The 49,836-nt window shown below is 70.9% G+C and carries 52 protein-coding genes; 16 read left to right on the top strand and 36 right to left on the bottom strand.

Going from position 1 to position 49,836, the window contains the following annotated elements; all coding sequences use genetic code 11:
- The first annotated feature begins 168 nt into the window (after positions 1 to 168).
- On the top strand, positions 169 to 381 hold the full coding sequence (locus ABD151_RS18005) for a hypothetical protein (RefSeq protein WP_343996198.1): 213 nt from the start codon (positions 169 to 171) through the stop codon (positions 379 to 381).
- A gap of 299 nt (positions 382 to 680) precedes the next feature.
- Here ABD151_RS18005 and ABD151_RS18000 read toward each other — a convergent pair whose 3' ends face one another.
- The 9 genes from ABD151_RS18000 to ABD151_RS17960 all read right to left on the bottom strand — a co-directional run bounded on the left by ABD151_RS18000 (position 681) and on the right by ABD151_RS17960 (position 11,491).
- Positions 681 to 2,369 carry a bifunctional uroporphyrinogen-III C-methyltransferase/uroporphyrinogen-III synthase gene (locus ABD151_RS18000; RefSeq protein ID WP_343996195.1) on the bottom strand — a complete coding sequence of 563 codons (1,689 nt, stop codon included), beginning with the start codon at positions 2,367 to 2,369 and terminating at the stop codon, positions 681 to 683.
- Positions 2,369 to 3,307, bottom strand: coding sequence for a hydroxymethylbilane synthase (gene hemC, locus ABD151_RS17995; RefSeq protein WP_343996194.1), 939 nt, complete (start codon positions 3,305 to 3,307; stop codon positions 2,369 to 2,371). Before hemC ends, ABD151_RS18000 begins: the two co-directional genes overlap by 1 nt.
- Positions 3,307 to 4,596, bottom strand: coding sequence for a glutamyl-tRNA reductase (locus tag ABD151_RS17990; RefSeq protein WP_343996193.1), 1,290 nt, complete (start codon positions 4,594 to 4,596; stop codon positions 3,307 to 3,309). The genes hemC and ABD151_RS17990 overlap by 1 nt, the downstream gene beginning before the upstream one ends.
- On the bottom strand, positions 4,593 to 5,267 hold the full coding sequence (locus tag ABD151_RS17985; RefSeq protein WP_343996439.1) for a redox-sensing transcriptional repressor Rex: 675 nt from the start codon (positions 5,265 to 5,267) through the stop codon (positions 4,593 to 4,595). Before ABD151_RS17985 ends, ABD151_RS17990 begins: the two co-directional genes overlap by 4 nt.
- A 308-nt stretch (positions 5,268 to 5,575) precedes the next feature.
- The gene (locus ABD151_RS17980; protein WP_343996192.1) at positions 5,576 to 5,815 is read right to left on the bottom strand and encodes a glutaredoxin family protein; all 240 of its coding nucleotides are present in this window, start codon (positions 5,813 to 5,815) and stop codon (positions 5,576 to 5,578) included.
- Complete coding sequence (locus tag ABD151_RS17975; RefSeq protein WP_343996191.1) at positions 5,812 to 7,368, bottom strand: class I adenylate-forming enzyme family protein; 1,557 nt, start codon at positions 7,366 to 7,368, stop codon at positions 5,812 to 5,814. Before ABD151_RS17975 ends, ABD151_RS17980 begins: the two co-directional genes overlap by 4 nt.
- A gap of 87 nt (positions 7,369 to 7,455) precedes the next feature.
- The gene (locus ABD151_RS17970) at positions 7,456 to 8,262 is read right to left on the bottom strand and encodes an enoyl-CoA hydratase (RefSeq protein WP_343996190.1); all 807 of its coding nucleotides are present in this window, start codon (positions 8,260 to 8,262) and stop codon (positions 7,456 to 7,458) included.
- Entirely contained in the window at positions 8,259 to 9,869 is a 1,611-nt protein-coding gene (locus ABD151_RS17965; RefSeq protein ID WP_343996189.1) for an ABC transporter substrate-binding protein, read from the bottom strand. Before ABD151_RS17965 ends, ABD151_RS17970 begins: the two co-directional genes overlap by 4 nt.
- Complete coding sequence (locus ABD151_RS17960; protein WP_343996188.1) at positions 9,866 to 11,491, bottom strand: acyl-CoA synthetase; 1,626 nt, start codon at positions 11,489 to 11,491, stop codon at positions 9,866 to 9,868. Before ABD151_RS17960 ends, ABD151_RS17965 begins: the two co-directional genes overlap by 4 nt.
- A 119-nt stretch (positions 11,492 to 11,610) precedes the next feature.
- On the opposite strand from ABD151_RS17960, the gene ABD151_RS17955 reads away from it, so the two are divergent.
- The 4 genes from ABD151_RS17955 to ABD151_RS17940 all read left to right on the top strand — a co-directional run bounded on the left by ABD151_RS17955 (position 11,611) and on the right by ABD151_RS17940 (position 15,506).
- Positions 11,611 to 12,378, top strand: a complete 768-nt coding sequence (locus ABD151_RS17955) for an IclR family transcriptional regulator (protein WP_343996186.1) — start codon at positions 11,611 to 11,613, stop codon at positions 12,376 to 12,378.
- A 53-nt stretch (positions 12,379 to 12,431) separates the two neighbouring features.
- Positions 12,432 to 13,313: an HAD family hydrolase gene (locus ABD151_RS17950; protein WP_343996184.1), complete on the top strand. Its 882-nt coding sequence runs from the start codon at positions 12,432 to 12,434 to the stop codon at positions 13,311 to 13,313.
- Positions 13,314 to 13,507: 194 nt separating this feature from the next.
- A complete protein-coding gene (locus tag ABD151_RS17945) occupies positions 13,508 to 14,299 on the top strand; it encodes a sigma-70 family RNA polymerase sigma factor (RefSeq protein ID WP_343996182.1) in 792 nt (263 codons plus the stop codon).
- A 91-nt stretch (positions 14,300 to 14,390) separates the two neighbouring features.
- Positions 14,391 to 15,506, top strand: a complete 1,116-nt coding sequence (locus ABD151_RS17940; RefSeq protein ID WP_343996181.1) for a DUF5667 domain-containing protein — start codon at positions 14,391 to 14,393, stop codon at positions 15,504 to 15,506.
- Between the two features lie 78 nt (positions 15,507 to 15,584).
- Here ABD151_RS17940 and ABD151_RS17935 read toward each other — a convergent pair whose 3' ends face one another.
- From ABD151_RS17935 to ABD151_RS17915, 5 genes are all read right to left on the bottom strand, one after another.
- Entirely contained in the window at positions 15,585 to 16,784 is a 1,200-nt protein-coding gene (locus ABD151_RS17935) for a lysophospholipid acyltransferase family protein (RefSeq protein ID WP_343996180.1), read from the bottom strand.
- Positions 16,777 to 17,814, bottom strand: a complete 1,038-nt coding sequence (locus ABD151_RS17930) for an NAD-dependent epimerase/dehydratase family protein (RefSeq protein ID WP_343996179.1) — start codon at positions 17,812 to 17,814, stop codon at positions 16,777 to 16,779. Before ABD151_RS17930 ends, ABD151_RS17935 begins: the two co-directional genes overlap by 8 nt.
- 13 nt (positions 17,815 to 17,827) lie before the next feature.
- The gene (locus ABD151_RS17925; protein ID WP_008356322.1) at positions 17,828 to 17,929 is read right to left on the bottom strand and encodes a 30S ribosomal protein bS22; all 102 of its coding nucleotides are present in this window, start codon (positions 17,927 to 17,929) and stop codon (positions 17,828 to 17,830) included.
- 163 nt (positions 17,930 to 18,092) lie between these two features.
- Positions 18,093 to 18,293 (bottom strand): helix-turn-helix domain-containing protein, encoded by a 201-nt coding sequence (locus ABD151_RS17920; RefSeq protein WP_343996178.1) that lies wholly within the window; start codon positions 18,291 to 18,293, stop codon positions 18,093 to 18,095.
- A gap of 144 nt (positions 18,294 to 18,437) precedes the next feature.
- Entirely contained in the window at positions 18,438 to 19,682 is a 1,245-nt protein-coding gene (locus tag ABD151_RS17915; protein WP_343996177.1) for an acetoin utilization protein AcuC, read from the bottom strand.
- A 210-nt stretch (positions 19,683 to 19,892) separates the two neighbouring features.
- Between ABD151_RS17915 and trpS the strand changes: the two genes are divergently transcribed.
- Positions 19,893 to 20,849, top strand: a complete 957-nt coding sequence (gene trpS, locus ABD151_RS17910) for a tryptophan--tRNA ligase (RefSeq protein ID WP_343996175.1) — start codon at positions 19,893 to 19,895, stop codon at positions 20,847 to 20,849.
- A gap of 67 nt (positions 20,850 to 20,916) precedes the next feature.
- On the opposite strand, the gene ABD151_RS17905 is transcribed toward trpS, so the two are convergent.
- On the bottom strand, positions 20,917 to 21,108 hold the full coding sequence (locus ABD151_RS17905) for a BldC family transcriptional regulator (RefSeq protein ID WP_343996174.1): 192 nt from the start codon (positions 21,106 to 21,108) through the stop codon (positions 20,917 to 20,919).
- A gap of 187 nt (positions 21,109 to 21,295) precedes the next feature.
- Here ABD151_RS17905 and ABD151_RS17900 point away from each other — a divergent pair, with 187 nt between their 5' ends.
- The gene (locus ABD151_RS17900) at positions 21,296 to 22,378 is read left to right on the top strand and encodes a Glu/Leu/Phe/Val dehydrogenase dimerization domain-containing protein (RefSeq protein WP_343996173.1); all 1,083 of its coding nucleotides are present in this window, start codon (positions 21,296 to 21,298) and stop codon (positions 22,376 to 22,378) included.
- Positions 22,379 to 22,511: 133 nt separating this feature from the next.
- Here ABD151_RS17900 and ABD151_RS17895 read toward each other — a convergent pair whose 3' ends face one another.
- From ABD151_RS17895 to ABD151_RS17860, 8 genes are all read right to left on the bottom strand, one after another.
- Complete coding sequence (locus ABD151_RS17895; RefSeq protein WP_343996171.1) at positions 22,512 to 22,697, bottom strand: DUF3073 domain-containing protein; 186 nt, start codon at positions 22,695 to 22,697, stop codon at positions 22,512 to 22,514.
- Between the two features lie 184 nt (positions 22,698 to 22,881).
- Entirely contained in the window at positions 22,882 to 23,937 is a 1,056-nt protein-coding gene (gene purM / locus ABD151_RS17890; protein ID WP_343996170.1) for a phosphoribosylformylglycinamidine cyclo-ligase, read from the bottom strand.
- Between the two features lie 36 nt (positions 23,938 to 23,973).
- Positions 23,974 to 25,530: an amidophosphoribosyltransferase gene (gene purF / locus ABD151_RS17885; RefSeq protein WP_343996438.1), complete on the bottom strand. Its 1,557-nt coding sequence runs from the start codon at positions 25,528 to 25,530 to the stop codon at positions 23,974 to 23,976.
- Positions 25,531 to 25,720: 190 nt separating this feature from the next.
- Entirely contained in the window at positions 25,721 to 27,058 is a 1,338-nt protein-coding gene (locus ABD151_RS17880) for a dipeptidase (protein WP_343996437.1), read from the bottom strand.
- A gap of 93 nt (positions 27,059 to 27,151) precedes the next feature.
- Positions 27,152 to 27,871 carry a hypothetical protein gene (locus ABD151_RS17875; RefSeq protein WP_343996169.1) on the bottom strand — a complete coding sequence of 240 codons (720 nt, stop codon included), beginning with the start codon at positions 27,869 to 27,871 and terminating at the stop codon, positions 27,152 to 27,154.
- 73 nt (positions 27,872 to 27,944) lie between these two features.
- Positions 27,945 to 29,177 carry a pyridoxal phosphate-dependent aminotransferase gene (locus ABD151_RS17870; protein WP_343996168.1) on the bottom strand — a complete coding sequence of 411 codons (1,233 nt, stop codon included), beginning with the start codon at positions 29,175 to 29,177 and terminating at the stop codon, positions 27,945 to 27,947.
- Between the two features lie 41 nt (positions 29,178 to 29,218).
- Positions 29,219 to 30,124, bottom strand: coding sequence for a 2-hydroxyacid dehydrogenase (locus ABD151_RS17865; protein ID WP_343996167.1), 906 nt, complete (start codon positions 30,122 to 30,124; stop codon positions 29,219 to 29,221).
- Entirely contained in the window at positions 30,121 to 30,486 is a 366-nt protein-coding gene (locus ABD151_RS17860) for a sterol carrier family protein (RefSeq protein ID WP_343996166.1), read from the bottom strand. The genes ABD151_RS17865 and ABD151_RS17860 overlap by 4 nt, the downstream gene beginning before the upstream one ends.
- On the opposite strand from ABD151_RS17860, the gene ABD151_RS17855 reads away from it, so the two are divergent.
- Complete coding sequence (locus ABD151_RS17855) at positions 30,379 to 31,041, top strand: RNA polymerase sigma factor (RefSeq protein ID WP_343996165.1); 663 nt, start codon at positions 30,379 to 30,381, stop codon at positions 31,039 to 31,041. The genes ABD151_RS17860 and ABD151_RS17855 overlap by 108 nt on opposite strands.
- The gene (locus tag ABD151_RS17850; RefSeq protein ID WP_343996164.1) at positions 31,038 to 31,805 is read left to right on the top strand and encodes a hypothetical protein; all 768 of its coding nucleotides are present in this window, start codon (positions 31,038 to 31,040) and stop codon (positions 31,803 to 31,805) included. Before ABD151_RS17855 ends, ABD151_RS17850 begins: the two co-directional genes overlap by 4 nt.
- 62 nt (positions 31,806 to 31,867) lie before the next feature.
- Here ABD151_RS17850 and ABD151_RS17845 read toward each other — a convergent pair whose 3' ends face one another.
- Both ABD151_RS17845 and ABD151_RS17840 read right to left on the bottom strand, forming a co-directional pair.
- Positions 31,868 to 33,319: a SulP family inorganic anion transporter gene (locus ABD151_RS17845; protein ID WP_343996163.1), complete on the bottom strand. Its 1,452-nt coding sequence runs from the start codon at positions 33,317 to 33,319 to the stop codon at positions 31,868 to 31,870.
- A 66-nt stretch (positions 33,320 to 33,385) separates the two neighbouring features.
- A complete protein-coding gene (locus ABD151_RS17840) occupies positions 33,386 to 34,330 on the bottom strand; it encodes a helix-turn-helix transcriptional regulator (protein ID WP_343996162.1) in 945 nt (314 codons plus the stop codon).
- A 61-nt stretch (positions 34,331 to 34,391) separates the two neighbouring features.
- On the opposite strand from ABD151_RS17840, the gene ABD151_RS17835 reads away from it, so the two are divergent.
- Together ABD151_RS17835 and ABD151_RS17830 are read left to right on the top strand one after the other, a co-directional pair.
- Positions 34,392 to 35,402: an ATP-binding cassette domain-containing protein gene (locus ABD151_RS17835; protein WP_343996161.1), complete on the top strand. Its 1,011-nt coding sequence runs from the start codon at positions 34,392 to 34,394 to the stop codon at positions 35,400 to 35,402.
- Entirely contained in the window at positions 35,399 to 36,196 is a 798-nt protein-coding gene (locus ABD151_RS17830; protein ID WP_343996160.1) for an ABC transporter permease, read from the top strand. Before ABD151_RS17835 ends, ABD151_RS17830 begins: the two co-directional genes overlap by 4 nt.
- Positions 36,197 to 36,262: 66 nt before the next feature.
- On the opposite strand, the gene ABD151_RS17825 is transcribed toward ABD151_RS17830, so the two are convergent.
- The gene (locus ABD151_RS17825; protein WP_343996159.1) at positions 36,263 to 36,532 is read right to left on the bottom strand and encodes a Rho termination factor N-terminal domain-containing protein; all 270 of its coding nucleotides are present in this window, start codon (positions 36,530 to 36,532) and stop codon (positions 36,263 to 36,265) included.
- An 88-nt stretch (positions 36,533 to 36,620) separates the two neighbouring features.
- On the opposite strand from ABD151_RS17825, the gene ABD151_RS17820 reads away from it, so the two are divergent.
- Positions 36,621 to 36,782: a hypothetical protein gene (locus ABD151_RS17820; protein WP_343996158.1), complete on the top strand. Its 162-nt coding sequence runs from the start codon at positions 36,621 to 36,623 to the stop codon at positions 36,780 to 36,782.
- Positions 36,783 to 36,831: 49 nt separating this feature from the next.
- Here the strand turns inward: ABD151_RS17820 and ABD151_RS17815 are convergent, their stop codons facing one another.
- Positions 36,832 to 37,782: a TIGR03557 family F420-dependent LLM class oxidoreductase gene (locus ABD151_RS17815; protein ID WP_343996157.1), complete on the bottom strand. Its 951-nt coding sequence runs from the start codon at positions 37,780 to 37,782 to the stop codon at positions 36,832 to 36,834.
- Between the two features lie 422 nt (positions 37,783 to 38,204).
- Between ABD151_RS17815 and ABD151_RS17810 the strand changes: the two genes are divergently transcribed.
- Entirely contained in the window at positions 38,205 to 38,972 is a 768-nt protein-coding gene (locus ABD151_RS17810; RefSeq protein WP_343996156.1) for a GAF and ANTAR domain-containing protein, read from the top strand.
- A 6-nt stretch (positions 38,973 to 38,978) separates the two neighbouring features.
- Here the strand turns inward: ABD151_RS17810 and ABD151_RS17805 are convergent, their stop codons facing one another.
- The 3 genes from ABD151_RS17805 to ABD151_RS17795 are packed head-to-tail and all read right to left on the bottom strand — an operon-like array spanning position 38,979 to position 40,873.
- Positions 38,979 to 39,182, bottom strand: a complete 204-nt coding sequence (locus tag ABD151_RS17805; RefSeq protein ID WP_343996155.1) for a CDGSH iron-sulfur domain-containing protein — start codon at positions 39,180 to 39,182, stop codon at positions 38,979 to 38,981.
- The gene (locus ABD151_RS17800) at positions 39,179 to 40,165 is read right to left on the bottom strand and encodes an iron-containing redox enzyme family protein (RefSeq protein WP_343996154.1); all 987 of its coding nucleotides are present in this window, start codon (positions 40,163 to 40,165) and stop codon (positions 39,179 to 39,181) included. Before ABD151_RS17800 ends, ABD151_RS17805 begins: the two co-directional genes overlap by 4 nt.
- Positions 40,166 to 40,189: 24 nt before the next feature.
- The gene (locus ABD151_RS17795; protein ID WP_343996153.1) at positions 40,190 to 40,873 is read right to left on the bottom strand and encodes a methyltransferase; all 684 of its coding nucleotides are present in this window, start codon (positions 40,871 to 40,873) and stop codon (positions 40,190 to 40,192) included.
- A 286-nt stretch (positions 40,874 to 41,159) separates the two neighbouring features.
- Between ABD151_RS17795 and ABD151_RS17790 the strand changes: the two genes are divergently transcribed.
- The gene (locus ABD151_RS17790) at positions 41,160 to 41,930 is read left to right on the top strand and encodes a sigma-70 family RNA polymerase sigma factor (protein WP_343996152.1); all 771 of its coding nucleotides are present in this window, start codon (positions 41,160 to 41,162) and stop codon (positions 41,928 to 41,930) included.
- 1 nt (position 41,931) lies between these two features.
- On the opposite strand, the gene ABD151_RS17785 is transcribed toward ABD151_RS17790, so the two are convergent.
- From ABD151_RS17785 to purL, 3 genes are all read right to left on the bottom strand, one after another.
- Complete coding sequence (locus tag ABD151_RS17785) at positions 41,932 to 42,654, bottom strand: alpha/beta hydrolase (RefSeq protein ID WP_343996151.1); 723 nt, start codon at positions 42,652 to 42,654, stop codon at positions 41,932 to 41,934.
- Positions 42,651 to 43,742 carry a hypothetical protein gene (locus ABD151_RS17780; RefSeq protein ID WP_343996150.1) on the bottom strand — a complete coding sequence of 364 codons (1,092 nt, stop codon included), beginning with the start codon at positions 43,740 to 43,742 and terminating at the stop codon, positions 42,651 to 42,653. The genes ABD151_RS17785 and ABD151_RS17780 overlap by 4 nt, the downstream gene beginning before the upstream one ends.
- Positions 43,743 to 43,810: 68 nt before the next feature.
- Positions 43,811 to 46,063, bottom strand: a complete 2,253-nt coding sequence (purL, locus tag ABD151_RS17775; protein ID WP_343996149.1) for a phosphoribosylformylglycinamidine synthase subunit PurL — start codon at positions 46,061 to 46,063, stop codon at positions 43,811 to 43,813.
- Between the two features lie 215 nt (positions 46,064 to 46,278).
- Between purL and ABD151_RS17770 the strand changes: the two genes are divergently transcribed.
- Positions 46,279 to 47,619, top strand: coding sequence for a glycoside hydrolase domain-containing protein (locus ABD151_RS17770; RefSeq protein ID WP_343996148.1), 1,341 nt, complete (start codon positions 46,279 to 46,281; stop codon positions 47,617 to 47,619).
- Positions 47,620 to 47,731: 112 nt separating this feature from the next.
- On the opposite strand, the gene ABD151_RS17765 is transcribed toward ABD151_RS17770, so the two are convergent.
- The 3 genes from ABD151_RS17765 to purS are packed head-to-tail and all read right to left on the bottom strand — an operon-like array spanning position 47,732 to position 49,114.
- Positions 47,732 to 48,178: a DUF3817 domain-containing protein gene (locus ABD151_RS17765; protein ID WP_343996147.1), complete on the bottom strand. Its 447-nt coding sequence runs from the start codon at positions 48,176 to 48,178 to the stop codon at positions 47,732 to 47,734.
- A 19-nt stretch (positions 48,179 to 48,197) separates the two neighbouring features.
- Positions 48,198 to 48,866, bottom strand: coding sequence for a phosphoribosylformylglycinamidine synthase subunit PurQ (gene purQ / locus ABD151_RS17760; protein ID WP_343996145.1), 669 nt, complete (start codon positions 48,864 to 48,866; stop codon positions 48,198 to 48,200).
- Positions 48,863 to 49,114, bottom strand: a complete 252-nt coding sequence (purS, locus tag ABD151_RS17755) for a phosphoribosylformylglycinamidine synthase subunit PurS (RefSeq protein WP_343996144.1) — start codon at positions 49,112 to 49,114, stop codon at positions 48,863 to 48,865. Before purS ends, purQ begins: the two co-directional genes overlap by 4 nt.
- A 180-nt stretch (positions 49,115 to 49,294) precedes the next feature.
- Between purS and ABD151_RS17750 the strand changes: the two genes are divergently transcribed.
- A complete protein-coding gene (locus ABD151_RS17750; RefSeq protein WP_343996143.1) occupies positions 49,295 to 49,792 on the top strand; it encodes a YflT domain-containing protein in 498 nt (165 codons plus the stop codon).
- Positions 49,793 to 49,836 lie beyond the last annotated feature (44 nt).

Below are 49,836 nucleotides of genomic sequence, written 5' to 3'. Positions count from 1 at the left end.
GGGTTCGGAACAAGGAAACGAAAGACGAAGCCCCGCGGTGCCTAACTCGACTCGATGAGCCAGCCAGAGGTCCGTTTCCGCGGGGTCTATGGCAGGAACGCTACGGCGTACACCACCGCCGCGCAACCAACCTCCTCAGACAAGCCATGTAGCCAACCCGGAGCCTCGATGTCCGACCAAGCCAGCCAGGCGCTCACGCTGAGCGATGCTCAGGCCTGGCTGAGCACACCTCGCCTCCAGGGCTATCTCGGCGCATCGCACCACGATCTGGCGCTCGCGCTGGCTCTCTACAGGTGGAACAGTGTGACTACGGGTGCAGCCTTGGCCGAGGTCGGGCATCTGGAGGTCGCGCTTCGCAACGCCTATGATCGCGAGCTCTGACATCCACGGCACGATGGTCCGGATCACCAGGTTTCGCAATCGGCTCGCGCACAACGAACCAATCTTCTCCTCACGTACGGGCCTGGTCACCCGCCTTGCCGAGGTCACGCACCTCTTCTGTTTGCTCGCACCGCAGGCGGCCGCCTGGACGGCCCGCGGCTCGCCGCTCCCCCGACTCATCGCCGCATGTCCCGTTGACGGCTTGATCGCGCACCGTCTCCAGAACAATTGCTGAGTGGCACCTGGCTCCCGCTATCGGGGTGCCAGGTGCCACTTAGTCAGTCAACGCGTGACGATGCTCAGCTCGACGTGGCCTTGCGACGTGCCGACGGCTTGCGGTCCGACGGCTTGGTGACCGGCTGGCCGGCCTCGACCAGCGCGGCGCGACGGGCCGCGCCGAAGTCGGCCAGCGACTCGACCAGGTCCTCGACCGACGGGTTCGGGGCCATCACGTCGACGCGCAGGCCGTGCTCCTCGGCGGTCTTCGCGGTGGCCGGGCCGATCACGGCGATCACCGTGGAGGCGTGCGGCTTGCCCGCGATGCCGACCAGGTTGCGCACCGTGGACGACGAGGTGAAGACGACGGCGTCGAACTTGCCGGTCTTGATCGCGTCGCGGGTCGGCGCCGGCGGCGGGGTGGCCCGCACGGTCCGGTAGGCGGTGACGTCGTCGCACTCCCAGCCGAGGTCGATCAGACCGGCGACCAGGTTCTCGGTGGCGATGTCGGCGCGCGGCAGGAAGACCCGGTTGATCGGGTCGAGCACGTCGTCGTAGGGCGGCCAGTCGGCGAGCAGGCCGGCCGCGGACTGCTCACCCGAGGGCACCAGGTCGGCCCGCAGACCCCACGCCGCGATCGCGGCCGCGGTCTTGTCGCCGACGGCGGCGATCTTCAGGCCGGAGAACGCACGCGCGTCCAGGCCGTACTCCTCGAACTTCTCGCGCACCGCCTTGACCGCGTTCACCGAGGTGAAGGCGATCCACTCGTAGCGGCCCTCGACCAGACCGCGCACGGCCTTGTCCATCTGCTGCGGGTTGCGCGGCGGCTCCACGGAGATGGTGGGCACCTCCTCCGGCACGGCCCCGTAGGAGCGCAGACCCGAGGTCAGCGAGCCCGCCTGCTCCTTGGTGCGCGGCACCAGCACACGCCAGCCGAAGAGCGGCTTGGTCTCGAACCAGGAGAGCGTGTCGCGCAGGTTGACGACGTCGCCCACCACCGTGATCGCCGGCGGGGCGATCCGCGCCGCACGGGCGTCGGCGGCGATGTTCTCCAGGGTGGAGGTCACCGTGCGCTGGTTGGTGGTGGTGCCGGTCTGGGTCATCGCCACCGGGGTGTTCGCGTTGCGACCGGCCGCGATCAGGGCCTTGGCGATGTCGCCGATGCCACCCACCGCGGAGAGCAGGACCAGGGTCCGGTTGTCGGCGTACTGGCTCCAGTCGACCTTCTCGCCACAGGTCACCACGGCCACCTCGCGGTTGGTCTTGGTGGTCAGCGGCACGCCGGCGTAGGCCGGGACAGCGGTGGCCGAGGAGACGCCCGGCACGATCTCGAAGGCGATCTGCGCCTTGGCGCAGGCCTGCGCCTCCTCCGGGCCCGAGGCGTAGAGGAACGGGTCGCCGTTCATCAGGCGCACCACGCGCAGGCCGCGCTTGGCCTGCTTGACGACCACCTTGGCGCGGTTGGCGTGGGTCAGCGGCTGGCCGTCGTCGCCGAAGCCGCCGTCGATGAACTCGGGACCGGGCACCTCGGTGACCGTCTCGTTGCCGTCCTCGTCGACCGTCACAACGGGCTCCGGCAGGGCCAGCACGGTGCGCACCATCGGCTCGTGCTCGGGGAGCTCGGTGACCACCACGTCGGCCTCACGCAGCAGGCTCGCCGCGCGCACCGTCAACAGGTCGGGGTCGCCGGGGCCACTGCCTACGAACGCCACCCAGCCCCGGGGCCGAGCCGCGTCCGTGGCCGGAGTGGTCTTGGTCTTGCGTCCAGTCATCAGTGCTGCCTCTTCGCTGGTGTGTGGATCAGTTCTGCCGCGCCCTCTTCGAGCATCCCGGTCCCCAACCGGTTGCCCACCTCCGCAGCGTCGGCGACGGGGCCAGTCGCCGACCTGCGCATGTTCACCTGGCCATCGTGCGAGAGCACCACCGCACGCAGCCAGAGCTCCGCCTCGTCCGGGCCGGAGACCACCTCGGCCAGCGCGCCCACCGGTGCCGAGCAGCCGGCCTCCAGGGTGCGCAGCACCGCGCGCTCCGCGGTGACCGCGGCGCGGGTGTCGGCGTCGTCGAGATGCGCGGCCAGCTGCGCCACCAACTCGACGTCGGCGCTGCGGCACTCGATGGCGAGCGCACCCTGGCCGGGCGCGGGAAGCATCTGCAACGGGTCCAGGCTCTCGGTGATCACGTCGAGCCGCTCGATCCGGCTGAGACCGGCCCGCGCCAGGATCACGCCGTCCGCCTCGCCCGAGGTGACCTTGCCGAGCCGGGTGTCGATGTTGCCTCGCAGTCCGACGACCTCCAGGCCGAGGCCCAGGGCGTGCAGCTGGGCGGCGCGCCGCGGCGAGCCGGTCGCCACCACGCTGCCCGGCGGCAGCTCGCCGAGGGTGAGTCCGTCGCGGGCGACCAGGACGTCACGCGGGTCCTCCCGGACCGGGATGGCGGCCAGCGCGATCCCCTCACACGGCTCGGTCGGGAGATCCTTGAGCGAGTGCACCGCGAAGTCGCAGAGACCGTCGAGCAGCGCATCGCGCAGCGCGGAGACGAAGACCCCGGTGCCACCCATCTGTGCCAGCGGCGTGCGGTTGACGTCGCCCTCGGTGGTGACCGGCACCAGCTCGACCTCGACGCCGAGCCGCTCGCGCACGAGGTCGGCCATGTGGCCGGACTGGGTACGAGCCAGCAGCGAGGCACGGGTGCCCAGACGCAGCGTGGTCATCAGCGAGCACCTCCCGGGCGGGTGACGGCGTCGACGGCGTCGGGGTCGAGCGCGAAGAGCTCGGCGAGGGCGGTGGCGTAGGAGACCGCACCGGTCTCGTCGGCCAGCTCCCGGACCCGCGTCGTGGGCCGGTGCAGCAGCTTGTCGGCGACCCGGCGGATGGCGTACTCCACCTCGTCGCGGTGGGCGGGGTCGAGGTCCGGGACGCGGGTCATCAGCCGCTCGATCTCGGCGTCCACGACACCGGTCGCCATGGTCCGCAGGGCGACCACGGTCGGCGTCACGCTGGCCTGCCGACGAGCGCTGAGGAACGCCTCGATCTCCTCGGCGACGATCGCGCGGACGCCGGCCACGCTGAGGAGGCCGTCCACGTCGTGCAGCTCGTCGGCCAGGGTGCGCAGGTTCTTGAGGGTGACGCCCGGCAGCTCGCCGACGGCGGCCTCGACGTCGTGCGGCAGGGCCAGGTCGATCAGGGTGAGCGGCGCCTGGGAGGTGCCGCGCGCGGCGGCGACCTGCTCGGCGGTGATCACCACGCCGGTGGCACCGGTGCAGGAGATCACCAGGTCGGCGTCGACCAGCGCCTCACCGAGCTCGTCCATCGGCCGCGACTGGCCGGCGTACTCGGCCGCGAGGCGCTGGGCGGCACTCTCGGTGCGGTTGAGCACGGTGACCAGGCCGGCGCCCTGGCGCGACAGCGTGGAGACCGCCAGCGAGGCCATCGCCCCGGCGCCCACGACCACCGCACGGCGTCCCTGCACGCTGCCGGTCAGGTCGAGCGCGGCGCTGACCAGAGACGGCGCCGCACGGTCGATGTCGGTCTCGGCGTGGCTGCGCTTGCCAACCCGCAGCGCCTGCTGGAAGAGCAGGTTCAGCGAGGGGCCGACGGTGCCGTGCTCCTGGCCGATCCGCAGTGCCTCGCGCGCCTGGCCGAGGATCTGGCCCTCGCCGACGACCATCGAGTCCAGCCCGGAGGCCACGTGGAAGAGGTGCGAGACGGCGGCGTCGCCGTAGTGCACGTAGAGGTTGCCGATCAGCTCGGTGTCGACCGGCTCCTCGAGCTCGTGCCCGAGCAGCAGCCGGGAGATCTCCTCGACGCTGCCGTGGAAGCGGTCGACGTCGGTGTAGACCTCGAGCCGGTTGCAGGTGGAGAGCACGGTGGTCTCGCTGACGTGCTCCACCTCGGCGGTGCGGGTGATCAGCTTGTCGACTCCGGAGGCGTCCAGGGTCAGCCGCTCCAGCACCTCCACGGGGGCGGTGCGGTGGGAGATTCCGACGACCAGGATGCTCATGCCGAGGCTCCTTGCTCAGGCTCGGAAACCGACGGCGTCTTGCGCTGCTCGTGGTAGGCGAGGATCTGCAGTTCGATGGAGAGATCCACCTTGCGGACGTCGACGCCTTCCGGCACGGCGATCACGCTCGGTGCGAAGTTCAAGATGCTGGTGATGCCGGCCCCGACCATCTCGTCGGCGACCGACTGCGCCGCCTCGGCCGGGGTGGCGATCACGCCGATCGCCACCGACTGCTCGGCGACGATGGCGTCGAGCTCGGCGAAGGGCCGCACCGGCAGGCCGGCGACGACCTTCTCGCTCAGCGCCGGATCCGCGTCGAGCAGGGCGACGACGCGGAACCCGCGGGAGCGGAAGCCGGAGTAGTTGGCGAGCGCGTGGCCCAGGTTTCCGATGCCGACGATGATGACCGGCCAGTCCTGGGTGACGCCGATCTCGCGGGCGATCTGGTAGCGCAGGTAGTCGACGTCGTAGCCGACCCCGCGGGTGCCGTAGGAGCCCAGGTAGGAGAGGTCCTTGCGCAGCTTGGCGCTGTTGACGCCGGCAGCCACCGCGAGCTCCTCGCTGGAGCAGGTGGAGATGCCGCGCTCGAGCATCGCGTGCAGGGCCCGGAGGTAGACCGGCAGTCGCGCAACGGTAGCCTCGGGGATCTCGCGACCCGCGCTACGCGTCACGACACCGTCAACGGTCGCCGCAGGCGTGCGGCCGCCGGCTGACGGGGTGGTTGCGTTCACGCTCGACTCGTCCTTCAAACAGGCCGACAAGGTGCCACCATCGCGTGCGCTGGGATGCACGTCGATGTCCTTGCGACGCGTTCACTCTAGGAGTTTGTGAACGTGAGAACAAACTGACGAAGGCCGGGAGATAACACACGTGACCTGGCTCACGTGAAGCGGGGTGGGTTCTCGAACCCAAACCTCTTGTGCGTGCTCCGGGCAGCGCGGCGTCGAGCGGTCGCGGCACCGCCCCCCGACGGCGGCCCTCAGCCGCGCAGCGCTGCGCGCAGCCGGTCCGCGTCGACCCGCCAGAAGTCGTGCTGCTTGCCGTCGACCAGGGTCACCGGGACCTCGTCGTCGTAGTGCGCGGGCAGGCCGACGGCCTCGTCGACGTCGATCTCGGTGAAGCTCTCCCCGAGCTCCTCGCAGACCTGGGCGATCACCGCGCGGGCCTCGTCGCACAGGTGGCAGCCCTCGCGGGCGTAGAGGGTGACCCGCGCGCTCACGCGCTGCCCTCCTGCTCGATCAGGTCGAGCACCCGGCGCCGCTCGGCCGCACGCAGCCGGCCCTTCTGCACCTGGCCGGTCATGGTGTGCGGGAGCTCGTCGACCAGGTGCACCACACTCGGCTGCTTGAACCGGGCCAACAGCTTCTCGGCACGCGCCGCGACCCCATCGCGCACGGTGTCGGCGTCGCCGTCGGCGACCAGATAGGCCACCACGGCCTCACCGGTCTCGGCGTCGGGAACACCGACCACCGCGACCTCGCGGACGCCGGGGACGCCGGCCAGCACGATCTCGACCTCGACCGGGTAGACCCGGAACCCGGAGACAGTGATCACGTCCTTGCGGCGGTCGACCAGGAAGAGGTCGCCGTCGTCGTCGATGAAGCCGACGTCGCCGGTGCGCCACCAGCCGTCGGCGTCCGGGGCCTGGTCGCCGACGGGCCAGTAGCCGGAGAACAGGTTGGCACCGCGGATCTCGATCTCACCGGGGTCGCCATCGTGCTGGGGCAGGCCGCCATCGTCGACGAGCCGGACCTCGATGCCCGGCAGCGGCGCGCCGAGCGAGCCCGGGGTGGCCTGCTTGCTGCACAGCGTGGAGGTGACCACCGGTGCCGCCTCGGTCAGCCCGTAGCCCTGGTGCACCGGGACGCCGACCTCCGCCTGGAAGGTGTCGACGACGCCGCCCGAGAGCGCGGCCGAGCCGGAGAGCACCAGCCGCACCGAGCCGAGCCGGACCGCGAGGTCCTCCATCGGCAGCCAGTGCTTGAAGACCGGCGGAGCGACCGGGACCACGCTGACCGCCTCGTCGTCGATCAGGTCGAGGGTGCCGTCCGGGTCGAAGGACTCGGCCAGCACCAGCCGTGCGCCCTGGCGCACGGTCGCGCCGAGGACCGCGTTCAGGCCATAGACGTGGAAGAGCGGGAGCACCCCGAGCACAACGTCGGTGGCGGCCAGCATCGGCGGGTCGACCAGGGTGATCTGCTCGATGTTGGCCAGCAGCGCCCGGTGGGTGAGCATCGCGGCCCGGGGACGCCCCGAGGAGCCGCTGGTGTAGAGCAGGACGGCCAACGCCTCCGGGTCGGCCAGCGGCGGAAGCGGGCGGCCGCGGCGCAGCGCGAGCTGGTCGTAGCCGTGCTCGCCGGGCTGCAGGGTGGTGGCCACGGTGACCACGCGGACCGCAGGGGCCGGCGTCGCGGCCACCGCCTCGCGAGCCGCGGAGACCGAGCGCGGGTCGGCGACCAGCAGGCGCGCGCCGCTGTCGGCAAGCATCTGGGCGAGCTCCTCGGCGCCGGCTCGCGGGTTCACCGGGACCGCGACCAGCTGGGCGCGCAGCGCCGCCAGGTAGCAGCTGACGAACTCGATCCGGTTGCCGAGCGCGAGCATCACCCGGTGGCCGGCCACCAGACCGGCGTCGGCGAACCCGCCTGCGACCCGCTCGACCTCGTCGTCCAGCTCGGCCCAGGTCATCCTGCGACCGGTGGCCGCCTCGACCAGCGCCGTGTCGGCGCCGTGGACGTCAGCAGCCCGGGTGAGCAGATCGGCGAGGTTCAGCATGGGCCGATACTTCCACACCACTCCCGGCCCGGTCCCGGACTCCTGGAACCCGCTGACCGGGCCCGTCGCCCACCCAGCCCCCAGGCCTCACCGGTCATCGGTGAAGACGGCCGGCCGCCGCTCCTTGCGGGCCCGCGTCGCCTCCTCGAAGTTGTCGGTGAGCAGGCGCAGGTAGAGCTGCCCGATCCCCTCCACCGGCATGTGGCTCTCCAACGAGCCTGCCGCGATCCCGGCATGCAGGGAGCGCTTGGTCAACTCGATCCCGGGCTGGGAGAGGGCGGCGATCCGCTCGCCGATCGCGATCGCCTCGTCCACCACCGCCGGCGCGAGGCGGGAGACCAGGCCGATCCGGGCCGCCTCCTCGGCGTCCACGTCGCGGCCGGTGAGCATGATGTCGGCGGCATGGCTGGAGCCCACCGCGCGCGGCAGCAGGTAGCTGAGGCCGAGCTCGCTGGCGGTGAGACCGTTGTTGATGCCCGCCGCCCGGAAGTACGCCTGCGGCCCGGCGATCCGGATGTCACAGGCCAGGGCCAGGCAGAGCCCGCCACCGATCGCGGCGCCGTTGACCGCAGCGATCACCGGCTGGTGCAGCCGGCGCACGGTGCCGATCACGTCCTCCAGCATCTCCAGCGAGCGCAGCGCATAGCCCGGACGGGTGAGTCCGTCGGCATGCGGCGGACGGCCCGCGGAGCTCTGGTCGGCACCGGCGCAGAAGCCGGTGCCCGCCCCGGTGAGGACGATCGCCCGCACGTCGTTGTCGTTGCCGATCTCCTGCAGCCGCTCGCGCAGCGGCACCATCACGTCGAACGCCATCGCGTTCATCCGCTCCGGCCGGTTCAGGGTCACCACCGCGACCCCGGACGCCGGCCGCTCGACGAGGACGAAGCCGCTCACTCCGCCACCCAGGCCTGGTCGAAGAGGACCATGCTGTCGACGTGGGGACGGACCCCGCCGACCTGCTCGCCCCAGGTCACGAACTCCGGCTGGGCGCCGAAGACGATGGCCGGCACCGTGGCGTTCCACTCCTCCTGGATCCGGTCGAGGATCTGCTGCTGGTCCTCGACGGAGGTGGCCGAGCCGAGGTCGGCGATCAGGCCGTCCATCACCTCGCTGGAGTAGCCGCCGGCGTTGCCGTTGGACTCGCTGTGGAAGCTCTCGAAGAGCTCGGGGAAGACGCCGGCATCCGGCGTCCCGAACGACCAGCCGGCCAGGTCGAAGTCGCGGTCCACGAAGACCCGCTGGATCATCTCGGCAGCCCCCGGCACGTACTCGGCCTCCACGGTGATCCCGATCCGGCCGAGCATCGCCTCGATCGCGACCCCGGTGTTCTGGGAGACCTTGGCGATGCCGAGGTAGCGGATGGTGCCGTCGAAGCCCTTGGCCTTGGCCTGCTCGACCAACTCCTTGGCGGCGTCCACGTCGATCTGCGGGCCTTCGACCTTGCCGCGCCAGCGGGACTCGTCGGCGAACATCTGCGTGCCCGGCAGGCCGATCCCGGCGTAGCTGCGGTCGATGATCACCTGCGGGTCGAGGGCCTGGCTGATGGCGCGCCGGACCAGCACCTCGGCGGTGTCGATGCCCTCACGGCTGTTGACGATCAACCCGACGCCCATGCTGACCACGTTCATCGAGCCGGCCAGATCCGCATCCACCGCGTCGGCGATCACGTTGGGCTCGCGGAGCACCGCGACGTCGGCGTCGCCGGTCCTGACCACGTCCAAGGTGCCCTGCGCGGTCTGCACGTTGCGGAAGCGGAGCTCGGCCAGGTTCGGCGCGCCACCCCAGTAGGCCGGGTTGGCCTTGAGCAGCAGCTCCTCGGTCGGCCGGTAGTGCACGAAGGTGAAGGGCCCGGCGCCGATCGGCGTGAACTCCTTGCCGGCATAGGCGGCGGGGGCGACGATCATCCCCGGCGCGGTGGCCAGCATGTACTCGAAGTCGGCCCACGGCTCGGTCATGGTGAACTCGACGGTGCGCTCGTCGATGGCCTTCGTGGCCTTGACCTTGCGCTGGAAGAGCGTCGCCTGTCCCCCGCCCTCGGCGAGGTAGCGCTCGATGCTGCCGACCACCGCGTCGGCGTCCACCGGGGTGCCGTCGCTGAAGGTGACGTCCGGGCGCAGGGTCAGCGTCCAGGTGGTGAAGGCGTCGTCGGCACTGATGCCCTCGGCCAGCTGCGGCTGGTACTCGCCCTGCTCGGGGTCGTAGCGCAGCAGGACGTCGTAGATCGCGGCCAGCTCGGTGCCGCCGGAGAGTCCGCCGGCGATCACCCCGACCGGGTCGAAGGTGCGCAGCTCGCTGTAGCTGGAGACGTCGAGCCGGCCGCCGGCGAACGGGTCGCCGGCCGCGGAGTCGCCGACCAGCCCGATCTCGAAGATCGAGGAGCCGCTGTCGGCCGCCTTGCCGTCGTCGCCCTTGGACTCCTCCGCGCAACCGGCGAGCAGGCCGGCGGCCAGAGCGAGGGTGGCCAGAGAGGCCAGGCGGATGCGTGGGTGTCGGCTCTTCATCGGGTGGTCTCGCTCTCTACGGGGGTGGGGGTCAGCGCGAGCTCACGGGCTCGCTGGTAGTCGGCCTTGCCGGTGACGTGACGGGGAACCTCGGAGACGGGGATCACCGTGCGCGGCACCTTGTAGCCCGAGATCCGGGTGCGCAGGTGGGCCTCCAGCGCGGCGTCGTCGACCTCGGCACCGGCGCGCGGCTCGACGACGGCGGCGACGCGTTGGCCCCAGGTCGGGTCCGGGAGCCCGAAGACCAGGGCGTCGTAGACGTCGGGATGTGACTTGAGGGCCACCTCGACCTCTTCGGGGTAGACCTTCTCGCCGCCGGTGTTGATGCAGCTGGAGCCGCGGCCCAGCAGGGTGAGCCGGCCGCCCTCCTCGATCTGCACCCAGTCGCCGGGGATCGCGTAGCGGACGCCGTCGATGGTGACGAAGGTGCGCGCGGTCTTCTCCGGGTCGCCGAGGTAGCCGATCGGGATGTGCCCGGATCGGGCCATCCGGCCGATCGCGCCGATCTCCGCGGGGTCGATCAGCCGGAGCTCGTCGTCGACGACGGAGGTCTGCGGCCCGAGGTGGACCAGGGAGCCCTTGTCGGCCAGGTTCTCCTCCAGGATCCGCCCGTTGCCGGTCATCCCGGTCTCCGAGGAGCCGATCACGTCGAGGATCACGGTGTCGGGGAAGGCGCGCAGCCAGCGCTGCTTGACCTCGACCGAGAAGACGGCGGCGGCGCTGGTCACGGTCAGCAGCCGGGCCTGCGGGTAGCCGCCACGCTCGTACTCCTCGATCAACGGGCGCGCCATCGCATCGCCGATCAGCGACATGGTGCGGACCTGCTCGCGCTCGCTCACCCGCCAGATCTCGGCCGGGTCGAAGCGCGGCAGCAGCACGTTGGTGTGGCCGCCGAAGAAGCGCAGCAGCATCCCCCACTGGCCGTTGGCGTGCATGATCGGGCCGAGCTGGAGGCAGCGCAGCGGCTCCGCGGTGGCGGCCGCCGCTCGGGACTGGTCGAGCTCGCCGAGAGGCTCGCCGGTGCTGAAGTCGAGGCCGCCGCCCAGGGTGCGCCAGACGTCCTCGTGGCGCCACATCACGCCCTTGGGGTAGCCGGTGGTGCCGCCGGTGTAGACGATGAAGACGTCGTCGGGGCTGCGCGGGCCGAAGCCACGCCCGCCGGGTTGCGCCGCCAGGGCCGCGGCGAAGCCGACCGGCTCACCGCGTTGCGGCCAGTGACCCGTGCCGTCCTCGATGACCACCCGGTGCCGCACCTGGGGGTGCCGGGCCAGGACGTCGTCCAGGACCGGGCTGAACCGGGCCTCCTCCACGATCGCCACGAGCCCGGAGTTCTCCACCAGGTAGTCGAGCTCGGCGGCGACGTAGCGGTAGTTGATGTTGATCGGGACCACGCGCGCCTTGAAGCAGCCGAGCATCGCGGCGACGTGCTCGGCGACGTTGCGGGCCATCAGCCCGACGTGCTCGCCGGGCTCGATGCCTGCGGCGTGGAGGTGGTGGGCGAACCGGTTGGCGGCGGCGTCGAGCTCGGCGTACGACCAGCGCGTCTCACCGGCGATCAGCGCGAGCCGGTCGGGGACCGCGTCGACGGCGTGTTCGAAGAGGTCGGCGATGTGGAGGGCCATGAGAGGACCCTCGAACCGGCAGTGAGGTGTGTCACACTCTGTCCCGTTGGATGAAACCCGGATCTCGGCGACCGGCGCGCAGGCGTCGGAGCACCACCGGGCGAGGCAGGGAGGCTTCGATGACGCAGACCCAACCGGCCGAGGAGCCTGGACGCCGCACCGGCGTCGTCGAGCGGCTGACCCAGATCCTCGACGTGTTCGCGGTCGGCCCCGATGCGATGACCCTGGAGGAGATCACCGCACTCGGCGGCCTGCCCCGATCCACCACGTTCCGGCTGTTGCGCCAACTGGTCGAGATGCGCTGGCTCGAGCACGACGAGCGGGGCTACCAGCTCGGGCAGCGGATCCGGCACCTCGGCCAGCGCGTCGAGTCGCATGCGCGGCTGCGGGCCGCTGCCGCAGCGACCATCGAGCAGTTGCAACGCGCCACCGCCGGCGTCGTCCACCTGGTGATCCTGGACGGCGACTCCATCGAGATGCTGGACAAGCTGGGCGGCACCACGGCGCCGACGATCCCGACCAATGTCGGCGTCCGGTTCCGCGCCGAGGACTCGGTCGCCGGGCGCGCGATGCTCTCCGCGCTGGCCCCGGAACGCGTGGACCGGCTGATCGAGAGCCGTGGCGCGGTCTCCGACACCAGCACCCTGCACCGGCGGCTCAGCACCATCCGGCACCGGCGCGGGCTCGCGGTCACCACCGACGACATGCCCTGGGACCTGCGCGGGATCGGCGCGCCGATCCTCGGCTCCAGCGGCCCGGTCGCCGCGATCTCGGTGGGCCTGCCCGGCCGCTCCGCGAACGTGGAGCGGTTCGCCCCGCTGATCACCCGCGCGGCGGCCAGCATCTCGCGGCAGTACAGCGCGGCGCACCGCGCCGCTGCACAGTGAGGAGCGAGCAGAATGCCCGGCTCGGAGCTCGACTGCGACGCTAGGCTGAGTGCGTGAGCGACGACTACCGTCCCGGGCCCCGCCGAATCGACCTTCAGCGGCGCTCGATCCTGGCCGGGGAGGCCGCTGCCGCCGAGGCCGAGGTGGAGGCCGCACTGGCCATCCCCCAGGACCCGAGCGCCGCCGCGTTCTTCGACGTCGACAACACGGTGATGCAGGGCGCCAGCATCTTCCACCTCGCTCGCGGGCTGCACCGCCGCAAGTTCTTCACCACCCGCGACATCCTCGGCGCGGCCTACAAGCAGGCCTATTTCCGCGTGGTCGGCGTGGAGGACCCGGAGCACATGGACGAGGCCCGCAACTCCGCGCTGAGCTTCATCGCCGGGCACACGGTGCGCGAGCTGGAGGAGCTCGGCGAGGAGATCTTCGAGGAGGCCATGGCGCACCGGATCTGGCCGGGCACCCGCGCTCTCGCCCAGATGCACCTCGATGCCGGCCAGCGCGTCTGGCTGGTCACCGCTGCCCCGATCGAGATCGCCGCGATCATCGCCCGCCGTCTCGGCCTGACCGGCGCGATGGGCACGGTCGCCGAGCACGTGGACGGCGTCTACACCGGCAAGCTCGTGGGCGAGATGCTGCACGGCCCGGCGAAGGCCGAGGCGATCAAGGCGCTGGCGTCTCGCGAGGGCCTCGACCTGGCGCGCTGCTCCGCCTACAGCGACTCCTCCAACGACCTGCCGATGCTCAGCCTGGTCGGCGACCCGGTGGCGATCAACCCCGACCCGCGACTGCGCGACCACGCGCGGGCCAACGGCTGGCGGATCCGCGACTACCGCACCGGCCGCAAGGCGGCCCGGGCCGGCCTGCTCGCGGGTGCCGCGGTCGGCGCGATCGCCGGCGCCCTGGCGGCGGCCGGAGCCGCCCGTCGTCGCTGACGCTCCCCCACGACGCAGAAGCGACGGATCAGGAGCAGAACCCCCGGCACAGAGCCGCCCATATGGTCCTTTCGGACCATTCCCCGCGTCCAGCCGAGCAGTCCTGCTCGGATTCCTTCCCCCGTTCTGTCCACCTGTCCTATGCTCGGCCAGAACCACGGGTGGGAACGCCGCCACTGGGAGGGGTAGGGGCAGTGAGGGAGCAGGGTCCGGTCGAGCGTGGCATTGCCGCGCTGCGTCGCGCCCTCGCCGAGGTCCTCGCCGGGCTCGACATCTCCGAGCCGCTGCTCGCCGAGGCCGCCGGTCCCGCCGGCCTGGCCCGGCCCGGGCTGCCGTTCCTCTTCTCCGAGGCCGCCTCCGAGGTGGCACCGGCCGGCGCCGAGGAGTTCGGCGACTCGGCCTTCGCCGCCTCCTCCGAGGAGTCCGAGGCGGACCGCGAGCGACTGATCGCCCTGGTCGAGCTCGCCCGCGGTGGCGACAAGGAGGCGTTCGGCCTCCTCTTCGACCACTACCACCCCTCGGTCTACCGGTTCCTCTACTACCGCACCCGCTCGCAGACCCTGGCCGAGGACCTCGCCTCGGAGACCTTCTTCCGGGCACTGCGCTCAATGAACAACTTCCGCTGGCAGGGCAAGGACTTCGGCGCCTGGCTGATGACCATCGCCCGCAACCTCACCACCGACCACTTCAAGGCCGGCCGGACCCGCCTCGAGCAGACCACCGACGACATGGGCGTGCACGACGACGCCACCGACGGTCCGGAGTCCGCAGTGCTGACCGCGCTCACCAACGAGGTCCTGCTCGACGCGCTCACCCAGCTGCCCAAGGAGCAGCAGGAGTGCCTGGTGATGCGCTTCCTGCAGGGCATGAGCATCGCCGAGACGGCGGCGGTCCTGCAGCGCTCCGACGGCGCGGTCAAGCAGCTGCAGCTGCGCGGCGTCCGCAACCTCGCCAAGCTGCTGCCGGAGGGGATCAAGGACCGATGATGCCCACCTCACACTCGCAGGCCGTAACCCCGCGCATCGACGCCTCGTTGAGCCGGTGTCATCGCCCCGCACACACCTTCAGGAACCCGTCATGATCTCCCTGACGCCGGCCGCACGCCGCGCTGAGGAATTCGCCGCCCAGCTCGAGGGCCGCTCCTCGCGCACTCCGGCGCGCGACGCTGACCTCCTGGAGCTGGTGGGCACCCTGCGCGCGATGCCGGCGCCCGCGCCGCGACCGGAGTTCGTCTCCGCGCTCCGCGCCGAGCTGATGGCCGAGGCCGAGGTCGCGCTGAGCGAGACGTCGCGCAAGCTCGCACTGCCCGCCTCGTCGTCCCCGCGCAAGCGGGACCGCAAGGTCGCGGTCGCGGCTGGCGCGATCGCGCTGATCGGCGTCACCTCGTCGATGGCGGTCGCCTCACAGAGCGCCCTGCCCGGCGATGCGCTCTACCCGATCAAGCGCGCCCTCGAGGGCGCGACGACGACGCTCCAGGTCAACGACGGCGCGAAGGCCGACCAGCTCCTCGACAACGCCAACTCCCGGTTGAGCGAGGTGAAGCGGCTCTCCGCCCGCTCCGACCGCTCGGCCCAGGTGCCGGCGACCCTGCGCGAGTTCAACGAGCAGAGCGACAGCGCCGCCGATCTCCTGATCGAGGAGTTCGAGAAGACAGGCGACAAGAAGAACGTCGAGAAGCTGCGCAACTTCGCCGCAGCCAGCATCGAGGAGCTCACCGAGCTCGGCCGCCGCCTGCCCGCGTCGGTCTCCGACTCGCTGACCGAGGCGGTCGGCAACCTGGTCCGGATCGACGACCTCGCCGCCCAGGTCTGCCCGGACTGCTCCGGCTCCCTGCCCGATCTGCCCGAGCCGGTCACCGATGGGTTCTCCGACGACATCGCCAAGCTGCTCGGCCGCCTCGGCGACCCCAGCAAGGTCTCGGTGGAGGATCCCCGCGAGGCTGCCGCTCCCGAGGGCTCGGAGGAGCCCACCGCGCCGACCACACAGGCGCCTCCGACCGAGCCGAGCACCACGCCCGGCACCGGCGAGGAGAAGCCGAAGAACGAGAAGCCCAAGGGCATCGGCGACGTACTGGTCGGCAACGAGGGCCTGCTCGGCCCGGAGGGCCCGATCATCGGCGGCGTCGTCGACCCGCTCCTGGGCGGTCTGCTCGGCGGCCTGCTCGGCGCACCCGACAAGGACGCCGACAAGTAACCGTTCGTTGGTGCAGCAGTGCGCCACTCGACGTCCGCTGGCGCCGCACTGCGCCGCTCGACGGTGCGCGACGACGGCTCAGCCGAAGACCGAGCCTCGGTCCATCAGCAGCTTGTAGAGCGACTGCTGGATCGTCTCGCGCACCTGGTCGGTGACGTCGAAGACCAGCATCGGGTCGTCGGCGGCCGATCCCTCGTAGGCGTCGGTGCGGATCGGCTCGCCGAACTCGAGGATCCACTTCGACGGCAGCGGGACCAGCCCGAGCGGGCCGAGCAGCGGGAAGAACGGCGTGATCGGGATGTACGGCAGGCCGAGAAGCCGCGCCAGTGACGGCACGTTGCCGACCAGCGGGTAGATCTCCTCGGCGCCGACCACCGAGAGCGGGATGATCGGGACGCCGGTGCGCAGCGCGGCGCTGACGAAGCCGCCGCGCCCGAAGCGCTGCAGCTTGTAGCGCTCGGAGTACGGCTTGCCGATGCCCTTGAAGCCCTCGGGCCAGACGCCGACCAGCTCACCCTTGCGGAGCATCCGCTCGGCGTCCTCGCTGCAGGCCAGCGTGGTGCCGGCCTTGCGGGCCAGCCCACCGACGATCGGCAGCTGGAAGACCAGGTCGGCACCGAGCGGGCGCAGCGCGCGCCCGGTGTGGTCGTGCAGGCTGACCATCGTCATCAGGCCGTCGACCGGGATCGTGCCGGAGTGGTTGGAGACGACGAGCGCGCCGCCGGTGGCGGGGATGTTCTCCAGGCCGCGGACCTCGATCCGGAACCACTTGTTCGCGATCGGACGCAGCAGCGCGAGGATGAACCGCTCGGTGACCTCGGCGTCGAAGCCGAACTCGTCGACCTCGTACTCGCCGTTGACCCGGCGGCGCAGGAAGGCCAGGAACTCGGCGAGCTTCGGCTCCCAGCTCTCTCCGAAGACCTCGCGCGCGGCGCTGACGCCGGCGTTGATCCAGTCGCTGATCGGGATGCCCTGCTCCGGGGTGCTCACACTGAGGCGCGGCTCGCTCGCGGACGGGTCGCCGGCGGCCGGCTCGCTGGGCTGGGCGCCGGAGTGCTCCTCGGCTGCCATGTCTGCGCCCTCGGACGCCTTTTCTGCGCCCTCGGCTGCCGTGTCTGCGCCCTCGGCGGGGAGCTCGGCGCCTTCGGCGGGCTCGTCCTCCTCCGACTTGCGGGGCTTGCCGACCAGATCGCGGGCGGCCGCGGAGGGACGCTGATTGCCCGAGCCACGGCCGGGACGGCCCCGGGTGCCGATCGGAATGATGTCAGCGTCACCCACGTGCGGCTCCTCGACTCAAGGCCTGCGAGACCCCCGCCAACATGGTGTCGGGCGAGGTGAGCCGGCCCGGCGAGTGCAGGCCGGGCGGAAGCGAGGCGGCGAAGTCGCCGACCACCTGAGCGGTGGTGAAGCTCGGCTCGAACCCGAGCTCGGTGCGCATCCGGGTGGTGTCGATGCCGCGACCGTAGGTGAGGAACGCCTGCTGCTCGGGGGAGAACTCCACTGTGTTGCCGCGCCGCATCGCGGCGCCGAGGCCGCCGAGTGCGAACGGCGGCAGCGGGACGGATGCCCGGCCAAGACGACGAATCGCCTGGGACAGCATGATGACGCCGTCCCCGGCGATGTTGAAGGTGCCTGCGATGTCCCGGTTCACGCAGTGTTGGAGCACGGCGATCAGGTCGTCGTGGTGCAGGAACTGCAAGCGCGGGTCGTAGCCGAACACCCGGGGTATCACCGGCATCCGGAAGTACTCGGCGATCGGGCTGTGCACCGAAGGGCCCAGCACGTTCGCCATCCGCAGCGTCGTCACCCGGACGTCGGGACGACGCCGGGAGAAGCCGCGCACGTAGCCCTCGATCTCGAAGGCGTCACGTGCGTAGCCCGACCGGGGCAGCCGTCGAGCCGACATCTCCTCGGTGAACATCGCAGGATCGCGACTGCTCGCTCCGTAGACCGTCGAGGTCGACTTGACCACCAGGTGCTGCACGCTCGGCGCGCGCTGGCAAGCCGCCAGCAGCTGCATGGTGCCGATGACGTTGAGCTCTTTCATCGTCGCCCGACCGCCAACGCCACCCGGGGTGGCGATGACGCTCATGTGGACGACGGTGTCGACATCCTCCTTGACGATGATCTTGGCGATCACCGGGTTGCGGATGTCGGCCCGCACGAACGAGACCTCGCCGATATCGCCGCGGGGCGGCACGATGTCGACGCCGATCACCCGATCGACGGCAGGGTCTTGCGCGATGGTCCGCGCGAACTGGCGACCGAGATCCCGTGAGACCCCGGTGACCAGCACGACCCTGCCCATGGGCGAGCAGGCCCTACTTGCCGAGCTTGCGGCGCTGCACCCGCGTCTTCTTCAGCAGCTTGCGGTGCTTCTTCTTCGCCATGCGCTTACGGCGCTTCTTGATGACAGAACCCACGGTTAACCTTTCCAATGCCTGTTGGTCGTCCCGAGACTGCACACGGGCGACCGGCACAGCCTATCCGGACATGGCCGCGTGGCCGAAACCACGGGTCTCTCGTCCAGAATCCGAAAGCCGGAGCCGGGGCTCACGCGAGCCGTTCGACGGCGCGCCGAGCGCCTCAGCCGGCGTCGTAGAAGCTGCGCTGCAGGTAGGCGTTGACGTCCCGCTCGGTGACGCGGAAGGACCGGCCGACCCGGACCGCGGGCAGGTCGCCGTTGTGCACCAGTCGGTACACGGTCATCTTCGAGACCCGCATCATCGATGCGACCTCGGCGATGGTGAGGAACTTCGCCTCAGAGATGTCGCCGGAATTGGCCATGGCACACCGCTTTCTCTCCGGATCGCCCACCAGCTTCCCCACTGGTGATCACGCGCCCCGTCGTTGCGAGCATAGGGGCTGATGTGACTCATGGGGAAGAGTGAAAGTGAAAAATGTCGGTTCATTCCGGCGTGTCGGTTTGCGTCACCCGGCGGATCTCTCCTCGAATCCCTCGCGCTCAAGGCCGTGCAGGCCGAAGGCGGCCGCCCGAGAGGCGGCGATCGCGGCGTCCAGCGGGGTCGCCAGGTTGACCCCCTCCGCCCACGGGCGCCAGGCCGGACGGCGGCCGTCGGTGAGCCGGAAGGGCGCCTGCTCGCCGGTCAGCTCCGTCACCTGCGCGCGCCAGCGCTCCGGCGTCGCCAGGTCCGGGGCGAGCGGACGCCCGGCGACCACCGCCAGCAGATGGGCCCACGCCCTCGGGACCACCGAGGTGAGCGCATATCCCCCGCCCCCGGTGGCCACCCAGCGACCGCCGGTGAGCTCGTGCGCGAGGTCGTGGATCGCGAGGTACGTGGCACGTTGGCCGTCCACGCTCAGCATCAGATGCGACAGCGGATCGTCCATGTGCCCGTCGCAGCCCTGCTGGGTCACCAGGATCTCCGGCTGCCAGGCCCGCAGCACCGGCACCGCCACCGCGTGGAAGGCACGCAGCCAGCCCGCGTCCGAGGTCCGGGCCGGGAGTGCGATGTTCAGCGCACTGCCGCGGGCGCCCGGCCCGCCGACGTCAGCCGCGAAGCCGGTGCCGGGGAAGAGCGTGGTCCCGCTCTCGTGCAGCGAGACGGTGAGCACCCGCGGGTCGTCGGCGAAGATCCGCTCCACGCCGTCCCCGTGGTGCACGTCGACGTCGAGATAGGCCACCCGCTGCGCGCCGTTGTCCAGCAGCCACTGGATGCCGACGGCGAGGTCGTTGTAGAGACAGAAGCCGCTGGCGCGCTCCGGCATCGCATGGTGCAGTCCCCCGGCGATGTTGATGCTGTGGGCGGACTCCCCCGTCCACACCTGACGGCACGCCTCCAGGGTCGCGCCGACCACCTGCGCCGCGGCGTCGTGCATCCCGGCGAAGAGCGGGTTGTCGGCGGTGCCCAGGCCGAAGGGCTGCAGCCGCTCCAGGTCAGCGTGGGCCGGATCGCGCACCGAGCCGATCGCCTCGATCAGCGCCGGATCGTGAACCGTGGCAAGCGATTCGAGGCTCGCCGGCTTCGCCGCGACCACCTCCAGTGCGCCGTCCGTGCCCTCGCCGAACACCCCGAGCGCCTCGGCGAGCCGCATGGTGAGGTCGACGCGGACCGGCGCCATCGGATGGTCGGGACCGAAGTCGTAGGTCAGCCAGCGCGGGTCGAAGACGGCGGTGGTCCGGCCACAGGAGGTCACGGCCGACGGAGAGGTCACGGCAGAACCCTCCCCGCCCCACCCGATCCACGCAAGGGGCGCCGTGGCAGCATGGAGGCATGACGTCGACCCGTAGCACGCAGTGGTGGCCCGCCTGATCCGGCGGACCACACCATCGACGACTTCATCGAAACCGGCCGCCCGAGGGGCGGCCGTCGTGCATCTCGGCCTCGACCAGCGCGTCCCCGGGCTCTTGAAGAGAGAGACCTGATGACCACCCTGTCGCTGCTCACCCCCACCGGCGAGCTCACCCTCGGCAATCACCTCGGCGCGCTGCGCCAGATGCGCACCACCCAGGAGACGGACACCTGCTACTACGGGGTCGCCGACCTGCACGCGCTCACCCTGCCGCGCGACCCAGCCACCCTGCGCACCACGATCCGGCGCACCCAGACCCTGCTGCTGGCCAGCGGCCTGGACGCGAGCACCCTGTTCCGGCAGAGCCGGGTGCCGACCCACTCCGAGCTGGCCTTCCTGCTGGAGTGCACCGTCTCCACCGGTGAGCTGAACCGGATGATCCAATTCAAGGAGAAGGGGCGCGGCAACGGCTCGACCCGCGCCTCCCTCTTCACCTACCCGGCCCTGATGGCCGCCGACATCCTGCTCTACCGCCCCGAACGCGTCCCGGTCGGGGCGGACCAGCGTCAGCACATCGAGCTGACCCGCGACCTCGCGCTCCGCTTCAATCACGAGTACGGGCAGGTCTTCACGGTCCCCGAGATCGTCCTGCCCGCGGCGGGCGCTCGCGTGATGGACCTCCAGGACCCGACCCGGAAGATGAGCAAGTCGGCGACCGAGCTGGCCGGGGTGATCCGACTGCTCGACTCCCCCGAGGTGATCCGGCGCAAGGTCTCCCGCGCGGTGACCGACTCCGAGGTCGGGCCCGACGCCGTCCGCACCGACCGGGAGCAGAAGCCCGGTGTCACCAACCTGCTGGAGATCCTCGCCGCGTGCGGCGGCTCAGCCGAGGGAATCACCGCCTACGGCGCACTCAAGCGCGCGGTCACCGATGCCGTCGTCGCCGAGCTGGAGCCGCTGCAACGACGCTATGCCGAGCTGGCGGCGAGCCCGGAGCACGTCGACGCCGTCTTCGAGGCGGGCGCAGCGACTTGCCGCGAGGTGACCGCTCCGCTGCTGGCCGCGGCTCGGGCCGCGATGGGCCTCTAACTCAATGTGACCTCAGCGCTCCGAAACTCGCCGACAGACGACGCTGAGGTCACATTGAGCGTGGGGTCTATTCCGAGCCCTCCTTCAGCAGGGCCAGGATCTCGTCTTCACGGAATCTGCGGTGACCACCGAGGGTCTTGATGGAATGTATCCGGCCTGCCTTGGCCCATCGGGTGACAGTCTTGGGATCCACCCGAAAGAGAGCTGCGACCTCGGCCGGTGTGAGCAACTTTTCTGCATCGCCGTCGCGGGTACTCATGGATCGACTTTCATCAGGGAATTGTCCGACTCGGTCGAGTCTTACACATTCTGCAAGCACCTCCTAGATGCCCCGTTCGCGCGTCGCCACGCGGGGGCCTAGGCTGGGGATGTGACCCGCACCACCCCGCGGGCACTCCTCTCCAGCGCCCCACCCACGGGCGCGAACCGCACCGAAAGGTCCACACATGACCGCATCGCACCCCGGCGACCCGTTCACCCATGAGCACGAACAGGTGGTCTTCTGCCACGACGAGGCCAGCGGCCTCCGCGCGATCATCGCCGTCCACTCCACCGCCCTCGGCCCGGCCCTCGGCGGCACTCGCTTCCACCGCTACCCCGACACCGCGGCGGCCCTCGCCGACGCGCTCGACCTGGCCCGCGGGATGACCTACAAGGCCGCCCTCGCCGGGCTGGACCTGGGCGGCGGCAAGGCGGTCATCCTGGGCGATCCGCACCAGCAGAAGTCGGAGCAGCTCTTCCGCGCCTACGGACGCTTCGTGGAGAGCATCGGCGGCCGCTACATCACCGCGTGCGACGTCGGCACGAACTCCCCCGACATGGACCTGATCGCCCGCGAGACCACCCACGTCACCGGTCGCACCCTGGCGCACGGCGGTGCCGGCGACTCGTCGGTGCTCACCGCCTACGGCGTCTTCCAGGGGATGCGGGCCAGCGCCGAGGCGGCCTGGGGCGACACCAGCCTGGCCGGACGCCGGGTCGGCGTGCTCGGCGTCGGCAAGGTCGGCCACCACCTGGTGCGCCACCTGGTCGACGACGGCGCCCAGGTCGTCGTCACCGACGTGTGGCAGCCGGCCATCGACCGGCTCCGCGACGAGCTCCCCGAGGTCGAGGTGGTCGCCGACGCGGCCGCGCTCCTGGCGCAACCGCTCGACGTCTACGCTCCCTGTGCGCTCGGCGGCGCACTCGACGACGACGTCGCCACGCATCTGCAGGCACGCATCGTGTGCGGAGCCGCCAACAACCAGCTCGCACACCCCGGCATCGAGAAGATCCTCGACGACCGCGGCGTCCTGTACGCGCCCGACTACTGCGTCAACGCCGGCGGCCTGATTCAGGTCGCCGACGAGCTCGAGGGCTTCTCCTTCGAGCGCGCGCAGCAGCGCGCCACGGGCATCTTCGACACCACCCGCCGGGTCTTCGAGACCGCAGCCTCCGACGGCGTACCGCCGGCTGTCGCGGCCGACCGGCTGGCAGCGCGCCGGATCAACGAGATCGGGCGTCTGCGCGGGGTCTGGCTGCCCGCTTGAGCATCACCAGAGCGCGGCGGCCGACCGCCGCGCTCTGGCGCTCACAGCGCGTGGTGCCCGGTCGATGCCGGATGCCACAGGGCGAAGTGTCGCGCCACTCGACGATCGAGATCGTCCAGCGGCGCGACGGCGCTCAATCGCGCGACGACTCCGAGTAGTCCGGGTAGTCGTCGCGCTCGTCATCCGAGGGCGTCGAGTCCGAGGACTTGTCGCTGGTGTGCAGTTCCTGGGCCAGGGCAGAGAAGTCCGTCTCGTGGGTACGGTACTTAAGCTCCCGGGCGACCTTCGTCTGCTTGGCCTTGGCTCGGCCGCGTCCCATAGGATCGACCCCTTCGCGCGCTCGGCCGGGTGACGTCGGCGTTAAGGCACCGCGTGGATCCCCGGCTCTTGGTCTGGTATCTCGTGGGGCCAACGCTACCTGAGCCGTGGCTGTTCCCGCGAACCCGGCCCACCTTTGCGAGACGCGTCCCGCTCAGCAGAGCCTCAGCAGAGCCGCTGTGGGCTCACCAACCCGGGTGCTGGCCCTCCAGGACCACCGAGCCGTCCCCGGCGCTCACAGCGCCTGCAACCCATGCCCTGATGCCGAATTCGGCCAGGGTCGCGATTGCCTTGTCGGCATCGGCGGCTGCGGTCAGCGAGACCATGCCGACACCGCAGTTGAGGGTCATCTCGAGGTCGGCCTGGGCGACCGAGCCCACCTGGCGGACCAGGTCGAAGATCGGCTGCGGGGTCCAGGTGCCGCGGTCGAGGGTCGCCGTCAGGTGCTGCGGCATGACCCGCTCCAGGTTGGCGGCCAGGCCGCCACCGGTGATGTGCGACATCGCGTGGGTCTCGGTCGCCTTGGCCAGCGCCAGGCACGCCTTGGCGTAGATCCGGGTCGGCTCGAGCAGCTCCTCGCCGAGGGTGCGGCCGAGCTCGGGGACGTCGCGGTCCAGCTTCCAACCGGCGGTGTTCAGCAGCACGTGGCGCACCAGCGAGTAGCCGTTGGAGTGCAGGCCGCTGGCCTCCATCGCGATCACCACGTCGCCGTCGGCGACCAGCTCGGCGCCGAGCAGGTCGGCGGCCTCGACGACACCGGTGGTCGAGCCCGCGACGTCGTACTCGTCGGGGCCCAGCAGGCCCGGGTGCTCGGCGGTCTCGCCGCCGACCAGCGCCGTGCCGGCGAGCACGCACGCCTCGGCGATGCCCTTGACGATCGCCGCGATCCGCTCGGGGTGCACCTTGCCGGTGGCGATGTAGTCGGTGAGGAACAGCGGCTCCGCGCCGCAGACGACCAGGTCGTCGACCAGCATGCCAACCAGGTCGTGACCGATCGTGTCGTGCTTGTCCATCGCCTGCGCGATGGCGACCTTGGTGCCGACGCCGTCGGCCGAGGAGGCCAGCAGCGGACGGTCGTAGCTCTTCAGTGCCGAGGCGTCGAAGAGGCCAGCGAAGCCACCGATGCCGCCGACCATCTCGGGGCGGCGCGCCTTCTCGATCCAGGTCTTCATGAGCTCGACGGCACGGTCACCCGCCTCGATCGAGACTCCAGCCTGGGCGTAGGCGTTCTGGTCGCTCATCTCTCTCCTCTGCGACAAAAGCTTGCGTTGGTGCGTTCAGGGGCGGTCGAGGGCGTCGGTCGCGCCCCCGCCGGCAAGGGAGGCGGCCAGGCCGTCGGCGTCGGTCCGCGCGGGCACGGCTGCCTCGAGCAGGTTCTTGCCGAGCAGCTCAGGCTCCGGGAGCGGCACCGGGTAGACGCCGTCGAAGCAGGCGCGGCAGAGGTCGTCCTTCGGCACCGAGGTGGCGTCGACCAGGTCCTCCAGCGAGATGTAGCCGAGCGAGTCGGCGTCGATCGAGCGGCAGATCTCGTCGTTGGTCAGGCCGTTGGCGATCAGCTCCGCGCGGGTGGCGAAGTCGATGCCGTAGAAGCACGGCCACTTCACCGGCGGGGAGGAGATCCGCACGTGCACCTCGCGGGCGCCGGCCTCGCGCAGCATCCGGATCAGCGCGCGCTGGGTGTTGCCGCGCACGATCGAGTCGTCGACGACGACCAGGCGCTTGCCCTCGATCACGTCGCGCAGCGGGTTCAGCTTGAGCCGGATGCCGAGCTGACGGATCGTCTGCGAGGGCTGGATGAAGGTCCGGCCCACGTAGGAGTTCTTGACCAGGCCCATGCCGTAGGGGATGCCGGAGGCCTCGGCGTAGCCGATCGCGGACGGCGTGCCGGACTCGGGCACCGGGATCACCAGGTCGGCGTCGGCCGGGAAGGCCTGCGCCAGCCGACGGCCGATCTCCACCCGCACGCTGTGCACGCGCTGGTCGCTGATCACGGTGTCCGGGCGGGCCAGGTAGACGAACTCGAAGAGGCAGCCCTTGGGCTCCGGCTTCGCGAAGTGGCGCGAGCGCATGCCGTCGGCGTCGACCACGATCATCTCGCCCGGCTCGACCTCGCGGATGTAGGAGGCGCCGACGATGTCGAGGGCGGCGGTCTCCGAGGCGACAACCCAGCCGCGCTCGAGGCGACCGATCACCAGCGGGCGGATGCCCTGGGGGTCGCGCGCCGCGTAGAGGGTGTTCTCGTCCATCCAGACGAAGGAGAACGCGCCCTTGACCAGCGGCAGCAGCTCCATCGCCTTCTCCTCGACGGTGCTGTCGGGGTGATGGGCGAGCAGGGCGGTGACCACGCTGGTGTCGTTGGTCGAGGCCTCCGGACGGCGCATCGCCAGGTCGAGCTCGCCGGTCAGGCTGGCAAGGTCCTCGACCATGGTCGAGAGCTCGGCGGTGTTGGTCAGGTTGCCGTTGTGCGCCAGCGCGATCGAGCCGTGCGGCGTCGGGTGGAACGTGGGCTGCGCGTTCTCCCAGGTGCTGGCACCGGTCGTCGAGTAGCGCGCGTGGCCGATCGCCAGGTGGCCCTTGAGCGCCTCGAGGGTCGACTCGTCGAACACCTGCGAGACCAGGCCCATGTCCTTGTAGACGAGGATCTGGCGTCCGTTGCTCACTGCGATGCCCGCGGACTCCTGGCCGCGGTGCTGCAGGGCGTAGATGCCGTAGTAGGTCAGCTTGGCGACGTCTTCCCCGGGAGCCCAGACCCCGAAGACGCCACAGGCGTCCTGCGGGCCAGAGTCCTGGGGGTCGAGGGCCGCCGTGAGACGGCCATCGCCGCCCTTGCGCATGTTGCTGGGCTGAGGCACGCCACAATCGTACGGGGCATCAGAGCCTGTCGCACATCGACGTCCGACCGGCGAATCCGGCCCCGGCCGGCCGACCCTTCCCGCGCACCCTTCCGGATAGTCCCTGACGTTTTCGTGGTTTCGGCGCGGAAAAACCACGAAAACGTCAGGGACTATCTCCAGATGCGACGTATCAGCGGTCGCCGAGGCCGCGCAGCAGGAGCGCTTCGGCGATGCAGACGCGCTCGAACTCGGCGAGGTGGAGGCCCTCGTTGGCGCCGTGGGCGCGGGTGTCCGGGTCCTCGACGCCGGTCACCAGCACGCTCGCCTCGGGGAAGGCGCCGAGGAACTCGGCGATGAACGGGATCGAGCCGCCGACGCCCATGTCGACCGGCTCGGTGCCGTCCCAGGCCTGGCGGAACGCCTCCCGGGCGACGTCGTAGGCGGGGCCGCTGGCCTCGATCTGGGTCGCCTCGCCGGCGTCCACCAGGGTCACCGTCAGCTCGGCGCCCCACGGCACGTGCTTCTCGAGGTGACGGGTCAGGCACTCCAGGGCGTTGGCGGTGGTGTCGCTCGGCGCGACCCGCAGCGAGAGCTTCGCCCGAGCCGCGGGCACCAGGGTGTTGCTGGCGCCGTCGACCTTGGGCGCGTCGAGGCCGGTCACCGAGAGCGCCGGCTTGGTCCACAGCCGCTCGACGGCGCTGCCGCTGCCGATCCACTGCAGCCCGGGGATGGCGCCCGACTCGGCACGCAGCCGCTCCTCGGGGTAGTCGACGTCGGCAGCGGGGCCGCCGACCAGGCCCTCGACGACCAGGTTGCCCGCGTCGTCGTGCAGCGAGGCGATCAGCCGGCTGATCGTCATCAGGGCGTCCGGCGCCAGGCCGCCCCACATCCCGGAGTGCACGGCGTGGGTCAGGGTGCGCACCTCCACGTCCACGCGGACCAGGCCACGCAGGCTGGTGGTCAGCGCGGGGACGCCGATGTCCCAGTTGCCGGAGTCGGCGATCACGATGACGTCGGCACGCAGGCGCGCGGCGTTCTGCTCCAGCAGCGCGGGCAGCGACTCCGACCCGGTCTCCTCCTCGCCCTCGATGAAGAGCGTGACGCCGACCGGCAGGTCGTCGCCGAGCAGGCGGATCGCGGCCAGGTGCGCGACGATGCCGGCCTTGTCGTCGGCCGAGCCACGCCCGTAGAGCCGGTCGCCGACCTCGGTCGGCTCGAACGGCGGGGTGTTCCACTCGGCGTGGTCGTTCTCCGGCTGCACGTCGTGGTGCGCGTAGAGGAGCACGGTCGGGGCACCGGCCGGACCGGCCTTGTGCGCGATCACCGCGGGGGCGCCGCCCTCGTAGGCGGTGACCACCTCGGCGTCGAAGCCCTCGGCGGCGAACAGCTCGCGGGTCTTCTCCGCACTGCGCCGGACCTCACCCGCGCGGGCGGGGTCGGCACTGACCGAGGGGATCCGGACGAGATCCTCCAGGTCGGCCCGCAGGGCGGGCATCAGGTCGTTCAGCTGGGCACGAAGGGCATCGATCGAGGTCACCCCTGCACCCTACGCCGCGGTAGCGCGGCGGCCGGTCCGGGCCGGACGGCGCCTGGCGGCATCCGCCCCACGCGCCGGCAGGCGTCAGTGACCGACGACCTGCTGGACGTCGAGGGCGGCGCCCAGCGCCGCAGCCAGGTCCAGGTGGGCGTCGGCGGCGATGCCGTCGATGCGCGCAGCCGCGATGTGCACCGTGGTGCGGCCGATGACCACGCTGGCACCGTCCGCGTCGAGCGGGGCGTCGAGGTCGAGGTCGCGGCGATCGGCGACGACGAAGCCACCGGCACGCTCCACCGTCGGCAGGTCGACGACGTGGCCCTGCACCTGGGTGCGGCGGACCTGACCGTCGGCGCGCTGGACGCTGACCACCAGGCCGTGATCGCCCTCGTCGGCCGGGCGCGAGCGCCACTCGCAGGAGCGCAGACCGGAGCCGGAGACCTTGGCCGCGGCCTGCCCTGCCTCGGCGGCCGCAGCGGAGTCCGGCTCGCCGTCCGGGCTCTCGCCACCAGCGGAGTCCTCGGTGTCGGCGTCAGCGAGGTCAGCCAGCGACTGGTGCTCGACCATCCGCCACCCGCTGACCCGCTCGCCCAGGGCCGCACCGATCTCGGCGCAGGTCGGCAGACCGCGCGACGCCACCGGCGACGGCGTCGCACTCAGCACCTCGGCGTCCTCGCTGATCATCTGCCGCTGGTCGAGCTGGGCCGTGCGGTCCTCGGCACGCGAGGTCGGCTCAGCGGCCTGCTGCTCTCCGCAGCCGACCACGAGCACACCCGTCAGCACGAGGCCACCAACGAGCCTGAGCATGCATCTTCTCCCTTGACCGCCAACTCAACGACTCCCCCGGGGCGGAAGAGTAGTCAAGAAGCGAACGAGATGCTTAGTCGGTGCCTACTTTGGTGCGGTACTCGGCGAGGAATTCGGCGATCCGGCCGATCGCCTCCTCGAGCATCGCGACGTCCGGCAGGCAGACCATCCGGAAGTGGTCCGGGTCCGGCCAGTTGAAGCCGGTGCCGTGGGTGACCAGCAGGTGCTTGGCCCGCAGCAGGTCGATCACGAACTGCTCGTCGTCCTTGATCGGATAGATCTCCGGGTCGAGCCGGGCGAAGAGGTAGAGCGCCCCGCGCGGCTTGACCGCGCTCACGCCGGGGATCTCGTTGAGCAGGCGGTAGGCGAGCATGCTCTGCTCGTAGAAGCGCCCGCCGGGCACGATCAGCTCCTGCACCGACTGGTAGCCGCCGAGGGCGGTCTGGATCGCGTGCTGGGCCGGGACGTTCGCGCACATCCGCATGTTGGAGACCAGGGTGAGGCCCTCCAGGAAGTCGCGGGCGAGGTGCTTCGGGCCGCTGACCAGCACCCAGCCGGAGCGGTAGCCGCAGACCCGGTAGGCCTTGGAGAGGCCGCTGAACGTGAGGCAGAGGACGTCGTCGCCGGCGTAGGTCGCGGTGTGGTGATGGACCGCGTCGTCGAACAGGATCTTCTCGTAGATCTCGTCGCTGAAGATCACCAGCTCGTGGCGCCGGGCGATGTCCACGAGGCCCTTGACGATCTCCTCGCTGTAGACCGCGCCGGTCGGGTTGTTCGGGTTGATGATCACGATCGCGTGCGTGTTCTCGGTGATCTTCGACTCGATGTCGGCGAGGTCCGGTGCCCAGTCGTTGGCCTCGTCGCAGAGGTAGTGCACGGGGGTGCCACCCGAGAGGGTGACCGCGCCGGTCCACAGCGGGTAGTCCGGCGCGGGCACCAGGATCTCGTTGCCGTCGTCGATGAAGGTCTGCAGCACCATGGTGATCAGCTCGGAGACGCCGTTGCCGATGAAGACGTCGTCCACGTGGGCCTCGGTCAGGCCGCGGCTCTGGTAGTACTGCGCGACCGCGGTGCGTGCGGAGAAGATGCCGCGCGAGTCGCTGTAGCCCTGCGCCTCGGGGAGGTGGTGGATCATGTCGGCGACGATCGCCTGCGGCGCCTCGAACCCGAAGGGCGCCGGGTTGCCGATGTTGAGCTTGAGGATCTTGTGGCCCTGCGCCTCGAGGCGCTGTGCCTCCTCCAGGATCGGTCCGCGCACGTCGTAGCGGACGTTCTTCAGCTTCTGGCTCTGCTTGATCTCGCGCACTCCCCCATAGTCTCAGGCGGGACGCCGACTCCGCATCCGGGTTATCGGGACACCAGGTTGCGCGGTTGCTCGCCGGCCACCAGCGCCGTCAGCTGCTCGCGCACCAGGGCCGCGACCCGCGGCAGCATCGCGGTGGTGCCGCCGGCCACGTGCGGGGTGATCAGCACGTCGCGGGCGCTCCACAGCGGGTGCCCGTCGGGCAGCGGCTCGGGATCGGTGACGTCGAGCGCGAACCGGAGTCGTCCGGCTTCGGCGATCACGGCGTCGGTGTCGAGCAACGGGCCGCGTCCGACGTTGACCACCAGGGTGTGGTCGCTCAGCTGGGCCAGGAACGCGGCGTCGACGGCGTGGTGGGTGGCCTCGGTGAGCGGGAGCACCACCACGACCACGTGCTGCTCGGGCAGCAGCGAGGCGAGCCGGTCGGGGCCGTGCACGGTGCCGACCAGGTCGTCGGCGCGCGGCCGGCTGGCAACCGCGCTCACCTGCGCCCTGCAGGCTCCGAAGCGCTCGGCGATGGCCCGGCCGATCGAGCCGTAGCCGTAGATCAGCACCCGGCTGTCGGCGAGCGAGCGGCGGCCAGGCATCCGGCGCCAGGTGCCGTGCTGGCGCACCGACTCACCGATGCCGCGGAGTGCGGCCAGGGTGAGGCCGAGAGCGTGCTCGGCGGTGGCGTCGTCGTGGACGCCGGCCGCGTTGGCCAGGGCGACGCCGTCCGGCAGGCGCTCGAGGAAGCCGTCGTAGCCGGCCGACTGGAGCTGGACCAGCCGCAGCCGCGGGAACTCATCGATCTCGGCCAGCGCCTCCACGCCCGTGGCGTAGTCGGCGACGTAGACATCGACCTCTGCGGCCCGGCTGCGGGCGGCTGCGCCGATCACCAGCTCGACGCCGTCGACCGGCCCGATCGCGTGCGCCAGCTCGGCGTCCGGGAGGCGCACCAGGATGCTCATCGGCCCACCAACGGCAGCCAGTTGCCGAGGTCGGAGCGCTCGCCGCTGGCGTGCACCCGGCCGGCGGCCGACTCATCGTCCCAGGTGGACTCGCCGGTGGCCAGGGCCAGCCAGACCTCGGGGGTGATCTCGACGACGGCGGGCGGCGTGCCGCGGGTGTGGCGGACCCCCTCGACCACCTGCACCGCGGCGTAGGGCGGCACCCGGACCTCGACCGAGTTGCCGGGCGCGGCGTCCTGGAGCAGGGCGAGGAAGTGCTTGGTCAGCAGCTTGAGGTCGGCCTTCGCAGCCGTGCCCGCAGCCCGCGCCGCCAGCGCAGCGCGGACGTCGTCGGCCGCAGCCGGCATCAGTCTCCTCGGCATGACCCTCCTCCATGTGACCTGACAGCGCACTTTCGACCATTTTCTCAGCCCGCAGGTCACATTGAGCGGGGGGCCGGACACGACGACGCCCAGGACGTGGTCTCCGAGACCTTCCTGCACGCCTGGCGCCGCTGGAACGAGCTGCCCGATCCGCCGATCGGCTGGCTGCTCGGCACCGCCCGCAAGGTGATCGCCAACCGGGTCCGGGGCGCTGTGCGCAACCGTGCCCTGGTGGATCGGGTGGCGCTGCTCGACGCCGTCGCCGCTGACGTCGCCGACCATCGGGGCCTTGCCGGTCCGGACGCCGCACTGGCGCGGCGCGAGGCGCTGGAGCGACTGGCCGCGCTGCCTGGCGACCAGCGCGAGGCCCTGCTGCTGGTGGCGTGGGACGGGCTGACCACGGAGCAGGCCGCGGCCGCTCTCGGCGTCCGCTCCGCCACCTTCCGCAAACGACTCAGCCGAGCCCGCGCCGCGCTGAGCTCGGTCGAGGACCCGCCTCCGGAGCCCGGCCTTCCCCCACTCGCTGCCCGACACCCCATCAAGGAGACCTCATGAAGCCCGAGTCGATCGTCGAGTCGCTGCGCCCGGAGCCCGCGCCGTTGGATCCGGCCTGGTCGGTGGAGACCCTGGAGGCGATCCTCGCCGCGCCTGATCCGACGCCACCACGACGTGGGCGCGCACGGGTGCTCGCCGGGCTGGCCGGCGTCACGGTGCTCGGGTTGGGTGGCGCCGCCTGGGCTGCCGGGTTGCTGCCCGGAGGCAACGAGGCTCCGGAGTCGGTGCGCGAGCAGGTCAGCAGATGGGGCGGCGACGCCGACGACCTGGAGACCGTCGTCGACGTGACCCTGCCTGACGGAACCGGCTTCGTGGTCTGGCAGGCCGAGGGCGACAGGTCTTGCACGGCGGTCTCGCACACCCGACCGGGCACCCCGCGCAGTCAGATGTGGAACGGCAGCACCGGCTGCGGGACCGGCGGCCTGGCCGCCGACTCCTCGGGCCGGGTGGTGGTGCTGAGCGAAGGCGCGGCGGCGCCGGGCGAGCCCGACTGGAGGACCGCGCCCTGGTACCCGGTGGCCTACGGCGTCACCGAGACCGGCGCCACCCAGGTGCGGATGCACGGCAGACTCACCTGGACCGGGGATCGGATCGAGACGACGATCCCCGTCGACCCGGAGACCGGGGGGTTCGCTGCGACGCTGGACGGCGTCAGCTGGCCGGCCGGCAACTACCCCGATGCGCCGGCGACGGCGCTGAGCGGCCTGACCTTCGACTACCTCGACGCCGACGGAGACATCCTGGCCACCGCCTGCGATTGCTAGCCACTCAATGTGACCTCACCGCGCACTTCGGACCGAATTCCCGACGCTGAGGTCACATTGAGCTACTCGACACCCAGTTGGCCGCTGAGCCGCTCGTGCATCCGGGCGCTGGCGTGGTCCAGGCCCCGGATCTCGACCTGCTTGCCGAGCCGGTGGTACTTCGCCTCGACGGAGTCGAGCACCGCCACCGTGGAGGCGTCCCAGACGTGGGCGTCGCTGAGGTCGATCACCACCAGCTCCGGGTCGGCGGCATAGGAGAACTGGCTGTAGAGGTCGTTGCTGGAGGCGAAGAAGAGCTCGCCGGTGATCCGGTACGTCACCTGCGCGGCGCCGTCGACCTCGGCCACCTGACGGCGCACGCCGGCCAGGTGCGCGACCCGGCGGGCGAAGAGCATCAGCGCCACGATCACGCCGGCGATCACACCGATCGCCAGGTTCTCGGTGGCCACCACCACGGCCACCGTCACCACCATCACGGCGGTCTCCGAGCGCGGCATCCGGCGCAGCGTCGAGGGCGCGATGCTGTGCCAGTCGAAGGTGGTCACCGCGACCACCACCATCACCGCTGCCAGTGCGGCCATCGGGATCCGGCCGACGGTGTCGCCCAGGCCGACCACCAACAACAGCAGCCAGACACCGGCCATCGCCGCGGAGAGCCGGGTCCGAGCGCCGGCCTCCTTCACGTTCACCATCGTCTGGCCGATCATCGCGCAGCCACCCATGCCGCCGAAGAGGCCGGTGATCAGGTTCGCGCCGCCCTGGCCGAGCGCCTCGCGGGTCTTGTTGGACGGCGTGTCGGTGATGTCGTCGACCAGCTTGGCGGTCAGCAGCGACTCCATCAGCCCGACCAAGGCCACGGCGAGTGCGTAGGGCGCGATGATCCGCAGGGTCTCCAGCGTCATCGGCACATCGGGCAGCACCAGCCCCGGCAGGCTGTCGGGCAGCTCGCCCTCCCCGGACAGCTGCGGGACCGGGGCCCCGCTCACCCAGACCACCGCGGCCAGGCCGACCACGGTCACCAGCGGAGCCGGCACCACCCGGGTGATCCGCGGCACCGCGACCATCAGCGCGATGCCGAGCGCGGCGACGGCGGCCGTCGTCCAGCCGTGGCCGATCAGGTGCGGCACCTGCGCGGCGAAGATCAGGATGCAGAGCGAGTTGACGAAGCCGACCATCACCGAGCGCGGGATGAAGCGCATCAACCGGGCCAGCCCGGCCAGCCCCAGCAGGATCTGGAACAGACCCGCCAGCAGCACCGTCGCGATCAGGTACTCCATCCCGTGCGCGGCGACCAGCGGGGCGATCACCAGCGCGGTGGCACCTGCGGCACCCGACACCATGCCCGGACGCCCGCCGAGGATCGCCGCGCTCACCGCCATCGTGAAGCTGGTGAAGAGGCCCACCCGCGGGTCGACTCCGGCCAGCACCGCGAACGAGAGCGCCTCCGGGATCAGCGCCAGCGCCACCACCAGCCCGGCGATCACCTCGGTCCGGACCAAGCGAAGCTTCTGCACCGACCGATGCTAAGCCGTTCCATGTGACCTGACGGCGGCAGGTGCGGCGAGAAGTGAGCCGTGAGGTCACATGGAGCGGGCGAAGCGGCCGGCCACCTGCGCAACGGCCTCGGCCAGCTCGGCCGGCTCCTCGACGGTGAACTCGAGCCCGACCGAGGCCAGGATCCCCAGCGGCCAGCAGAGATCGGGCGACCTCATCGTGAGCACCGCGTCCTCGCCGTCCGCCTCGACGGTGCCCCAACGGCCCGCTACCGCGCTGACCGTCTCCGTCGGCCCGCGGAACCGGACCCGGATCTCGTGGCGCGACGGGATCGAGCGGATCCCGGCCCGGACGAACTCGAGGGCATCGCTGGCCGGCAGCTCGCGTTGCCGGAACCGCATGCCGGTGAGCTCCGGCTCGGCGATCCGGTCGAGGCGGAAGCTGCGCCAGTCATGCCGCTCACGGCACCAGCCGACCAGGTACCAGCGCTGCCCGATGCTCACCAGCCGGTGCGGCTCCACGTGGCGGTTGCTCTCCTGGCCGTCGTTGGCGGTGTAGCCGAAGCGCACCGTCTCGTCGTCGCGGCAGCCCTGGGCGAGCAGGATCAGCGCTCCCGCATCGACCGAGGGCCCGAAGCCCGGCGCGGGCAGGGTCTGGCTCTGCAACGCGTCGATCCGGCGGCGGAGCCTCGGCGGCATCAGCGAGACCACCTTCGTCAATGCCTGCAGGGACGAGACGTCGAGCCCGTCGATGGCGCCGGCCGCAGCGCTGCGCAGCCCGACCGCGATCGCCACCGCCTCCTCGTCCTCGAGCAGCAGCGGCGGCAGCTGGCCGCCGGCCCGCAGCTGATAGCCGCCCGCCACCCCGCGGACGGCGTCGACCGGATAGCCCAGCTCGCGCAGCCGATCGACGTCACGACGCAGGGTCCGCGCGCTGACCTCGAGCCGCCCCGCGAGGTCGGCACCCGACCAGTAGCGATGCGTCTGCAGCAGGGAGAGCAGTCGGAGCATCCGGGCGCTGGTGTTGGCCATGGATCCAGATTAGATCCGATTGCGGACAGAAACTGACCGCTTGGGGCGATGGACTGGTCGCATGACCTCACACCCCACCACCACACCGGTGATCGTGACCCGCGGCCTGACCCGGCACTTCACCGCCCGCAAGCAGACCGTCGAGGCCGTGCGCGGCCTCGACCTCGAGATCGGCCAGGGCGAGCTGGTCGCCTTCCTCGGTCCCAACGGCGCCGGCAAGTCGACGACGCTGCGGATGCTCACCACCCTGCTGGCGCCGACGTCGGGCACGGCCACCGTTGCCGGCCACGACGTCGTCACCGGGCAGCGGGAGGTGCGACGCGCGATCGGCTACGTCGGCCAGGGCAACGGCGCCGGCCACCAGCAGCGCGGACGCGACGAGCTGGTCAGCCAGGGCCGCGCGCACGGGCTCTCCCGGCGCGAGGCCCACCAGCGGGCCGACGAGCTGATCGACGACCTCGACCTGACCGCGGTGGCCGACCGCAAGGTGATGACGCTCTCCGGCGGCCAGCGCCGGCGTCTGGACATCGCGATGGGACTGGTGCACCTGCCCCGGGTGCTCTTCCTGGACGAGCCCTCGACCGGACTCGACCCGCAGAACCGGGCGAACCTGCAAGGGCTGATCGAGCGGCTGCACGCGCAGACCGGCTCGACCATCGTGCTGACCACCCACTACCTGGAGGAGGCCGACGCACTGGCCGAGCGGGTGGTGGTGATCGACCACGGCATGGTGATCGCCGACGACAGCGCGAGCCGACTGAAGTCGCGGCTCGGCGATCGGATCGAGCTCACCTTCGACCAGGCCGAGCATGCCGATCGGGCCGCACAGCGCGCCGCCCGGATCCCGGGCTCGTTGGTCACCCGCACCGAGCGCGGGCTGCTGGTGCGGGCCGCGGACGGCCATCGCGCCGCCCCTGCCCTGATCGCCGAGCTGCAGACGGCAGGCACCCCGGCCAGCAGCATCGAGGTGGCCCGGCCGACCCTCGACGACGTCTTCCTCGACCTCACCGGGCGCAGCCTGCGCGAGGCCAACGAGTCCACCGCCAGCGCCACCGAAGGAGAAGCAGCATGAGCACCAGCACCGTCGAGGCCCCCACCGTCGTCGCCGTGCACGACACCCCGGCGAGCGGGTTCTGGGCCGACTCGTGGAACGTGATGATGCGCGAGCTGAAGCCGATGCTGCGCGAGCCCGCCTCGATCCTCTTCTCGATGGTCCAGCCGTTGGTCTTCCTGGGCCTCTTCGCCCCGCTGCTGCCGGCGATCTCGGGCGGCTCGGCGCTGCAGTGGTTCGTGCCCGGCGTGGTGGCGATGTCCTGCGCCTTCGGCGCCTCGTTCGCCGGGGCCAGCCTGTCGGACGAGATCATCTCCGGCTCCCATGAGCGGATGCTGGTCTCGCCACTGAGCCGTTCCTCGCTGCTGGTCGGCAGGGCGCTCAAGGAGACCGTGCCGATGCTGCTGCAGACGGCGCTGATCCTGATCGTGGTGACGCCGTTCAGCTTCGACCTGCACCTGCCGGGCGTGCTGGTGGGCGTGGCGATGCTGGCGCTGTTCAGCATCGGCGGCAGCGCCCTCTCCTTCGCCCTGGCCGTGGCCTCCCAAGGACAGGAGTGGCTCTTCTGGGCGGTCCAGCAGACGGTGATCTTCCCGGTGCTGCTGCTGGCCGGCGTGCTTCTCCCGCTCGACGACGCTCCGGACTGGTTCGGCGTGCTCTCCGACCTGAACCCGTTGACCTACGTGGTCACCGCCGAGCGCGAGCTCTTCGCCGGCGTCTGGAACGCCGACGTGATCGCAGCCGGGTTCGCCGGCGGCGCCGTCGTCACCGCGCTGGGTCTGTGGGTCGGCGTGCGCGCCATGCGGCGCGCCTGATCCCTGGCCACGTCATGCGCAGCGAGCACCCTCGCTGCGCATGACGCCGTCGCACGATTGCTCGGCTCAGTGATTGCGCAGCGCGTCGATCAGCTCGCCCTTGTTCATCGAGGAGCGGCCCTCGATCTCCAACTCGGCAGCACGCTCGTACAGCTCCTCGACCGTCCACTCCTCGTACGCCTCGGCCTTGCCTCCCTTGCGGCCGACCGCCGAGCGCGACGTTGCGGCTGCCTGGTTGGCGATCCGGGCGGCCTTCTCCTTGCTGGCCCCGTCCTCGCGCAGCTCCTCGTAGAGCTCGTCGTCCTTGATGCTGGGACCGTGATCCTTGGCGGGCATGGCGACTCCTCTCGCTCGCTGACCGGTCCGGTACCCGGCGTGACCCGGCGCATGCATGACCGACGACGGCGCGGGGTACCGCTGCAGCATGACCCAGCCCCATGACATGCACCCCGAGGACCACTCGCCCGAAGGCGCCGGCCAGGACCCGGCCGGCGTCAGCAAGGCACCCGCTCGCGTCGGCGCCCTGGTGGCCCTGATCGTGGTCGCACTCGCGGTCATGATCGTGGTCGGCGTCCTGGTCCTGTGACGCGCCGCTGACGCGCCGCTGAGGCGGCGGTGCTGCGCCGGCCTGCGGCTCAGCGCCGCAGCCGGGGCAGCACCTGCTCGCCGAACGCCGCGATCATCTCCCGGTAGTTCGGGCCGATGTTCGACACGTAGACCTCGTCGAACCCCGCGTCCACGAACTCCTGCAGCTTGGCCACGTGCGCCTCGATGTCGTTGCCGCAGACCACCGACTCCCGGGTCTGCTCCCGAGTCACCAGCTCGGCGGCCTGCTCGAAGTGCTGGGGCGTCGGCAGCACCTGAGCCAACTCCCCGGGCACGCCACTGGTGCCCCACAGGCGGTGCGCGATCTCGACGCCGTCGTCCTCGCTCTCCGCCCAGCAGACCTTCGTTCCGGCCTGGGCCGGACCACTCGCGAGCTCCCGGTAGCGCGCCAAGGGCTCCGGATCGGGCGAGGTGGTGATGTAGCCGTCACCGAAGCGCGCCGCGGCCTCGATCGACTCCGGTCCGAAGCCGGAGACATAGATGGGCGGCGGCTTCACCGGCCTCGTGTAGATCTGGGCCTGGTCGAGCTGATAGTGAGTGCCCCGGTGGGTGATCACCTCACCGGTCCAGAGCCGGCGGATCAGGTCCACGGCCTCCTCCAGCATCTCCAGGCGGATCGCGGCCGGAGGCCAGGGCTGGCCGAGGATGTGCTCGTTGAGCGCTTCGCCCGTCCCCACCCCCAGGACGAATCGGTCGCCGAGCATCACCGCGCTCGTCGCCGCTGCCTGGGCGACGACGGCGGGGTGGGTGCGCACCGTCGGGCAGGTCACCGCCGTGGTCACCGGGAGCTCACAGACCTGCGAGATCGCGCCGATCACGTTCCATACGAACGGGCTCTCCCCCTGCTCGTGGTTCCACGGGTGGAAGTGATCACTGATCCACAACGCGTCGAAGCCCGCCCGTTCGGCGAGCACCGCCTGCTCGATCAGCTCGCGCGGTCCGTGCTCCTCGCACACCAGGAAGTATCCGAGCTTGGTCATCGTCACGCCCTCCTCGAGTTGGGCACTGTCTGCTCTGCATGCCTGCCCGGGCGGTACCCGACCCCGTCGCCGCCATGCCCGGCAGGGCCTGCCGCCCGGCCACGCATGACGCCGGGACCGCTGGGTACCGCGTCGGGACCGGAGGCGAGCATCACCGGCATGACGCGCGGACGGCGTCCCCCATGCCGGGTGGTGGTGTCGTGCGTGCGGGCGGACGGCGCCACCACCCACCCACTCCCCTCCTGCGCGACGTCGCCGATCCGACCTGCGGCGGCGCGATCCGCTGCGCCTCGACGGGACTGGCGTGCCGTGACTATCGTGAACGTGAAAGCATTCAGTCACTCGTGCACGTCACCTGAGGAGGACCGGTTGCTCGCGCCGCGCTCGGCCATCGTCACCGCTGGCCCTCCATCGGTCACCCGATGAGCCAACAACCGCCGCCCACGCACGCGGCATACTTCGCGTCACTCAGCGAGCAGCTGCACGCCGAGCCCACCGAGGCCCTGACCGTCGAGCGGATCTGCGAGCAGGCACTCGAGCTGGTCCCCGACGCGCACCACTGTGGCGTCACCCTGCGCCGACGCCGGGGCCGGATCGAGACCGTGGTCGCCTCCCACGACGTCGTCGCCGTGTGCGACGCCCTCCAGTACGAGCTCGATGAGGGTCCGTGCATGGAGCCGCGCCAGGATCTCGGTGCCTTCCTGGTCCGCGACACCGCAGCCGATTCGCGATGGCCTACCTGGGGTGCCCGGGCCGCCGAGCTCGGCATCCGCTCGCTGTTGAGCGTGCAGCTGGTGGCGCCCTCGCGCAACGAGAGCAACGCCGTGCTGGGGGCGCTGAACCTGTACGACGGCCGGATCGGCACCTTCTCCCGCGACGACCTCGACCGCACCCTGCTCTTCGCCACCCATGCCGCGAGCGCGCTGGCCGCGGCACAGAAGATCGACGGCCTGGAGACGGCGATCCACTCGCGCCAGCTGATCGGTGTGGCACAGGGAATCCTCATGCAGCGCTACGGTCTGACGCTGGACCGCTCCTTCGAGGTGATGCGTCGCTACTCCAGCGACACCAACATCAAGCTGCGCGACGTGGCCCAGATGGTGGTGGACAGCCGCGACCTGCCGGACCCCTCGCTGCCGTCGCCGCGCAAGCAGCTGCGCGCCACCGCCGAGCCCCTCGCCCCCGCCTAGGCGCACCTAGTCCTTCGGCGACGACGCCCCGAACTTGTGCGTGCCATCGCACCAGGGAAGCCGTTGCGACCTCAGGCAGCGACAGACCGCGACCACCGGCCGGTCGATGCGGACCGGCTCTCCGTCGGGACCCGGCCACTGGTCGGCCCCCCGCACCAGCAGCGGGCCGTCCTCGCAGGCGGTCACCCGGGGACCGGGCTCGAGCGTCATGCCACCTCCCAGCGCGGGCCGGTCTCGCCGGCCCACCGATCCAACAGCGCCTGGTCCGCCCGGGCGCCCAGCTGGAGGCAGACCTCGGCGCCCAGCAGCACATCGGTCGCCAGCTCCGGCTCGTGTACCACCAGCGCACCGCAAAGATCCGTCACCGCGATCTGCTCGTGCACCGCATCCGCCTCGACATGCTCGTCGAAGTAGTCGAAGACCTCCCCCGGAAGCTCCAGGCGCTCGGCACCCTGGCTGATCCGCCGGCACGGGATGCTGCTGGTCGACTCGAACGCAGCGAGGTGGCCTAGCGCCGCTCCCCGATGACGGCGGTGCAGGCAGAAGAGGCTCAGCGCATTGCTGCTGGCCAGGGTTGCGGCGTCGGCGCTGTCGACGTACCGGCCGTACTGGCCGTCGAGCCCACAGGCGATGAGCGCCTTGGCGAAGAGGTCCTGGTGCAGGCGATCCACGCGGCCCGCGCCGTACTCGTCGTACTGCACCTCGGCCAATGCCACCTTGACGCCACCGCGGACCCGCGGCAGCACGAAGCTGTGCGCGTCGGCCTCCTTGAGGTGGTAGACGCTGCGCTGCTTGAGGAAGTCCACGAACTGATCGGCATTCGCCTTGCGCTGCAGGAACCTGGCCAAGCCCGGGTCGGGTGCCTGTGCGATCAGGTCGCGCAGGCCGTCCACGATCCGCGCCGTCGCTCGCGGCCTGCGCAGCGGCGCACCGACGTCACGCAGCACGGTCTCGAACGGCACCTCCAGGACCTGCCGGAAGGCCAGCAGTCCGAGATCCCACTCGATGCCCTCCTCCGCCTCCTCGAAGCCTTGGAAGTGCACCTCGTAGAGCATCCAGAGCGCGAGCTGCACGTCCGGGTCGTCGAGCATCGTGTCCGGTTCGGGCGCGGCCGGCGCACGGCCGGCGTCCATGCCCAGCATCCTGCGGCGGACCCAGCCGCTGTACGGGCCACGGCTCTGCGGCAAGTACATGGTTTCTCCTTCGTGCACAAGGGATCAGCGCCCTGCGGCGCTGTCATTCGTGTCGAGGACCAGGTGCGCGAGCACCCCGCGGTCCTCGTGTTGGCGTTGCTCCACCAGCCGCCATCCCTCACCGACCTGGGCGAGGAGGCGGGTGACCTGCTCCGGCGTCCCGAGCTGCAGGACCACGGGAGCATCCGGCAGCAGGTGACCGACCAGCGCCTCCAGGCAGGACCTGGCGACGTCGAGTCCGTCCCCGCCGCCGTCGATCGCGAAGGTGGGATCGGCCGGGAACCTCCCGACCTCGGTGCTCGGCACCCACGGCGGGTCGACGATGGCCAGGGCGAACCGCTCGCCGTCGGCCAACGCCTGCTCGGCACGGGCGTTGCGCACCTCGACGCGATCACCGAGCCGGGCCCGCTGCAGATTGACCCGCGCATGCGCGCAGGCCCCCGCGTCGGCGTCGACCAGGACCCCGGCCCGATCGCGCAGCGTGAGGGTCAGCAGCCCGATGTGGCCCACCCCGGCGCAGAGCTCCAGGACCGGACCTGCCGGTGCCTCGGCAAGCAGCTCCGCTGCCCAGAAGGATTGCCGCGTCGTCCACTCGCGCGGCTCCAGAACCCTTGCGTCGTACTGGATCGACAGCCCACCGAAGACCATCTGACGGGGGCTGAGGGGCGTACGCGCACGGGCACCATCGCCATGCTCGGACGTCGACACGATCGTCACCTGGACCTTCCCTTCTCAGCGCGTGGGTCCGGCCAGTACCCGTACGCCGCAGCTTCATTCCTCCGAGGATGAAATCGGCGACAGCGGTTTGCCTGGTTCGCGAAAATGGGTAAAGTCGATCTCGGAAGCGCATTCGGGTGGGCTCCTGCGGGGTCTGCCTGCGCACGCACTCGCTGGAGCCAACGGCGAGGTCGCCCGCAACCAAGAGGACGGTCCAGTCATGACCGAAATCGCTCGCAACAACATCTCCGTCACCGAACTCAGCAGAGTCGAACGAATGACCCGCACGGCCGAGCTCTTCGAGCAGGCCGCTCAGGTCACCGAGGACGAGCGCGCCGCGCTGTTGGAGGAGATCATCCTTCTCAACAGGTGCGTCGCCGAGTCCATCGCCTACCGGTACAACGATCGTGGCATCGCTGCCGACGATCTGCGGCAGACCGCCTACGAGGGTCTGGTCAAGGCGGTGCACCGCTTCGACCCAGCCCAGCAGAAGGATCTGCTCACCTTCGCGGTGCCGACGATCCGCGGCGAGATCCGCCGCTACTTCCGCGACCACGGGTGGATGGTGCGTCCACCACGCGGGGTCCAGGAGCTGCAACAGCGGATCAGGACCACCACCGATCAGCTCAGCCACGACCTCGGCCGGGAGCCGAGCCCGACCGAGGTGGCCGAAGCACTCGAGATCAGCGTCGACGACTACCAGGACGCACTGGCCACCGACGGCTGCTTCCAGCCGGCGTCGCTGGACCAGCCGATCGGCGAGGACGGTGCACCCGTCGGGGAGCGGATCGCCGACGAGGACACCGAGCAGAGCGCGGCAGAGGCACGGGTCCTGCTCTCCAGCGCCCTGCGTGAGTTGACCGAGCGGGAGAAGAAGCTGGTCTACCTGCGCTTCTTCGAGGGCCAGACCCAGGCTGAGATCGGCGCGCAGCTGGGCGTCACCCAGATGCAGGTCTCCCGTCTGCTCAGCGCGATCAACCGCAAGCTCCGTGAGCAGATCGCGGGGCCGCAGACGGCACCGGGTGCCGGAATCGGCATCGCTGCCTGAGTCAGCCGCGGGCGGCGGTCACGGCATCGAGGACCGCCGCCCACGCCTGGGTACCCGGGGCGATCAGGTCGAAGTGGCCACCCTTCACCTCGACCAGTTCGGCCCTGGCCCCGGCGGCCTGCGCGCGCGTCACGTACTGCTGCGACTGCGCGAACGGCACGTCGACGTCGTCGCGCGCGTGCAGGCACCAGACCGGGATGCTCAGCGGCAGCTGCTGCGTGGGGTCGACCAGGGCATCGATCGGCCGGTCGCCGAGCAGCGCGCCGACCGCATCCGTGCTCAGCCGGTCACGCTCTGCCGCCCGCAGATCGAGGACGCCGGCCTGAGCAACCACCGCAGTCAACGCGACCCGCTGCGGCCATCCGTGAGCTCCTCGCGCAGCCGCCCAGGCAGCGAGATGGCCACCGGCCGAGTGGCCCAGTGCCACCACGGGCAGCCCCGCCACGCCGTCGATGCCGGCGAGCAGGTCGATCGCGGCGGCGACGTCGTCGAAGGTCTGCGGCATGCCGCCGCCGTCCCCTACCCGTCGGTACTCGACGTTGAGCACAGACCAGCCACGTGCGGCCAGGTCCTCGGCCAACGGCCGCCCGAGCGCGAGGTCGTAGGCGGCACGCCAGAAGCCGCCGTGGATGACCACGACGACGCCGCGGGCCTCTCGCACCGGCGTCCACTCAACGAACTGGGAGCGGTGCTCTCCGTACGCGATCCGCCGCGGGCCGCTCATCGCGACACGAACAGCGGCTCGCCGTTCTGCAGCATCTCGAACGCCAGCTGCGGGCGTCCCTCTGCCGTCGGCAGGAGCTCCACGGTGACTACCGAGTCGTCGGTCTCGACCTCCACCACCTCGAGCCGCTCCGCGAAGGGTCGACCGTCGCGCACCGAGACGCCCTCGCGCCACAGCGCCTCCAGCGCTGCGGCGCCCCCAGCGGCGTCCCGCTCGTCGGCGAAGTGGTAGGCCACCTGTACCTGCACGGCGCCGTCGTCGAGCGACCACCCGATGCCGACCGCGTCGTAGGCCTGCTCCGGCACCCGCGCGAGCAGCCGCTCGATGAGGGCTGGGCTGGTGGTGCGGGCGCCGAGGGCGTCCACCGCCAACGGATCGCTGAGCACGGCGGCATAGACGTCCTCGTCGTCGAGGGCATCGGCCACGGCAGCAGCCCGCTCCTCGCCCGCGAGCGCGTCGGCGCCATCGCGCCAGGAGCGCACCAGCTCGGTCGAGGTGCTGAGTGCGATCAGGCCGTCGGCCTCGCTCATCCGGATCGGCACGCCGATCGGACTCAGTCCGTTCGCCTGGGAGAGGTCGGTGGTGCCGTCCTCGGCATCTCTGTTGGAGACGATGTCGTCCTCGACCTCCACCAGGCCATCGGCCAGCGTGTCGTCGTCGAAGTCGCCCGCGGCCACGGTCAGCACTCGCGGCGGCTGGCCGCTCTCCACGAAGGAGTCCACGTCGTGTACCGACCAACCTGCCGCGGCAGCGAACTCCCCGTCACGCAGGTACTCGACGTTGAAGCCGCGGGCCATCGGCACGAACACCCTTCCCACACTGCCGCCCTGGGCGCCGCCGGTGATCGCGATCAGCCAGTCGAGTTCGTCGGGTTCGCCGCTGCGCTCGACGTCAGCAGCCGCGATCGCCGCATCCAGGTCGGCGGTGACGACGAAGAGGCCGTCCTGCGCGGTGCTGGCCGGGACCTGCTCGAGCGCCGCCCGCACCGACCACTCCTCGGCCAGCTCCGGCTCATCGTCGGAGCAGGCGGCGAGGGCCGTGCTGGCGAGCAGGACGGCGACCGCCATCCGGTATGCGGGTGCGGACATGCGAAGACTCCCCTGCCGAGACGATGGACGGTGCCATCATCGCGGCAGGGGAGCCTCGATGCCAGGGATCAGGCCAGGGCGGCCGGCAGGGTCGCGCTCCAGGCGGTGCGCACCTCGTCGAGCGCCACGGTGAACTGGCCCTCGACCGTCAGCTCGCTGCCACCGGTGCGGCCGAGCGGGGTCAGCGGCACGCCGTGCTTGGCGGCCAACGCCACCAGGGCGTCGGCGTCGGCCTCGGTCACGGTGACCACGGCACGCGCGGTGGACTCGGCGAACAGGCCCAGGAAGGCGTCGTCGCCGACGGCCACCGAGGCGCCGATGTTGCGGTGCAGGGCGGACTCGACGAGGGTCTGCGCGAGGCCGCCGTCCGAGACGTCGTGGGCACTGGTGAGCAGGCCGACGCCCTCGACCAGCAGCTGGCTCAGCGCCTTCTCGGCAGCCAGGTCGACCTGCGGCGGCAGGCCGCCGAGGTGGCCGTGCACGACGTGGGCCCACTCGGAGCCGGAGAGCTCCTCACGGGTCTCGCCGAGCAGGAAGATACGCTCGCCCTCGGCCTGGAAGCCGGACGGGGTGCGCCGGGTGACGTCCTCGATGACACCGAGCACCGCGACCACCGGGGTGGGCAGGATGGCCGTCTCGCCGGTCTGGTTGTAGAGGCTGACGTTGCCGCCGGTGACCGGGACGCCGAGCTCGGCGCAGGCGTCCTTGAGGCCGCGGCAGGCCTCAGCGAACTGCCACATCACGGCCGGGTCCTCGGGCGAGCCGAAGTTGAGGCAGTCGGAGATCGCCAGCGGGGTGGCGCCACCGGTGCTGACGTTGCGGTAGGACTCGACCAGCGCGAGCTGCGCACCGAAGTACGGGTCGAGCTTGGCGAAGCGGCCGTTGCAGTCGGTGGAGATGGCGACACCGAGGTTGGTCTCCTCGTCGACGCGCACCATGCCCGAGTCGCTGGGCTGCGCGAGCACCGTGTTGCCCCGCACGTAGCGGTCGTACTGGTCGGTGATCCAGGACTTGTCGCACAGGTTGGGGCTCGCCACCAGCTTCAGCAGCGTGGCCTTGAGCTCCTCGCCGGTGGCCGGACGCGCGAGTGCCTCGGCGCCGTCGGCCTGCAGGGCGTCCTGCCAGTCCGGGCGGGCGAAGGGACGGTGGTAGGTGGGGCCGTCGTGGGCGACACTGCGCGGCGGGACGTCGACGACGCGCTCGCCGTGCCAGTCGATCTCCAGGCGGCCGGTGTCGGTGACCTCGCCGATCACCGAGGCCTCGACCTCCCACTTCTTGCAGATCGCCAGGAACGCCTCGACGTCGGCGGGCTCGACGACCGCCATCATCCGCTCCTGCGACTCGCTCATCAGGATCTCTTCGGGCGAGAGGGTGGAGTCGCGCAGCGGCACCTTGTCGAGGTGCACGACCATGCCGCCGTCACCGGCGGAGGCGAGCTCGGAGGTGGCGCAGGAGAGACCGGCGCCACCGAGGTCCTGGATGCCCGCGACCAGGCCGGCGGCGAAGATCTCCAGGGTGCACTCGATGAGCAGCTTCTCCATGAACGGGTCGCCGACCTGGACGGCGGGGCGCTTGGCCGGGCCGGTGTCCTCGAAGGTCTCCGAGGCCAGGATCGAAACGCCGCCGATGCCGTCGCCGCCGGTGCGGGCGCCGTAGAGGATGACCTGGTTGCCGACGCCGGAGGCCTTGGCCAGGTGCAGGTCCTCGTGCTTGAGGACGCCCACGCACAGGGCGTTGACCAGCGGGTTGCCGAGGTAGGTCTCGTCGAAGACGGCCTCGCCGCCGATGTTCGGCAGGCCGAGGCAGTTGCCGTAGCCACCGACGCCGGCCACGATGCCCGGCAGCACCCGGTGGGTGTCGTCGGCGTCGAGCGGGCCGAAGCGGAGCGGGTCCATCACGGCGACCGGGCGGGCACCCATCGCGATGATGTCGCGGACGATGCCGCCGATGCCGGTGGCCGCACCCTGGTAGGGCTCGACGTAGGACGGGTGGTTGTGGCTCTCGACCTTGAAGCTGACCGCGTAGCCCTGGCCGATGTCGATGACACCGGCGTTCTCGCCGATGCCGGCGAGCATCGGGCCGATCGGGGTCTCCTGGGAGAGCTCGCCGAACTGCTTGAGGTGCACCTTGGAGGACTTGTAGGAGCAGTGCTCGCTCCACATCACCGAGTACATCGCCAGCTCCGAGGAGGTGGGGCGACGACCCAGGATCTCGCGGATCTTGGCGTACTCGTCAGCCTTCAGGCCGAGGTCGGCCCAGGGCTGCTCGCGGGTGGGGTCGGAGGTGGCGGCGGCGACGGTGTCCAGCTGGCTCTTCTGCACAGGGCGAAATCTACCGTCCGCGGCGCGCCGGCCCGCAGGCAGGCTTCACCGGTGGACCGGAAACGCCCGCGCCACCTGGAGAATCACACTGATGTAATTAATGATCGTGCATTCTCGGCGCTTTTAATTACACCATTGTAATTAATTCTCCGACTGTTACTTGTGTGATTTCTGGGGTTATTGTGAATGCACAATTCCCCGTTCTGGAGATTCCCATGCGCCTCCTTCCCCGAGCCCGCTCCGCCCTACGCGGAACCCTCGCCGTCGGCGTCGCCACCGCGGTCGCCACCGTCGGCCTGGCCGCCCCTGCGACCGCCGAGTACGTGACGCCGGGCAACTTCACTGGCTACGCCTTCGACCAGTGCCTCACCCCCACCCAGGCCAAGATGGACACCTGGATGGAGCACTCCCCGTTCAGTGCGGTGGGCATCTACATCTCCGGCGACTCGCGCGCCTGCCGCTCGCAGCCGAACCTCACCGCGACCTGGGTCAAGAACCAGATCGCCAAGGGCTGGCGGCTGCTGCCGATCACCCTCGGGCCGCAGGCCAACTGCCTGAGCCGCTTCCCGCGCTACAAGGACGACAAGGTGATCGCGCGCAGCAGCACGAACACCTACGCCGCGGCGCGCAAGCAGGCCCGCGAGGAGGCGGTGAAGACCGTCGTCGCCGCGCGCAAGCTCGGCATCGCTGCCGGCAGCACCCTCTGGTACGACCTCGAGGGCTTCGACAGCACCAACAAGGTCTGCCGTGAGTCGGCGATGTGGTTCCTCTCCGCCTACAACAAGAAGATCAAGGCCTACGGCTACGTCACCGGCGTCTACTCCAGCGCAGGGTCAGGGATCAAGCTGCTCGACGACGCGCGCGTCAACGAGCCCGGCAAGTACACCCTTCCCGACCGGCTCTGGGTCGCCCGTTGGGACGGCAACGCCAACCTGCTGGCGCCGGGCTACCTGCGCACCGACGGCTGGATGCCGCACGCCCGGGTCAAGCAGTACCGCGGCGGCCACAACGAGACCTGGGGCGGCGTCACCATCAACATCGACAGCAACTTCCTCAGCCTGGGCACCGGTTCGACCGGCACCCCCGGCGGGGTGATGTGCAAGGAGAAGGTGCAGGCGAACCTCGCCAGCTACCCGGTGCTGCGCACCAACACCAACTCCGACGCCGTCCGCGCCCTGCAGTGCCTGCTCCGCAAGGCCGGGCACTACCGGGGCCCGGTGAGCGGCCGCTTCGACGCCAACACGCTGACGGCCGCCAACGCCTTCCAGCGCAACAACGGCTTCAACAAGGTCTCCGGATTCACCCGCAAGCAGTGGACGTCGCTGCTCAGCACCGGCAACAACCGGACGATCAAGCGCGGCAGCACCGGCGTCTCGGTCCGCAAGCTGCAGCGCGCACTGACCGCAGCCACCGGGAGCTCGATGACCTACACCGGCGTCTACGACGCGGGCACCGAGCGGATGGCCAAGGCCTGGCAGAAGCAGGTCGGCCTCACCCAGTCCGGGGTCATCAACAAGACCGCCTGGACCATGCTCCAGCAGGGCAGGATCCGCTGACCGAACCGCCGCGAGGGCGCCCGATGCCGAGCCTGGCATCGGGCGCCTTCTGCGTAGACGACACCACCCCGCCAGCAGCGCTGACGGGGTGGTGGACGTTCGGGGACCGGGCTCAGCCGACCGGAGGACCCGCGATCAGGGCGACGCCGGTCAGCACGACGACGGCGACTGCGGCGGCAGCCAGGCCCTGCAGCGGCTTGGTGACCAGCCATCCGGTGACCCGCTCCAACAGGTTCGCCGGAGCGGCGTCACGCAGGCGCCAGCTCGCGCCGAACCAGCCGCGACGCTCGGCCGCGAGGTCGAACCAGACCGTGAAGAACGGCGGAACCGCTGCAGCCAGGCCGAGCAGGACCCGCTTCGCGCCCCACTTCTGGTCGATGCCGACCACCAGCGTGGTCAGGCAGTAGGCGATGAAGACGACACCGTGCAGCATGCCGCCGATCCGGACACCGAGCTCGGTGGTCTCGGTGACGTACTTGAGGAACATGCCGCTGAGCAGCAGGGCCCAGGTGATGGCTTCCGCCACGGCAACGATGCGGAAGAGACGCTGGGGGATCATGGTGAAGAGACTTCCTCGGTCAGGCGAAGGTCGACTCGACCAGGCTAGTGAAGAAGCCCAAGCCCTCGGTGCCAGGACCGCACAGCTCCTCGATCGCGTGCTCGGGGTGCGGCATCAGGCCGACCACGTTGCCGCGCTCGTTGGTGATCCCGGCGATGTCGCGCAGCGATCCGTTCGGGTTCACCTCGAGGTAGCGAGCGACCACGCGGCCCTCGCCCTCCAGCATTTCGAGGGTCGCCTCGTCGGCGACGTAGGAGCCCTCACCGTTCTTGAGCACCACGGTGATCTCCTGGTTCTCGGCGTAGGCCGAGGTCCAGGCGGTCCGGTTGTTCTCGATCCGCAGGACCTGGTCGCGGCAGACGAACTTGCGGTGATCGTTGCGGATCAGCGCGCCCGGCAGCAGGTGCGACTCGCAGAGGATCTGGAAGCCGTTGCAGATGCCCAGCACGGGCATGCCCTTCTCGGCAGCCGCGACGACCTCGGTCATCACCGGCGAGAAGCGCGAGATGGCACCGCAGCGCAGGTAGTCGCCGTAGGAGAAGCCGCCCGGCAGGACGACGGCGTCGACGCCCTGGAGGTCGTGGTCGCCGTGCCACAGAGCGACGGCCTCGTTGCCGCCGATGCGCACCGCCCGCTGCGCGTCGACGTCGTCGAGCGTTCCGGGGAAGGTGACGACGCCGATCTTCACGAGGCGTCCTCGACGTGGACGGTGAAGTCCTCGATCACGGGGTTGGCGAGCAGCGTCTCGGCGATCTTCTCGATCTCGGCCAGACGCTCTGCGGTCACCTCGCCCTCGACCTCGAGCTCGAACCGCTTGCCCTGACGCACGTCAAGGACGCCGTCGAAGCCGAGCCGGGGCAGAGCACCCTGGACCGCCTTCCCCTGCGGGTCGAGAATTTCGGGCTTGAGCATGACGTCGACGACGACCCGGGCCACTGGGGACTCCTCTGTAGCGCGCTGAATACCGCTGCCGATTCTAGCCAGCCACCGCGGAGAGCCCTCAATCGCCCCGAACTCCCCGCCGAACCGGCACCCGATCACCCCGAGCCGGGCAACTCTCCTCGCAGCGGCAGGTCGTCGCGCCGCGACTTGGAGCGTGGGGGCATTGTTGGGTGCATGGCCGCACCACGTCGCATCCCCTCAGGACTCGATCTGGAGTTCCCGCAATCCCTGGCTGTGCATCCCAACTACGCCGACGCCCAGCGGATGGTCGACCATCTGGCCGACCAGGGGTTCCCCGTCCAGAACTGCATGATCGTGGGCACCGACCTCAAGCAGGTCGAGCGGATCACCGGACGGCTCACCACCGGCCGGGTCGCCGGCCTCGGGCTGCTCTCCGGCATCTGGCTCGGCCTCTTCGTCGGCCTGATCCTGGTCATGTTCGGTGACGACAACGCGCTCGCGGTGCTCGCCTCCACCGCCATGATCGGTGCCCTCTTCGGGATGATCTGGGCGCTGCTGGGCTACGCCTCCACCCGTGGCCAGCGCGACTTCTCCTCGGTCAGCGCGGTCGTCGCGACCCGCTACGAGGTGCTCGTGGAGCACAAGTACCGCCAGCAGGCCCTCGACCTGCTGGGCTCGCTGCCGGGTGCCCTGCCGGACCCGTTCGCCTGAGTCGGGCACTGCCCGCAGGCGCCACGCAGCACAGCCCGCCGCAA

The sequence above is a fragment of the Nocardioides dubius genome, assembly GCF_039528155.1.
Taxonomy (GTDB): Bacteria; Actinomycetota; Actinomycetes; order Propionibacteriales; family Nocardioidaceae; genus Nocardioides; species Nocardioides dubius.
This window is presented reverse-complemented; position numbering and strand designations above follow the sequence as displayed.

Coding starts and splice junctions, on each gene's coding strand:
- ABD151_RS17930 (WP_343996179.1), bottom strand. CDS start 17,814: ATGGGCAGGGTCGTGCTGGTCACCGGGGTCTCACGGGATCTCGGTCGC.
- ABD151_RS17865 (WP_343996167.1), bottom strand. CDS start 30,124: ATGAGCATCCTGGTGCGCCTCCCGGACGCCGAGCTGGCGCACGCGATC.
- ABD151_RS17780 (WP_343996150.1), bottom strand. CDS start 43,742: ATGTCCGCACCCGCATACCGGATGGCGGTCGCCGTCCTGCTCGCCAGC.
- ABD151_RS17805 (WP_343996155.1), bottom strand. CDS start 39,182: ATGACGCTCGAGCCCGGTCCCCGGGTGACCGCCTGCGAGGACGGCCCG.
- ABD151_RS17830 (WP_343996160.1), top strand. CDS start 35,399: ATGAGCACCAGCACCGTCGAGGCCCCCACCGTCGTCGCCGTGCACGAC.
- ABD151_RS17940 (WP_343996181.1), top strand. CDS start 14,391: ATGATCTCCCTGACGCCGGCCGCACGCCGCGCTGAGGAATTCGCCGCC.
- ABD151_RS17835 (WP_343996161.1), top strand. CDS start 34,392: ATGACCTCACACCCCACCACCACACCGGTGATCGTGACCCGCGGCCTG.
- ABD151_RS18005 (WP_343996198.1), top strand. CDS start 169: ATGTCCGACCAAGCCAGCCAGGCGCTCACGCTGAGCGATGCTCAGGCC.
- ABD151_RS18000 (WP_343996195.1), bottom strand. CDS start 2,369: ATGACTGGACGCAAGACCAAGACCACTCCGGCCACGGACGCGGCTCGG.
- ABD151_RS17810 (WP_343996156.1), top strand. CDS start 38,205: ATGAGCCAACAACCGCCGCCCACGCACGCGGCATACTTCGCGTCACTC.
- ABD151_RS17825 (WP_343996159.1), bottom strand. CDS start 36,532: ATGCCCGCCAAGGATCACGGTCCCAGCATCAAGGACGACGAGCTCTAC.
- purF (WP_343996438.1), bottom strand. CDS start 25,530: ATGCGCAAGGGCGGCGATGGCCGTCTCACGGCGGCCCTCGACCCCCAG.
- ABD151_RS17905 (WP_343996174.1), bottom strand. CDS start 21,108: ATGAGTACCCGCGACGGCGATGCAGAAAAGTTGCTCACACCGGCCGAG.
- ABD151_RS17960 (WP_343996188.1), bottom strand. CDS start 11,491: ATGGCCCTCCACATCGCCGACCTCTTCGAACACGCCGTCGACGCGGTC.
- hemC (WP_343996194.1), bottom strand. CDS start 3,307: ATGACCACGCTGCGTCTGGGCACCCGTGCCTCGCTGCTGGCTCGTACC.
- ABD151_RS17765 (WP_343996147.1), bottom strand. CDS start 48,178: ATGATCCCCCAGCGTCTCTTCCGCATCGTTGCCGTGGCGGAAGCCATC.
- ABD151_RS17815 (WP_343996157.1), bottom strand. CDS start 37,782: ATGACCAAGCTCGGATACTTCCTGGTGTGCGAGGAGCACGGACCGCGC.
- ABD151_RS17990 (WP_343996193.1), bottom strand. CDS start 4,596: ATGAGCATCCTGGTCGTCGGAATCTCCCACCGCACCGCCCCCGTGGAG.
- purM (WP_343996170.1), bottom strand. CDS start 23,937: ATGAGCGACCAGAACGCCTACGCCCAGGCTGGAGTCTCGATCGAGGCG.
- ABD151_RS17955 (WP_343996186.1), top strand. CDS start 11,611: ATGACGCAGACCCAACCGGCCGAGGAGCCTGGACGCCGCACCGGCGTC.
- ABD151_RS17860 (WP_343996166.1), bottom strand. CDS start 30,486: ATGCCGAGGAGACTGATGCCGGCTGCGGCCGACGACGTCCGCGCTGCG.
- ABD151_RS17875 (WP_343996169.1), bottom strand. CDS start 27,871: ATGCTCAGGCTCGTTGGTGGCCTCGTGCTGACGGGTGTGCTCGTGGTC.
- trpS (WP_343996175.1), top strand. CDS start 19,893: ATGACCACCCTGTCGCTGCTCACCCCCACCGGCGAGCTCACCCTCGGC.
- ABD151_RS17750 (WP_343996143.1), top strand. CDS start 49,295: ATGGCCGCACCACGTCGCATCCCCTCAGGACTCGATCTGGAGTTCCCG.
- ABD151_RS17900 (WP_343996173.1), top strand. CDS start 21,296: ATGACCGCATCGCACCCCGGCGACCCGTTCACCCATGAGCACGAACAG.
- ABD151_RS17975 (WP_343996191.1), bottom strand. CDS start 7,368: ATGCTGAACCTCGCCGATCTGCTCACCCGGGCTGCTGACGTCCACGGC.
- ABD151_RS17895 (WP_343996171.1), bottom strand. CDS start 22,697: ATGGGACGCGGCCGAGCCAAGGCCAAGCAGACGAAGGTCGCCCGGGAG.
- ABD151_RS17920 (WP_343996178.1), bottom strand. CDS start 18,293: ATGGCCAATTCCGGCGACATCTCTGAGGCGAAGTTCCTCACCATCGCC.
- ABD151_RS17850 (WP_343996164.1), top strand. CDS start 31,038: ATGAAGCCCGAGTCGATCGTCGAGTCGCTGCGCCCGGAGCCCGCGCCG.
- ABD151_RS17790 (WP_343996152.1), top strand. CDS start 41,160: ATGACCCGCACGGCCGAGCTCTTCGAGCAGGCCGCTCAGGTCACCGAG.
- ABD151_RS17785 (WP_343996151.1), bottom strand. CDS start 42,654: ATGAGCGGCCCGCGGCGGATCGCGTACGGAGAGCACCGCTCCCAGTTC.
- ABD151_RS17800 (WP_343996154.1), bottom strand. CDS start 40,165: ATGTACTTGCCGCAGAGCCGTGGCCCGTACAGCGGCTGGGTCCGCCGC.
- ABD151_RS17770 (WP_343996148.1), top strand. CDS start 46,279: ATGCGCCTCCTTCCCCGAGCCCGCTCCGCCCTACGCGGAACCCTCGCC.
- ABD151_RS17840 (WP_343996162.1), bottom strand. CDS start 34,330: ATGGCCAACACCAGCGCCCGGATGCTCCGACTGCTCTCCCTGCTGCAG.
- ABD151_RS17820 (WP_343996158.1), top strand. CDS start 36,621: ATGACCCAGCCCCATGACATGCACCCCGAGGACCACTCGCCCGAAGGC.
- ABD151_RS17965 (WP_343996189.1), bottom strand. CDS start 9,869: ATGAAGAGCCGACACCCACGCATCCGCCTGGCCTCTCTGGCCACCCTC.